The 57,671-nt window shown below is 59.8% G+C and carries 46 protein-coding genes and 2 riboswitches (2 of these 48 only partly in view); of the genes, 25 read left to right on the top strand and 21 right to left on the bottom strand.

Annotated features, from left to right (window positions below):
* Positions 1 to 134, bottom strand: a riboswitch (cobalamin riboswitch); it reaches 81 nt to the left of the window's first position.
* Positions 135 to 351: 217 nt separating this feature from the next.
* A riboswitch (cobalamin riboswitch) is annotated at positions 352 to 580 on the top strand.
* A gap of 122 nt (positions 581 to 702) precedes the next feature.
* From AC3WP4_RS00835 to cobM, 4 genes are all read left to right on the top strand, one after another.
* The gene (locus AC3WP4_RS00835; protein ID WP_074877577.1) at positions 703 to 906 is read left to right on the top strand and encodes a CbtB domain-containing protein; all 204 of its coding nucleotides are present in this window, start codon (positions 703 to 705) and stop codon (positions 904 to 906) included.
* Positions 907 to 917: 11 nt separating this feature from the next.
* On the top strand, positions 918 to 1,625 hold the full coding sequence (locus AC3WP4_RS00840; RefSeq protein WP_102614303.1) for a CbtA family protein: 708 nt from the start codon (positions 918 to 920) through the stop codon (positions 1,623 to 1,625).
* A complete protein-coding gene (locus AC3WP4_RS00845; RefSeq protein ID WP_102614302.1) occupies positions 1,622 to 2,035 on the top strand; it encodes a cobalamin biosynthesis protein in 414 nt (137 codons plus the stop codon). The genes AC3WP4_RS00840 and AC3WP4_RS00845 overlap by 4 nt, the downstream gene beginning before the upstream one ends.
* Positions 2,036 to 2,116: 81 nt before the next feature.
* Complete coding sequence (gene cobM / locus AC3WP4_RS00850; protein WP_074877584.1) at positions 2,117 to 2,863, top strand: precorrin-4 C(11)-methyltransferase; 747 nt, start codon at positions 2,117 to 2,119, stop codon at positions 2,861 to 2,863.
* A 173-nt stretch (positions 2,864 to 3,036) separates the two neighbouring features.
* On the opposite strand, the gene nfuA is transcribed toward cobM, so the two are convergent.
* Entirely contained in the window at positions 3,037 to 3,621 is a 585-nt protein-coding gene (gene nfuA, locus AC3WP4_RS00855; protein WP_046048486.1) for a Fe-S biogenesis protein NfuA, read from the bottom strand.
* A gap of 98 nt (positions 3,622 to 3,719) precedes the next feature.
* Positions 3,720 to 6,026 carry a fatty acid cis/trans isomerase gene (locus tag AC3WP4_RS00860; RefSeq protein ID WP_102614300.1) on the bottom strand — a complete coding sequence of 769 codons (2,307 nt, stop codon included), beginning with the start codon at positions 6,024 to 6,026 and terminating at the stop codon, positions 3,720 to 3,722.
* Positions 6,027 to 6,181: 155 nt separating this feature from the next.
* On the opposite strand from AC3WP4_RS00860, the gene metH reads away from it, so the two are divergent.
* From metH to AC3WP4_RS00880, 4 genes are all read left to right on the top strand, one after another.
* Entirely contained in the window at positions 6,182 to 9,892 is a 3,711-nt protein-coding gene (gene metH / locus AC3WP4_RS00865; RefSeq protein ID WP_102614299.1) for a methionine synthase, read from the top strand.
* 185 nt (positions 9,893 to 10,077) lie between these two features.
* Entirely contained in the window at positions 10,078 to 10,296 is a 219-nt protein-coding gene (locus AC3WP4_RS00870; protein ID WP_074877590.1) for a DUF2970 domain-containing protein, read from the top strand.
* 596 nt (positions 10,297 to 10,892) lie between these two features.
* A complete protein-coding gene (locus tag AC3WP4_RS00875; protein ID WP_102614298.1) occupies positions 10,893 to 12,551 on the top strand; it encodes a nitrite/sulfite reductase in 1,659 nt (552 codons plus the stop codon).
* Entirely contained in the window at positions 12,535 to 13,029 is a 495-nt protein-coding gene (locus AC3WP4_RS00880) for a DUF934 domain-containing protein (protein ID WP_074877594.1), read from the top strand. The genes AC3WP4_RS00875 and AC3WP4_RS00880 overlap by 17 nt, the downstream gene beginning before the upstream one ends.
* Before the next feature lie 72 nt (positions 13,030 to 13,101).
* Here the strand turns inward: AC3WP4_RS00880 and AC3WP4_RS00885 are convergent, their stop codons facing one another.
* Together AC3WP4_RS00885 and sohB are read right to left on the bottom strand one after the other, a co-directional pair.
* Positions 13,102 to 16,932 (bottom strand): leucine-rich repeat domain-containing protein, encoded by a 3,831-nt coding sequence (locus AC3WP4_RS00885; RefSeq protein ID WP_102614297.1) that lies wholly within the window; start codon positions 16,930 to 16,932, stop codon positions 13,102 to 13,104.
* Positions 16,933 to 17,131: 199 nt separating this feature from the next.
* On the bottom strand, positions 17,132 to 18,154 hold the full coding sequence (sohB, locus tag AC3WP4_RS00890; RefSeq protein ID WP_102614296.1) for a protease SohB: 1,023 nt from the start codon (positions 18,152 to 18,154) through the stop codon (positions 17,132 to 17,134).
* A gap of 456 nt (positions 18,155 to 18,610) precedes the next feature.
* On the opposite strand from sohB, the gene AC3WP4_RS00895 reads away from it, so the two are divergent.
* Entirely contained in the window at positions 18,611 to 19,324 is a 714-nt protein-coding gene (locus AC3WP4_RS00895) for an FRG domain-containing protein (RefSeq protein ID WP_102614295.1), read from the top strand.
* A gap of 54 nt (positions 19,325 to 19,378) precedes the next feature.
* Here AC3WP4_RS00895 and AC3WP4_RS00900 read toward each other — a convergent pair whose 3' ends face one another.
* The 6 genes from AC3WP4_RS00900 to AC3WP4_RS00925 form a co-directional block, all read right to left on the bottom strand.
* Complete coding sequence (locus AC3WP4_RS00900; RefSeq protein ID WP_102614294.1) at positions 19,379 to 20,383, bottom strand: hypothetical protein; 1,005 nt, start codon at positions 20,381 to 20,383, stop codon at positions 19,379 to 19,381.
* A gap of 59 nt (positions 20,384 to 20,442) precedes the next feature.
* Entirely contained in the window at positions 20,443 to 20,838 is a 396-nt protein-coding gene (locus AC3WP4_RS00905; protein ID WP_102614293.1) for a hypothetical protein, read from the bottom strand.
* A gap of 202 nt (positions 20,839 to 21,040) precedes the next feature.
* Entirely contained in the window at positions 21,041 to 21,334 is a 294-nt protein-coding gene (locus AC3WP4_RS00910; RefSeq protein ID WP_102614292.1) for a hypothetical protein, read from the bottom strand.
* A gap of 520 nt (positions 21,335 to 21,854) precedes the next feature.
* Positions 21,855 to 22,364: an HNH endonuclease gene (locus AC3WP4_RS00915; RefSeq protein WP_102614291.1), complete on the bottom strand. Its 510-nt coding sequence runs from the start codon at positions 22,362 to 22,364 to the stop codon at positions 21,855 to 21,857.
* 187 nt (positions 22,365 to 22,551) lie between these two features.
* Complete coding sequence (locus tag AC3WP4_RS00920) at positions 22,552 to 23,166, bottom strand: hypothetical protein (RefSeq protein ID WP_146011579.1); 615 nt, start codon at positions 23,164 to 23,166, stop codon at positions 22,552 to 22,554.
* A 93-nt stretch (positions 23,167 to 23,259) separates the two neighbouring features.
* Positions 23,260 to 24,756, bottom strand: coding sequence for a tyrosine-type recombinase/integrase (locus AC3WP4_RS00925; protein WP_102614329.1), 1,497 nt, complete (start codon positions 24,754 to 24,756; stop codon positions 23,260 to 23,262).
* A gap of 270 nt (positions 24,757 to 25,026) precedes the next feature.
* On the opposite strand from AC3WP4_RS00925, the gene AC3WP4_RS00930 reads away from it, so the two are divergent.
* The 6 genes from AC3WP4_RS00930 (at position 25,027) to AC3WP4_RS00955 (ending at position 31,681) form a co-directional block, all read left to right on the top strand.
* Positions 25,027 to 25,737, top strand: a complete 711-nt coding sequence (locus AC3WP4_RS00930) for a histidine phosphatase family protein (protein ID WP_102614289.1) — start codon at positions 25,027 to 25,029, stop codon at positions 25,735 to 25,737.
* Positions 25,738 to 25,801: 64 nt separating this feature from the next.
* Complete coding sequence (locus AC3WP4_RS00935) at positions 25,802 to 26,116, top strand: SCP2 sterol-binding domain-containing protein (protein ID WP_008154977.1); 315 nt, start codon at positions 25,802 to 25,804, stop codon at positions 26,114 to 26,116.
* A gap of 306 nt (positions 26,117 to 26,422) precedes the next feature.
* Complete coding sequence (locus tag AC3WP4_RS00940; RefSeq protein WP_074877603.1) at positions 26,423 to 28,270, top strand: amidohydrolase; 1,848 nt, start codon at positions 26,423 to 26,425, stop codon at positions 28,268 to 28,270.
* A gap of 207 nt (positions 28,271 to 28,477) precedes the next feature.
* Positions 28,478 to 29,341 (top strand): LysR family transcriptional regulator, encoded by an 864-nt coding sequence (locus tag AC3WP4_RS00945; RefSeq protein WP_074877605.1) that lies wholly within the window; start codon positions 28,478 to 28,480, stop codon positions 29,339 to 29,341.
* A 106-nt stretch (positions 29,342 to 29,447) separates the two neighbouring features.
* Positions 29,448 to 30,593 carry an SRPBCC family protein gene (locus AC3WP4_RS00950; RefSeq protein ID WP_102614328.1) on the top strand — a complete coding sequence of 382 codons (1,146 nt, stop codon included), beginning with the start codon at positions 29,448 to 29,450 and terminating at the stop codon, positions 30,591 to 30,593.
* Positions 30,590 to 31,681, top strand: coding sequence for an SMP-30/gluconolactonase/LRE family protein (locus tag AC3WP4_RS00955; protein ID WP_074877607.1), 1,092 nt, complete (start codon positions 30,590 to 30,592; stop codon positions 31,679 to 31,681). Before AC3WP4_RS00950 ends, AC3WP4_RS00955 begins: the two co-directional genes overlap by 4 nt.
* 147 nt (positions 31,682 to 31,828) lie before the next feature.
* Here AC3WP4_RS00955 and AC3WP4_RS00960 read toward each other — a convergent pair whose 3' ends face one another.
* Entirely contained in the window at positions 31,829 to 32,071 is a 243-nt protein-coding gene (locus AC3WP4_RS00960) for a DUF465 domain-containing protein (RefSeq protein ID WP_074877609.1), read from the bottom strand.
* Positions 32,072 to 32,288: 217 nt separating this feature from the next.
* Here AC3WP4_RS00960 and AC3WP4_RS00965 point away from each other — a divergent pair, with 217 nt between their 5' ends.
* Positions 32,289 to 32,810, top strand: coding sequence for a DUF4142 domain-containing protein (locus AC3WP4_RS00965; RefSeq protein ID WP_074877611.1), 522 nt, complete (start codon positions 32,289 to 32,291; stop codon positions 32,808 to 32,810).
* A gap of 50 nt (positions 32,811 to 32,860) precedes the next feature.
* Here the strand turns inward: AC3WP4_RS00965 and AC3WP4_RS00970 are convergent, their stop codons facing one another.
* The 4 genes from AC3WP4_RS00970 to AC3WP4_RS00985 all read right to left on the bottom strand — a co-directional run bounded on the left by AC3WP4_RS00970 (position 32,861) and on the right by AC3WP4_RS00985 (position 39,133).
* Positions 32,861 to 33,049, bottom strand: coding sequence for a hypothetical protein (locus AC3WP4_RS00970; RefSeq protein WP_074877613.1), 189 nt, complete (start codon positions 33,047 to 33,049; stop codon positions 32,861 to 32,863).
* Between the two features lie 174 nt (positions 33,050 to 33,223).
* Positions 33,224 to 35,851, bottom strand: a complete 2,628-nt coding sequence (locus AC3WP4_RS00975; protein WP_102614288.1) for an excinuclease ABC subunit UvrA — start codon at positions 35,849 to 35,851, stop codon at positions 33,224 to 33,226.
* Between the two features lie 168 nt (positions 35,852 to 36,019).
* Entirely contained in the window at positions 36,020 to 38,131 is a 2,112-nt protein-coding gene (locus tag AC3WP4_RS00980; RefSeq protein WP_102614287.1) for a hybrid sensor histidine kinase/response regulator, read from the bottom strand.
* A gap of 312 nt (positions 38,132 to 38,443) precedes the next feature.
* Complete coding sequence (locus AC3WP4_RS00985) at positions 38,444 to 39,133, bottom strand: GntR family transcriptional regulator (RefSeq protein WP_074877619.1); 690 nt, start codon at positions 39,131 to 39,133, stop codon at positions 38,444 to 38,446.
* 140 nt (positions 39,134 to 39,273) lie between these two features.
* On the opposite strand from AC3WP4_RS00985, the gene AC3WP4_RS00990 reads away from it, so the two are divergent.
* From AC3WP4_RS00990 to AC3WP4_RS01020, 7 genes are all read left to right on the top strand, one after another.
* Positions 39,274 to 40,359, top strand: a complete 1,086-nt coding sequence (locus tag AC3WP4_RS00990) for an ABC transporter ATP-binding protein (RefSeq protein ID WP_102614286.1) — start codon at positions 39,274 to 39,276, stop codon at positions 40,357 to 40,359.
* 1 nt (position 40,360) lies between these two features.
* The gene (locus AC3WP4_RS00995; RefSeq protein WP_074877623.1) at positions 40,361 to 41,278 is read left to right on the top strand and encodes an ABC transporter permease; all 918 of its coding nucleotides are present in this window, start codon (positions 40,361 to 40,363) and stop codon (positions 41,276 to 41,278) included.
* A complete protein-coding gene (locus AC3WP4_RS01000) occupies positions 41,275 to 42,063 on the top strand; it encodes an ABC transporter permease (protein ID WP_046048507.1) in 789 nt (262 codons plus the stop codon). The genes AC3WP4_RS00995 and AC3WP4_RS01000 overlap by 4 nt, the downstream gene beginning before the upstream one ends.
* A 39-nt stretch (positions 42,064 to 42,102) precedes the next feature.
* A complete protein-coding gene (locus tag AC3WP4_RS01005) occupies positions 42,103 to 43,167 on the top strand; it encodes an extracellular solute-binding protein (RefSeq protein WP_371916895.1) in 1,065 nt (354 codons plus the stop codon).
* A 159-nt stretch (positions 43,168 to 43,326) separates the two neighbouring features.
* Positions 43,327 to 44,514, top strand: coding sequence for an amidohydrolase family protein (locus AC3WP4_RS01010; RefSeq protein ID WP_102614284.1), 1,188 nt, complete (start codon positions 43,327 to 43,329; stop codon positions 44,512 to 44,514).
* Positions 44,511 to 45,998, top strand: a complete 1,488-nt coding sequence (locus AC3WP4_RS01015) for an amidohydrolase family protein (protein ID WP_102614283.1) — start codon at positions 44,511 to 44,513, stop codon at positions 45,996 to 45,998. Before AC3WP4_RS01010 ends, AC3WP4_RS01015 begins: the two co-directional genes overlap by 4 nt.
* Positions 45,999 to 46,010: 12 nt before the next feature.
* Positions 46,011 to 46,673: a flavin reductase family protein gene (locus AC3WP4_RS01020; RefSeq protein ID WP_074877629.1), complete on the top strand. Its 663-nt coding sequence runs from the start codon at positions 46,011 to 46,013 to the stop codon at positions 46,671 to 46,673.
* A 111-nt stretch (positions 46,674 to 46,784) separates the two neighbouring features.
* Here AC3WP4_RS01020 and AC3WP4_RS01025 read toward each other — a convergent pair whose 3' ends face one another.
* The 6 genes from AC3WP4_RS01025 to AC3WP4_RS01050 all read right to left on the bottom strand — a co-directional run bounded on the left by AC3WP4_RS01025 (position 46,785) and on the right by AC3WP4_RS01050 (position 54,912).
* Entirely contained in the window at positions 46,785 to 49,883 is a 3,099-nt protein-coding gene (locus AC3WP4_RS01025) for an error-prone DNA polymerase (RefSeq protein WP_173860434.1), read from the bottom strand.
* On the bottom strand, positions 49,859 to 51,274 hold the full coding sequence (locus tag AC3WP4_RS01030; protein ID WP_074877633.1) for a Y-family DNA polymerase: 1,416 nt from the start codon (positions 51,272 to 51,274) through the stop codon (positions 49,859 to 49,861). Before AC3WP4_RS01030 ends, AC3WP4_RS01025 begins: the two co-directional genes overlap by 25 nt.
* A 7-nt stretch (positions 51,275 to 51,281) precedes the next feature.
* Positions 51,282 to 51,899 (bottom strand): translesion DNA synthesis-associated protein ImuA, encoded by a 618-nt coding sequence (gene imuA, locus AC3WP4_RS01035; RefSeq protein WP_102614280.1) that lies wholly within the window; start codon positions 51,897 to 51,899, stop codon positions 51,282 to 51,284.
* A complete protein-coding gene (lexA, locus tag AC3WP4_RS01040; RefSeq protein WP_074877639.1) occupies positions 51,899 to 52,516 on the bottom strand; it encodes a transcriptional repressor LexA in 618 nt (205 codons plus the stop codon). Before lexA ends, imuA begins: the two co-directional genes overlap by 1 nt.
* Before the next feature lie 523 nt (positions 52,517 to 53,039).
* Positions 53,040 to 54,008, bottom strand: coding sequence for a Gfo/Idh/MocA family protein (locus tag AC3WP4_RS01045; protein WP_102614279.1), 969 nt, complete (start codon positions 54,006 to 54,008; stop codon positions 53,040 to 53,042).
* 16 nt (positions 54,009 to 54,024) lie between these two features.
* The gene (locus tag AC3WP4_RS01050) at positions 54,025 to 54,912 is read right to left on the bottom strand and encodes a Dyp-type peroxidase (protein WP_076030741.1); all 888 of its coding nucleotides are present in this window, start codon (positions 54,910 to 54,912) and stop codon (positions 54,025 to 54,027) included.
* Between the two features lie 212 nt (positions 54,913 to 55,124).
* Here AC3WP4_RS01050 and AC3WP4_RS01055 point away from each other — a divergent pair, with 212 nt between their 5' ends.
* Together AC3WP4_RS01055 and AC3WP4_RS01060 are read left to right on the top strand one after the other, a co-directional pair.
* Positions 55,125 to 56,750 carry an NADP-dependent glyceraldehyde-3-phosphate dehydrogenase gene (locus AC3WP4_RS01055; RefSeq protein ID WP_076030740.1) on the top strand — a complete coding sequence of 542 codons (1,626 nt, stop codon included), beginning with the start codon at positions 55,125 to 55,127 and terminating at the stop codon, positions 56,748 to 56,750.
* Between the two features lie 44 nt (positions 56,751 to 56,794).
* Positions 56,795 to 57,671 carry the 5' portion of an FUSC family protein gene (locus AC3WP4_RS01060; RefSeq protein ID WP_102614278.1) on the top strand. The gene runs 167 nt beyond the window's last position, so only the first 877 of its 1,044 coding nucleotides appear in the window; its start codon is at positions 56,795 to 56,797; its stop codon lies off the right edge, out of view.

Consider the following 57,671-nt stretch of genomic DNA (forward strand, 5'->3'; position numbering starts at 1 on the left):
AACCCGTTGCACAGGGTTTGCAGTGGCGTGGCAGCGAACAGCACCGTTCACAGTTGCGGGGGCAGCCGCGGCATCGACCGCGTTCCCTTCTTAGCTTCGGCAGACACCGAAGAACCTCGAAAGCGCAAGGCTACGCATCGTGTGGGGGCGGGTCAATGTTGACCTGAATTCTGTGGTGCCCCCTTTGATGATCGTTCCCACGCTCTGCGTGGGAATGCCTCAACGGACGCTCCGCGTTCGGCTGTGAAAGGGACGCGGAGCGTCCCGGGCTGCATTCCCACGCAGAGCGTGGGAACGATCAACTCAAACGAGAACCCTTGCCAATTGACGCCCAACCCCCGCCCATGCTCTCCTACACGCCTTGTTACGGGTGCCCTTCACAGGGTGAAACGGGAAACCGGTGAATCATGTGCTTTACTCTAAAGCCATGTCAGTCCGGTGCTGCCCCCGCAACGGTAAGCGAGCGAAGCGTCAGATCCACTGTGCCAGCAGTTCGGCATGGGAAGGTGATGCTTGCAGGTCAAGGCGAAAGCCAGTGCCCCTCGTGAGCCCGGAGACCGGCCCGCAACACAAAGTGACCATTACGATCACTGAATAACAAACCCGCGGTGGGCGGGCGCTGTTTGAACCTCTGCGTGCCCGACTCGCAGGGGTCTTCCATGCGCTCTATATCACCCCGCTGACAGACCAGAGGGAAGCGCCATGTCGATCATCAGCAGCACCGGCAGCAACACCGATAAGAGCACCGCCAGCACCACCCATACCCTGACCCAACGCCTGACCGCCGCCGTATGCGCGTCGATCCTGGGTGCCAGCCTTGTGTATTTCGCCGGTTTCTCGCACATCGAAGCGGTGCACAATGCCGCGCACGATACCCGCCACAGCTCTGCATTTCCGTGCCATTGAGACCTGCTGACATGATCAAGCGTATTGCGCAAACCGCAGGGTTCACCGGGCTGCTGGCCGCCCTGTTGCTGACCCTGCTGCAAAGCTTCTGGGTGGCACCGTTGATTTTGCAGGCCGAGACTTACGAAAAATCCGAGCCCGCCGCGGTTGAAGTTCACGAACACGCCGCAGGTGCTGTCGCCGCTCACACCCACGATGCCGAGGCCTGGGAACCGGCGGACGGCTGGCAGCGCGTGCTGTCCACCACCGGCGGCAACCTGGTGATAGCAGTCGGTTTCGCCCTGATGCTGGCCGGTCTCTACACCTTGCGCGCACCGACCAAAACCTCCCAGGGCCTGCTTTGGGGCCTGGCCGGTTATGCCACGTTCGTACTGGCACCGACCCTCGGTCTGCCACCCGAACTGCCGGGCACTGCCGCCGCTGATTTGGCGCAACGACAGGTCTGGTGGATCGGCACGGCGGCCTCCACAGCAGTCGGCATTGCATTGATCGTGTTCAGCCGTCACTGGCTGATGAAAGTGCTCGGCGTGGCAATCCTGGCCGTTCCTCACGTGATCGGCGCACCACAACCGGAAGTTCACTCGATGCTGGCTCCACAAGCCCTGGAAGCTCAGTTCAAAATCGCTTCGCAGCTGACCAACGTGACATTCTGGCTGGCCCTGGGCCTGATCAGTGCCTGGTTGTTCCGCCGCAAAAGCGATGGTCAGTACCACGCATGAGTGATATCAGCACAGCGCCGACTTTAGTGGTCGGCCTGGGCTGCCAGCGCGGCTGCCCCGTCAGCACGTTGCGGGCGCTGCTCGATCAGGCCTTGCAGGCTCATAAGATCGAACTTCACCAAATCAAGGCCCTGGCCAGCATCGACCTGAAGCGCGAAGAACCTGGCTTGATCGAATTGGCCGAACAGCTTGCGTTGCCGTTGCAGTATTTCAGCTGCGAACAATTGGCTGTCTATCAACCGCAACTCAGCCACCGCTCCGACATCGCGTTCGAACGCACCGGCTGCTACGGCGTAGCGGAAAGTGCCGCCCTGGCCCTGGCTGAACACCTGGCCCAGGCACCAGCAAAACTGCTGATTTCGCGACAAAAATTTGCCCAGGCCACCTTGGCATTGGCCGGCGTTGCCTGAAATCTTCGATAATCCCCGTCTCGATCATGAGCAATCTTCATCTGAAGCCTTGCCCAGCCCCTTTTTTCACAGGAACCGACGATGACCGTCTACTTCATTGGCGCAGGTCCCGGCGACCCGGAACTGATCACCGTCAAAGGCCAACGGCTGATTCGCAGCTGCCCGGTGATCATCTATGCCGGCTCCCTGGTGCCCGCCGCCGTGCTGGAAGGCCATTGCGCCGAACAGGTGGTCAACAGCGCCGAACTGCACCTGGAACAGATCATCGAGCTGATCAAATCCGCCCACGCCAAGGGCCAGGACGTGGCCAGGGTGCACTCCGGCGATCCGAGTCTTTATGGTGCGATTGGCGAGCAGATCCGCTACCTGCGCGAACTCGACATCCCGTTTGAAATCATTCCCGGCGTCACGGCCACGGCGGCCTGCGCGGCACTGTTGGGTGCGGAACTGACGTTACCCGACGTATCGCAAAGCGTGATCCTGACCCGTTATGCCGACAAAACCGTGATGCCCGCTGGCGAAGAGCTTGGCAGCCTGGCGCAGCACGGGGCGACGATGGCGATTCATCTGGGGGTCAATCATCTGGAGAAGATCCTGGCCGAATTGCTGCCGCATTACGGCGCGGATTGCCCGATCGCGGTGATTCACCGGGCGACCTGGCCGGATCAGGATTGGGTGGTGGGGACGTTGGCGGACATTGCCGCGAAGGTTGAAGCCAAGGGGTTTCGGCGCACGGCGTTGATTCTGGTGGGTCGGGTTTTGGGTAGCGATCACTTCAGTGAATCGTCGCTGTATCGCGCGGGGCACGCGCATCTCTACAGACCCTGAAGTACTTGTGGCGAGGGAGCTTGCTCCCGCTGGACCGCAGAGCGGTCCCAACATCAGCCAACGCATTCATCACGGGAAAATGCATTAGCTGCTTTGCGATTGCTTCGCAATCGAGCGGGAGCAAGCTCCCTCGCCACAGCGCTGTTTTTTTATGTCTGCAGCGAACACCTTACTTAGTAGTAGGCGTTTTCTTTCTGCGTGTGGTCGGTGACGTCACGAACGCCCTTGAGCTCGGGAATGCGCTCGAGCAAGGTGCGCTCGATGCCTTCGCGAAGGGTGACGTCTGCCTGGCCACAGCCCTGGCAACCGCCGCCGAACTTGAGCACGGCAATGCCGTCTTCGACCACATCGATCAGGCTGACCTGACCGCCGTGGCTGGCCAGCCCCGGGTTGATCTCGGTTTGCAGGTAATAGTTGATACGCTCGTTGATCGGGCTGTCAGCGTTGACCATCGGTACTTTGGCGTTTGGCGCCTTGATGGTGAGCTGGCCGCCCATACGGTCGGTGGCGTAATCGACTACCGCATCGTCCAGGAACGCTTCGCTGAACGAGTCGATGTAAGCGGTGAAGCTTTTGAGCCCCAGCGCCGTGTCCTCGGGTTTTTCTTCGCCCGGCTTGCAATATGCAATGCAGGTTTCGGCGTATTGGGTGCCAGGCTGGGTGATAAAGACGCGGATGCCGATGCCTGGGGTGTTCTGCTTGGAGAGCAGATCAGCCAGATAATCGTGGGCGGCGTCGGTAATGGTAATAGCGGTCATGGAAACTCCTCGCAGGCTTGGGCGCAGTTTACGCCAATCAACGCGCCGTACAAAGTCCTAGTATTTTTGTCGGGAAAGCACACTGCATCACAGACACCTCAGAGATTCTGATAGCGGTTCATGTCCAGCACGCCCTCTTCCACCGGATCGGTCTCGTGGACGTACCGGTTCAGGTCATGAAAGTAGAACCAGAATTGCGGATGGCTGCGGCGAATCCCCCAGCGCTCGACGATTTTCTCGAAGCGATTGGCGTCCTTGGCGTTTTCCATCTCGTCCACGAACTCAGGCACTTGCTCGGCCGGGATGTTGAATATGAAGTTCGGATAGCTGCTGAGCACGCCCGGGTAAATAGTCGCGGTGTCGAGCCCAGGCTGATACCGCAGCGATTCACCGATCAGGAACGCAACGTTGCTGTGCGCGCGGTTGCGCAGCAGGCTGTAGACCTCACGCTTGCCGCTCGCGGTTTCGATGCGCAGCAGGGTCGCTTCCGGCAGTTGATCGATAACCTTCAGCCCGGCCGCCGGACGCGAAGTCAGGCGACTCAACGCCTGTTCGGCACTCTGCAAGACCGGGTCGATGTTCGGCCGTGAGCAATAAGCGCCAGTACAACGGTTGATCGGGTCCGGCCTGGCGTTGAGGTCGCCGTAGCGGGCCAGCAATTGCTGGGCGAAATCGCGTTTCGGGTCCTTTTCGTCCAGCACCAGCGCTGTCTTTTTGTCGTTATCGATGGCCTCGTAATTCAGCCACATCTTGAATTTGCCGCCGCTCTGGTACCAGTCGTCGAGGTAGTCGTCGCGCGAATCGGCCGGCATCAGGCGCAGGAAGTTCTGCTCGGCGCCGTTGCGGATCAGGTCGAAATACAGGCGGGTCTGGGCTTGATGGGAGACGTTGCCGAACACGTCGAAGTTGACCGCCAACTGATAATACGTGCGCTCCAGCAGCGGGAAGTCGAACAGCCACATCGTTTGCGGCACGTCACCGATCAGGCCTTTGTTCACCGAGGCACTGTCGAAATGCCGGAAGATCGTCAGCAAGGCGTTATCGTTGCCAGCCCATAACGTCGACCAGCTCGGCGCTGGCGCATCGGCGTAACTGTCACGGCGCAGCACCTCGTACTCGTTACGCTTGTCGCGGTAGTCATGCCACAGGCTCAGGATGCTGCCGACATCGTCGTTCTGCCCCGGCATCGCCAACAAAGGCGTGGCCTGGCCGCGGTAATTCGGATCAATGATGTAGAGATCGTGCTCAGGCGCCTGGAACAGTGCCCAGAAGTTATCGCGAATCACGTCAGTGGCGATCTGGCCGCGGCACACCGGCCCGCGAATAAACGTACGGACGAAGTATTCGGCGTTATCGAGCATGAATTGATAACGCGCCTGGGCCGGGATCGCCTCGAACGTGGTGAACGGATTGGCCCGACGTTCCGGCCCGTATCCCGGCAAGGCGTCGACTTGCCAGTTGCCGTTATAGAAGAGGCTTTTGATCCGCGCCATCTTCGCCGGGCTCAGCGGGTAAGTGATGTGGGTCTTCTGCACAATCACGCCTTGCACCGGCCATAAACGGTAATAGACCTGAGTGCCCGGATCGTCATTGGGACGACGGGTGTTGATCAAATCAATGGGCTGGCCGGTCGGCGTGCGCGAACGTACCCACTGAAAGAAATGCCCCGGCTCGCCGTCCTTGAAATAGAGATGAGCGAGAAACCAATGCTCGAACAACCACCGCCCCACCAGGCTTTGCCGTGCCCCCGGGGCGTTGAGCAGGTTTTCCCACAGAACCACCTGCAACGCCTCCTTGGCGCTCGGTACCAGGCCTTGCTCGTCAATCGGCGCGCCGGAGGCCAGCCAGCGTTGCAGCGTCTGGTACTGCTGATCGGTCAGGCCGGTGACCGCCAGTGGCATGCCTTCCTGGGGATGTGATTTGGCATAGCTATCGAACTCGGCCGGCAAGGCGCACATGTTTTCCCGGTTCAGGCCAAGGACGATGTCCTCCGGCAACTTGGCATTGGGTTGCAACGGGGTCTTGTGGCCCAACTCAAGCATCCGCGCCATCAACGCGGCCTGACTGCCTTGAGCGTCGAGCACCGAATAGAAGCCCTTTTGCTGCCAGGCGCGCTTATCGAAGGCGTCATAAAACAGCCGGGTCGGCGCAGCAGCCTGGCGGCGTTCGCCGTCGTAGACCAGGGTCTTGGTCGCACCGCGGGCCACCCCTTCGCCACTGCCCAGATTGAGCTGACAGGCGGCGTCATTGCAGGCATGGCAGGCCACACACTTTTCGGTGAAGATCGGTTGTATGTCGCGGCTATAGGAAATAGCAGGGGAAATGCCAGAGGAAATGGCCGGATCCTGCGCGGCAGCGCCCCAGCTTAAAAACAGCAAAATCATGCTGATGACGCGATAAGACATATCCCTGGTCCCGATCATGAAAAAACGCCGCGATTCTACCGGTCTGCACCCCGCCCCAACATGAGCGATATTCATGCAAAATCGGGACATGCTCTAAAACCGCACAGGTTTGCTATTATTCCGCCCCTTCGTCATGGCCTTACCGAGTAGTCCAAATGTCCGATCGCAGCGTTCGCCTTCAAGCTCTCAAGCACGCCCTCAAAGAGCGCATCCTGATTCTCGATGGCGGCATGGGCACGATGATCCAGAGCTACAAGCTCGAAGAGCAGGATTACCGCGGCAAACGCTTCGCCGACTGGCCAAGTGACGTCAAGGGCAACAACGACCTGTTGATCCTGACGCGTCCGGACGTGATTGGCGCCATCGAGAAAGCCTACCTGGATGCCGGCGCCGACATTCTGGAAACCAACACCTTCAACGCCACCCAGGTGTCCCAGGCCGACTACGGCATGCAAGGCCTGGCGTACGAGCTAAACGTAGAAGGCGCGCGTCTGGCGCGCAAGGTCGCAGACGCCAAAACCCTGGAAACCCCGGACAAACCACGCTTCGTGGCTGGCGTGCTCGGCCCTACCAGCCGCACCTGCTCGCTGTCGCCTGACGTGAACAACCCCGGCTACCGCAACGTGACCTTCGATGAACTGGTGGAAAACTACACCGAGGCCACCAAAGGCCTGATCGAAGGCGGCGCCGACCTGATCCTGATCGAGACCATTTTCGACACCCTGAACGCCAAAGCGGCGATCTTCGCCGTGCAAGGTGTGTACGAAGAACTTGGCGTCGAGTTGCCGATCATGATCTCCGGCACCATCACCGACGCCTCCGGCCGCACGCTCTCCGGTCAGACCACCGAAGCCTTCTGGAACTCCGTGGCCCACGCCAAGCCGATCTCGGTCGGCCTGAACTGCGCCCTCGGCGCCAGCGAGTTGCGCCCCTACCTGGAAGAGCTGTCGAACAAGGCCAGCACCCACGTTTCCGCGCACCCGAACGCCGGCCTGCCGAACGAATTCGGCGAGTACGACGAACTGCCGGCCGAAACTGCAAAAGTCATCGAAGAATTCGCCCAAAGCGGCTTCCTCAACATTGTCGGTGGCTGCTGCGGCACCACGCCGGGCCACATCGAAGCCATCGCCAACGCCGTGGCCGGTTACGCGCCGCGTGCAATTCCGGACATTCCAAAGGCCTGCCGCCTGTCGGGCCTGGAACCGTTCACCATCGATCGCAACTCGTTGTTCATCAACGTCGGCGAGCGGACCAACATCACTGGTTCCGCCAAGTTCGCCCGCCTGATCCGTGAAGACAACTACACCGAAGCCCTGGAAGTCGCCCTGCAACAGGTCGAAGCTGGCGCCCAGGTGATCGACATCAACATGGACGAAGGGATGCTCGATTCGAAGAAGGCCATGGTGACCTTCCTCAATCTGATTGCCGGTGAGCCGGACATCTCCCGCGTACCGATCATGATCGACTCCTCCAAGTGGGAAGTGATCGAAGCCGGCCTCAAGTGCATCCAGGGCAAGGGCATCGTCAACTCCATCAGCATGAAAGAAGGCGTCGAGCAGTTCATTCATCACGCCAAACTGTGCAAACGCTATGGCGCCGCAGTCGTGGTGATGGCCTTCGACGAAGCCGGCCAGGCCGACACCGAAGCGCGCAAGAAAGAAATCTGCAAACGCTCCTACGACATTCTGGTCAACGAAGTCGGCTTCCCGCCGGAAGACATCATCTTCGACCCGAACATCTTCGCCATCGCCACCGGCATCGAAGAACACAACAACTACGCTGTGGACTTCATCAACGCCTGTGCCTACATCCGTGACGAACTGCCGTACGCGCTGACCTCGGGCGGTGTGTCCAACGTGTCGTTCTCGTTCCGTGGCAACAATCCGGTGCGCGAGGCGATTCACTCGGTGTTCCTGCTGTATGCGATCCGCAACGGCCTGACCATGGGTATCGTCAACGCCGGCCAGCTGGAGATCTACGACCAGATCCCGGCTGAACTGCGTGACGCCGTTGAAGACGTCGTGCTCAACCGCACCCCGGAAGGCACTGACGCCCTGCTCGCCATTGCCGACAAGTACAAGGGCGACGGCAGCGTCAAGGAAGCCGAGACCGAGGAATGGCGCGGCTGGGACGTCAACAAGCGTCTGGAGCATGCGCTGGTCAAAGGCATCACCACGCACATCGTTGAGGACACCGAAGAATCCCGTCAATCGTTCGCCCGCCCGATCGAAGTGATCGAAGGCCCGCTGATGTCCGGCATGAACATCGTCGGCGACCTGTTCGGCGCCGGCAAAATGTTCCTGCCGCAGGTGGTGAAATCCGCCCGCGTGATGAAGCAGGCCGTGGCCCACTTGATCCCGTTCATCGAACTGGAAAAAGGCGACAAACCGGAAGCCAAGGGCAAAATCCTGATGGCCACGGTAAAAGGCGACGTGCACGACATCGGCAAGAACATCGTTGGCGTCGTGCTGGGTTGTAACGGCTACGACATCGTCGACCTCGGCGTGATGGTCCCGGCGGAGAAAATCCTGCAAGTGGCCAAGGAGCAGAAGTGCGACATCATCGGCCTGTCCGGCCTGATCACCCCTTCGCTGGATGAAATGGTCCACGTAGCCCGCGAGATGCAGCGCCAGGACTTCCATCTGCCGCTGATGATCGGTGGCGCGACCACCTCCAAAGCACACACGGCCGTGAAGATCGAGCCGAAATACAGCAACGACGCAGTGATCTACGTCACCGACGCTTCCCGCGCCGTGGGCGTGGCGACGCAGTTGCTGTCCAAGGAATTGAAGCCGGCGTTCATCGAGAAGACTCGCCTGGAATACATCGAAGTCCGCGAGCGCACCGCTAACCGCAGCGCCCGTACCGAGCGCCTGAGCTACCCGGCGGCCATCGCCAAGAAGCCGCAGTTCGACTGGAGCACTTACGAGCCGGTCAAACCGACGTTTACCGGTGCCAGGGTGCTGGAGAACATCGACCTGAAGGTGTTGGCCGAATACATCGACTGGACGCCGTTTTTTATCTCCTGGGACCTGGCCGGCAAATTCCCGCGCATCCTCACGGATGAAGTGGTCGGTGAAGCCGCCACGGCGTTGTACGCTGACGCCCGGGAAATGCTCGCCAAGCTGATCGACGAGAAACTCATCAGCGCCCGTGCCGTGTTCGGCTTCTGGCCGGCCAATCAGGTGCGCGAGGATGACATTGAAGTCTACGGCGATGACGGCAAGCCGATTGCCAAGCTGCATCACCTGCGTCAGCAGATCATCAAGACCGACGGCAAGCCGAACTTCTCCCTGGCTGACTTCGTTGCCCCCAAAGACAGCGAAGTGACCGACTACGTGGGTGGTTTCATCACCACCGCCGGGATCGGTGCCGAAGAAGTGGCCAAGGCCTATCAGGATGCCGGCGATGACTACAACTCGATCATGGTCAAGGCACTGGCCGACCGTCTGGCCGAGGCGTGCGCCGAGTGGCTGCACCAGCAGGTCCGTAAAGAGTACTGGGGTTACGCCAAGGACGAGACGCTCGACAACGAGGCCCTGATCAAAGAGCAATACACCGGTATCCGCCCTGCCCCGGGCTACCCGGCCTGCCCGGATCACACCGAGAAATCCACATTGTTCAAGTTGCTGGACCCCGAGGCCTCGGAAATGAAAGCTGGCCGCAGTGGTGTGTTCCTTACCGAGCACTACGCCATGTTCCCGGCGGCAGCGGTCAGCGGTTGGTACTTCGCTCACCCGCAGGCGCAATATTTTGCCGTGGGCAAGATCGACAAGGACCAGGTGCAGAGCTACACCTCGCGCAAAGGTCAGGAACTGAGCGTGACCGAGCGCTGGCTGGCGCCGAACCTGGGTTACGACAACTAATAGAGGCAACTCGGTCGAGTGCCCGATCGTTCCCACGCTCTGCGTGGGAATGCCTCAATGGACGCTCTGCGTCCGCTTTAGGGACGCGGAGCGTCCCGGGCTGCATTCCCACGCAGAGCGTGGGAACGATCAATCACTGCAACATTGTCTATGCTTACTTCTCACACATTGGTGACGAGGGGTTTATGGACGATCCAGCCGACAACAAGCCGCCTACTTTCTGGCAAATGCTGCACAGCGTCATGGCGGCGGCGTTCGGGGTGCAGAGCGGGAAGAACCGGGCCCGGGATTTCACTCACGGCAAGCCCAGTCATTTCGTGATTCTGGGGATTTTGTTCACCGCGGTGTTTGCGTTGACGCTGTACGGCATCGTGCAACTGGTGGTGCATCTGACCGGGGTTTAACGCAATTGCGCTCGTGCACCGGGCTCGTAAACCGCGCCGCACATCAGCAGGAACGAGTAGAAAACTTTCAACATTAATCGTTCGAGCCCCCGGCAATTCGCCGCGCATCATAGCCAGCGAAGCCCCGGGAAACGGCGCTTGCCCCGGTTATTGTCCGACAATCGTCGGAATGGGGCCCGGACGGGGTCGGTTATTGATGGCTGACCCAAAATACCGCTGTGCCCACGACCAGGATGATCAGGAACAGAATGGCCCAAGCATCGACCGTGCTATCGGGTTTTGACGTTTTGGTAGGGTTGCTCATTGCATCGCCTCTTGTCGGTTTTATCGGTGATTGCATAAAGACTCGAGCACAGTTAAGACGATGATTGCCCGCACCACAAATGTGGGTTCTGGCTAATTGGTATTCATTAGTCGTTTTGGTTCTTTACATATACTCAAACATCACTTTTGCGCATAACTGCAAACTGGTATCTTGCCCCGGCTCCGTTGGGAGTGCGCGGCCGTGCGCGCAGAATTGCCGAGGCAGTATCGGAAACTTCTAGGCGAAAAACGCAACTGGATCCGACCGGCCCAAGCCTGAGAACAGGACTTATATGTACGTATATGACGAGTACGATCAGCGGATCATCGAGGACCGCGTCAAGCAGTTCCGTGATCAGACCCGACGCTATCTGGCAGGCGAGCTGAGCGAAGAAGAATTCCGCCCCCTGCGCCTGCAAAATGGCCTTTACATCCAGCGCTTCGCGCCGATGTTGCGGGTGGCGGTGCCTTACGGCCAACTGACTTCGCGCCAGACGCGAATGATGGCCAAAATTGCCCGCGACTATGACAAGGGCTACGCCCACATCAGCACCCGGCAGAACGTGCAGTTCAACTGGCCGGCGCTGGAAGACATCCCGGACATCCTTGCCGAACTGGCGACCGTGCAGATGCACGCGATCCAGACCAGCGGCAACTGCTTGCGCAACGTCACCACCGACCAGTTCGCCGGTGTCGCTGCCGACGAGCTGATCGATCCGCGCCCGTGGTGCGAGATCGTCCGCCAATGGACCACCTTCCACCCTGAATTCGCTTACTTGCCGCGCAAGTTCAAGATCGCCATCAACGGTTCGACTTCCGACCGTGCGGCCATCGAAGTCCATGACATCGGCCTTGAGCCGGTGCACAACGCCGCTGGCGAGCTGGGTTTCCGTGTGCTGGTGGGTGGTGGTCTGGGCCGTACCCCGGTGGTGGGCGCGTTCATCAATGAATTCCTGCCGTGGCAAGACCTGTTGAGCTACCTCGACGCCATCCTGCGGGTCTACAACCGCTATGGCCGTCGTGACAACAAGTACAAGGCGCGGATCAAGATTCTGGTCAAGGCCTTGACCCCTGAAGTCTTCGCGCAAAAAGTCGACGCGGAAATGGAGCACCTTCGCGGTGGCCAGACCACGTTGACCGAAGCCGAAGTGCATCGTGTAGCCAAACACTTCGTCGACCCCGAGTACAAGGCTCTGGACAACCAGACCCAGGCGTTGGCCGAACTCGATAAAGAGCACCCGGGCTTCGCGCGCTGGCGCACCCGCAATACCATGGCCCACAAGAAGCCGGGTTATTTGGCCGTGACCCTGTCCCTGAAGCCGACCGGTGTTGCACCGGGCGACATCACCGACAAGCAGCTCGATGCCGTTGCCGACCTGGCCGATCGTTACAGCTTCGGTCAGCTGCGCACCTCCCACGAGCAGAACATCATTCTGGCCGACGTTGAGCAGACCCAACTGTTCGCGATGTGGGGCGAGTTGCGTGAGCAGGGCTTCGCCACGCCAAACATCGGTTTGCTGACCGACATCATCTGCTGCCCGGGTGGCGACTTCTGCTCCCTGGCCAACGCCAAATCGATTCCGATCGCCGAGTCGATCCAGCGTCGCTTCGAAGACCTGGATTACCTGTTCGATATCGGCGAACTGGACCTGAACATCTCCGGCTGCATGAACGCCTGTGGTCACCACCACGTCGGCCACATCGGCATTCTCGGGGTGGACAAGAAAGGCGAAGAGTTCTACCAGGTTTCCCTGGGTGGCAGCGGAAGTCGCGACGCCAGCCTGGGTAAAATTCTCGGCCCGTCCTTCGCCCAGGACGCCATGCCTGACGTGATCGAAAAGCTGATCGACGTGTACATAGAACAACGTACCGAAGACGAGCGTTTCATCGACACCTATCAGCGTATTGGCATCGACCTCTTCAAGGAGCGCGTCTATGCAGCGAATAATTAAGAACAACGAAGTCGTCGACGAGACCTGGCACTTGCTGCCCAAGGACTTCAACATCGACGAGATCAGCAACTGCGACGACTACATCGTCCCGTTGCAGCTGTGGCGCGAACACAGCCGTATGCTCAAGGCCCGCGATGGCGGCCTGGGCGTGTGGCTGGATGCCGATGAAGAAGCGGAAGAAATCGGTGACGACGTGGAAAATTTCCAGGTGATCGCCCTGAATTTCCCAGCTTTCACTGATGGTCGCAATTACTCCAACGCCCGCCTGCTGCGTGACCGTTATGGTTTCAAAGGTGAACTGCGAGCGATTGGCGATGTGCTGCGCGACCAGCTGTTCTACCTGCACCGCTGCGGTTTCGACGCTTTTGCGATTCGCGCCGATAAAGACCCGTACGAAGCCCTGGAAGGTCTCAGGGACTTCTCGGTGACCTATCAGGCCGCCACCGACGAACCGCTGCCGCTGTTCCGTCGCCGCTGATCGTCAAACCTTGAACCCCTTCGCGGGGTTCAAGGCTCCCTCCTAGTACAGTCACGCCACGAACAAATCCGTTCAAAAACCTGCGCGCTGTTCCAATGCCCTGAACGCCACCCATGGGTTTTCAAGCCGGCCTAGCACTGCGCTCAATCGACTCAATACTTCGTCCGAAGCATCTGCCGCCTCCAAAAGTCGCCAGACTCGCGCCTGAAGCGACAAATAGCTGACCTGAAAGTCGGCGGTCAGGCTCAGCCTGTCGATTGCGCTTAAGAACCGCGTACCGGAGGGTTTGTCTACCAGCCGCTGCCAAAGGGCTTTTCGGGACTGTTGCAGCGGTTCATCGCAGTCTCGTAGCCACACAATCGGCTGTCCATAGTCAGCACCTGGCGCGCTCAGCCATAAATTGATTCCCGTTTGTTCACGATGGCTGATCAGTCGGCGGAGTGTGTCCTCGTCTGTCAGTGGATTGCCCCCCAGCAGCACACGATCCACCGAGACGGCCTGATTTATCACTGCGGGGGGAACGCGGGTGATCCGGTTGTCACGCAAGTCCAGAGAGGTCATATAGGGCTCATCCCTGATACCGATCGGGCACCGGGTAATCCGGGTGTCGCTCAGGTTCAGCCGACGCAAGTCATTCATCCCGAGCAACATGGGGGGTACGCCCAAGGGGTTTTCACTCAGGTCCAGCGTTTGAAGCCTGGCCAACCCGCTCAGCTGTGACGCCGTCTCTTCGGTGAAGACCAGGCCGGTAGCCTTGAGATTCAGCGACGTGAGATGAGTCAGGCTGAACATGGCCGTCGGCAGAACAGCCTGCACCTCACCCTCGGGGTCGAATTGGGTCAACTCGACACCCTCAAGATTCAAGGTCTGCAGATTCGGAAAACACTCGAGGAACCCATTCAAGGATTCACGCTCGGTCACGTGGAAGTGCGGCATCGACAACTCGACGACCTCGTTGAAGCGGATGTTCATGATCGGCAATCGATGATAGTCCTCGCCCGCCATGTCGAGCTTGAACCCGACAAGCTGTTCGCCTGAATAGACGCGCTGATCTTGCGATGCCCGCTTTCGCCAGAGGGTGATCAGCTCGTCAGCCAGCTCGATTCTGGTTTCACGTTCGTAGTCCATGGCGCTCTGAACCATGTTCTCGTTATGTACTTCAATCTGCTCTTCAGTCAGCCCCTGTGCCTCGTTGTCAGCTTCGTTCAGGAAGGGAATGTCCATTTCCACAATGTCTTGCGCCACCTGATCGATCCAGCCGCTCAGGTCGATGTTCAATTGTTGAAACGCCTGCTTCAGCGCGTCGATATGAGCCTGGGCCCTGCCACCGCTACGCAGTAGGACTTCATCGGCCTCAGCATCCGAGAAATCCGGATAAAGCTCCTTGAGCTGCAACCTCATCATCTCGTGCGTCAGCTCTTCGGCCTGAGGCGTACCGGGAAAACCGCCGCCACGCAGCCCTTGCGCCTCGAAGGACAGGCCGGAGTCCATCCTGCCCAGACCGAGCATGAATTCGGAACGCTGCATTGCCTGATCCCCGAGTTTCAGCCGCAATTCGTGGGCTGGATCAAGCGATGAAAGTTGCAGCGCCTCGCGTTCGTCCACGGACAGAACGTCAAGGAGTGCCGCATAAAAGTCCGTTTGCACACCGCGACTCAGGTAACGGCTCCCCACCTTGATCAACCGTCGAACATCGGGGGCGTCAAACGCACCGCTACGGTCCAGAACTCGGCTTGCGAGAGAACCGTCCTGGATTTCGATACGAAGGTTCTTTGGCCATCCGGGCAGATTTTTGAGGGAATGCAGGGCCAGCGTGTCGGACGCCGGGTTGACCACCGAGGGAAGGTACACCCCCTCATACGCACGATTGAGCCGTACATGCTGTTGGTATTGCCGAGCCTTGCTGTCGAGACGGCTGAACATTTGCCGGAGCTGGACCGCGTCGGAAGGGCTCTGGATATCCACGCCATAACGGTCAAGCATTTGCTCAATGGCGCTTTTGGGCAGGCCGGGGTATTGGCGCTGAAACAACCGGACCCACTCATGTTCCGAGTGCTGAAGCGCTTCGTAACGGCTGTTGAACTGTTCAACTCGCTCGCCCTGGGCCACAGCGGCTTGCTCGAGTTCCTGATCGATCCTGAAACGGCTGATGGTATCGGCCAGCAAAGGCGTCGGCGGACGCCCGGCCTGCATCAGTCGCAGCATGTCATCATCGACAGCACTGACCTTGGCGATCTGCGCCAGCATTTCATCGCTGAAAGACGCCACCGACGGGCCGAGTCCGCGCAGAAGCTCCAAGCGGGTCGGTGGTACCCGGCTGGGTAATACGACAGCCGGAGCAACGGCCTGGTCCGGCGTCGGCCTGGCAACCTCCTCCGCCGGTGCTGCGCCAGGTTCGCGAGCGCTCTCGGCAATGGCACCGGCCTCGGCCGCTTCACCCTTGAGCGCCGCACCTGCGCCGGCCAGCGGCAGCGCATTAAGCAAGCCAAATACCGTGCGCGTCACGCCCGCCGCTCTATCGCTCGATGTCGCACCGTTGACGACCTGATCAAGGCCATACCCGGCATCGATGATACCGGCCAGCACCAACAACCCTTCTCCGCCGGGCACGAACAACGCCAAAGGACCGAAACGGTTGATCCATTGCACAACCGGTTCGGTGACGGCACTCAAGTTATCCCGGTTGACCTGCGCATCGTCACGAATGGTGTTGACCCCGGCCAGGGAGGCCTCCTTCATGGTCAGGACCAACTGGGCAAACGGATCGGTGCCTGATGGCGAGTCATCGAAGCCGATGTATCGGGCAGGCTCCCAAAAGCCGTCATCGTTGAAGAACCCCGCCTCTTTGGTCAGCCGGTGTTCCCTCGGGTAGACCGCCATGCCGTCCAGCGCCGTCAACACACCAGCATGGAAAGTGCCGTCCTTGCGATCATCCTCGGCGAAGTGAGCGGCCAAGGCCTGTTTCGTATCGTCACGCCTGCCCTGCTCTACAACCCACTGGTGCAAATGCCCGGAGTCCTCAAACGCATGCAGGGGCGACGAGTTGCCGGGGATGTACAACACAATCCTGCCGCCAGGTTCACGGAAGCCCCAGATGTCTTTTGATGTGTAGCGATAAAGCTTCAAGCGTCCCGTAACAAGCATCGCAGGCACCCTGGTGGGGGCCTGTAATTGTTCGAATGTGAGTGTTGCCCATGCTTGATCCGACGGCAGCCCTGCCGCCTGCATGGCCAGTGCGAGCCCTTCCGGGTCCAGACTGTTCTCACCCCGCTGCAGTAAAGCGGCCATGACGAAGGCGGCTTTGGCCGAGGTTTTCAGTGCATGGGGGGCAGGTGCGACGATCACTTCGTCCGATGGCCAGGCTTGATCAAGATAGGCCTGATACAGATCCTTGAGAGCCAGCTCCCAGACCCACTTTTTGAAGTCCGCCGGTCGCACGGCGATCTGGTTGGCTGGACCGAAGATTTGCCCGACGTTTCGGCGATAGAGGCCTTCATAACTGTCGTGGTTGCCATCGCCACTATCGGCAAACTCGTCGACGTGCTCCACGATCTGTATGGATGGCCCGATGTCAGGCGGCGTATACAACCCAAACGCTGTTTCACCGAAGCGCCCGTCACCCACGGTTTGATAGTTGGAAATCAGCACCTGCACCAGCGACATGGCACTCGCCACCCGTCCCTGGTGGATGCCGTTCTGCGCGGGATGCCCTTTGTAGTCGTAATCGAGGGTCACCAGCTGTGCGGTGGCGGGATCAATATCATGACCCCACTTTTCTTTGATCAGGTGTTCGCCAAACTGGCTGGGAGTGAGTGGCAGCGCAGCATCCATGGCGGACTTCAACACTTGGCGCATGCCGGGAGAGGTCAGTACATCGTCGGCTTTTTGAGGGTGGTCGATCATGGTGCATTCCATTGCAAGCATTTCAGGAACACCAGCCTAACCGACCACGGATCAACCGGAAGCGGGAGCGATCGACACAGATCTCAGGAAAATTCGCAAACACCGTAAGGAAAATGGATGGACTTGAAACCCGCCCAAAAAAAATGAAACCGGGGAAGAATCCACGGTTTCATTTTTTAACGGTGATGCTTGTCGAGTATTACCAGAAGCGTTGCTGGGTCAACCGGCTCCACCAGCTCAGCAGCACACGATCGACCGAGCCACTGGCCGCCATGCCGATGCGCTCCTGCAGGCTTTTGCGTTCGGCGTAGTGCAAGTGGTACAGCTCGGACTTCTTCGCTCGTTCGGCGAGGTATTCATCGCTGGTCTTGAGTTCGTCCACCAGTTGCTTGTCCAGCGCGGCGATACCGAGCCAGATTTCGCCGGTGGCCACTTCGTCGATGGCCAGTTGCGGGCGATAGCGCGAAACGAAGTTCTTGAACAACTGGTGAGTGATGTCCAGGTCTTCCTGGAACTTCTCGCGGCCCTTCTCGGTGTTTTCGCCAAACACCGTCAGCGTGCGCTTGTACTCGCCGGCGGTCAGCACTTCAAAGTCGATGTCGTGCTTTTTCAGCAGACGGTTGACGTTAGGCAACTGCGCCACAACACCAATCGAGCCGAGGATCGCGAACGGCGCGCTGATGATCTTCTCGCCGATGCACGCCATCATATAGCCGCCGCTGGCCGCGACCTTGTCAATGCACACGGTCAACGGCACGCCGGCATCCCGGATACGCGCCAGTTGCGAGGACGCCAGGCCATAGCTGTGAACCATGCCGCCGCCGCTTTCCAGGCGCAGCACCACTTCATCCTTGGGCGTGGCGAGGGTCAGCAGTGCGGTGATTTCATGGCGCAGGCTTTCAGTGGCCGAGGCCTTGATGTCGCCGTCGAAATCCAGCACAAACACCCGTGGCTTGGCTTCGGTTTTCTTCTTTTGCTTTTTCTCGGATTTAGCTTCGACCTTGCGCAAGGCCTTGAGCTGGTCCTTGTCGAGCAAGGTTTGCTCCAGGCGTTCGCGCAGCCCTTTGTAGAAATCATTGAGTTTGCTGACTTGCAACTGGCCGACCGACTTGCGTCGACCTTTGCTGCGCAACGCCGCGAAACTGGCCAGGACCACCAGAATGGCGATCACCAGTGTCACGGTCTTAGCCAGAAAAACTGCGTACTCGGCAAAAAACTCCACAGGGGAACCTCGAAGGCTTGAAAGCCCCATTCTACGGGCATTGTCTAACGAGTGTCTAACCATGTTCTAACACTTTGAGGCACCTGAGAGCCGCTGCGAGGCATCTGATGGTAGTCGTCCAACATCCCCCAAAGACTTGGCTTACAGTGGCGCACGAAGGCGCGGCAAGGACCCCATGCAGGCCTCCGTGCGAGCGCCTGGGCGAGGCCACACGGGGGAGCATGAGCCTGTAGTTACAATGAGGTGGTCATTCCCAAATTTTCTGTATTTTCTCGTTAAGGTCCCTTGAGGTGCCCATACAGCCAAAAGGCCAGATGGATAGCCACACAGACCAGATAGGCAGCCTGTAAGGTGTCCATTGGGTTCTCCTTAGGGGACTGGGCCTCATGGGTCATATCGACGCCGTAGTATCAGTTTGATATTTTCGTAGGGAACATTTCGAGGGTTGTAGTGAATATGGAAATTAACTCTTTTCCCGAGTTCTATGAGGTCTTCTCTGAATACCGCAAAGACAATCGTTGGATGTTCCGTGGGCAAGCCGATGCTTCATGGGCGGTGGTTCCTAAGGCTGGTAGGAGTCCTTATAAGGAACGCGATGATCTGGAATATTTGGCTACGTGGAAAAGGAAAGCGTGTGAATACATCCCCAAAAGCCCAACGACTGATTGGGAATGGATGGCGATAGCCCAGCATCACGGATTGCCGACGCGACTGTTGGATTGGAGCTACAACCCGCTGGTCGCCGCCTTTTTTGCATGTCTGTCCCATCCTGATATTGACGCTGCGATCTACTGCTTAAAACCTAAACTGTATATCACCTCAGAAATGTCCGGACCCCGTCACTTGCGTGATGTAGCGAAGTACAAGCCTAACAGCGTGGCTTCGCGTATCGGGCGTCAGAGTGGATTATTTACCGCGCATCCTGATCCTCAGATTGATTTGCCCGAAGCTTTACAGAAAGAGGATGAGTTGGTCTCGCATGTAATCAAGGCAGGCTATAAGCGGCAGATGATGTTCGATCTCAGTCACTACGGCATAAATCGCTTGACCCTGATGGGGGACTTGGATGGACTGTCTGCCCATATGTGCTGGGCTCTTGAAAACAACAGGTACTGGTCAGACCATGACGAGTTTATGAGCGAGTTGGCCGGTCAGCCTGCAATAAAGTGATCTGCCACATGGCGTCATAAGGGGCCCTTGAGGCCTCCTCATAATGCCGGGAATTTAGCTGGTCAGCTCGATGTGGGTAATCATCGGGAAGGCCACAGCCTCGGTCTGTAGACCATCAGCAGTCAGCTTCACGCGGACCTTGCCGTTAGCCACGATGTCCACGACAGCCATGATCTCAACGTCCCAGCACTGATGGGCACCGTTGCGAGTCGCTTCGATCTTCCACACGTCACCATTGGAACGCTCACGGTAGCTCAGAGAGGTGAACATCTTAGGCAGCAGGAACAGACCACGGTCGGTGCCAGCGTATGGCTGCACAGAGGTGCCGATCAGGGCTTCGATGTCCGCCACGCCAGCACGCTGAGCAGCACGCTCCAGAACGGCCACCAGCGACACAGGTAGCAGGACCACGAAGTCACCCAGCGAGGTGCCCACAGTCTGGTTGATGTGCATCGTCAAGATGTCGATCAGGTCCTCAGCGATCTCTACAGGCTTGCCAGTTGGCTTGGTCGTGGAGACGCTCTCGGTGCTTGGAGCGGTGGACAGGATTGCAGCGATCTTGCCAGCAGCGCTTAGCTCAATATCACGGAGCATCTTGTCAGCGGTCTGGGCCAGAGAGCCCTCGGTGAAGCCCGCCATCAGGTTGTGATCGAGGATGGTGGCCCGGTGGCTGATGACCAAAGCGGTGTCGGTAGGCTCGGTGAAGATCACAGAGCCGGCCAGGACTTCGCCCTTGGTGATTGTCTGGTTATCCCAGTTCTTGCGAGGATCGAAGGTGACGGTACGATCAGCCATCGTAATGATTTGTTGACCAGTGGCATCTGAGCCAGCCGGACGGAACTCGCAAGGCGTCCGCTCAGCAGCTTCCTCACGCCACTCGTCACCGTTCAAGTAGTCCTCAGCGGCTGCCACAAGGGCTCGTACGTAGATGGACACGTCTGTAGACGCAAGGGTCTCTGAGCGGACATCGGCGGTATTGAAGCGGATCGACCCGTTATGCTCATCGGTGATGGCGGTGGTGTAGGTCGATGGTTTTTCGTATTGGTTAGGCAGTTTCATGGGATTGGTTCTCCTGAGTTAGATGAAGGGGATGAGGTTGTGAGTCGAGGACAGAGCGACTACCAGCCAGAGTTACGAGAGGCAGCACGGACTCGGTCGCCTTGTTCACGAATGGCAGCCGCTCGGGCTTCTCTTTCGGCCTTCGCTTGGGCCAACTCACGGGGCGTAGCTTCACGGAGACGCTCAGCATGGGCATTGGCCTCAGCTTGTTGACGGAGGCGCTCACGGGCCTTCTCTGACTTGTCTATGGCGTACTCTCGGGCGACCTCGGGGATCGCAGCGAGTGACAACCCGGCCTCATCGAAGACCTTAACGATCTCGAACTTACGGCTTTGCACCGTGGCGCACTGAGCGACCAGCATGGGCAACATGATGTTCTCGACGTACTCACGGCTCAGGGTCTGGCCGGACACGGTGACTTCGTTCTTCAGGACTTGGGTGATGGTGATTTTCATGGCGTTGGATCTCCTGTGAGGTGACCCATTCGTTCAGCCTTGGCGCCATAGACGCGCACGACAAGACGGCAAGGAGGGAGCCGCGTGGGCATCATCCAAGACTGACGAATAGGTTCTTGATTTGGGGTTGTGTGGCTGATGCTGGTCAGGACATGGCAAGCCTGAAGGGCATCGAAAGGACAACCGTGGCGACGGTCGGGTGTTACTGGGGACGAGCTGTGAGGATCACAGGGACGCCATGGACGACATGGTAGAAGCTGAGCAAGTCGAGACCAGTAGCAGCCAATAGAGCCTCAAGGGGTTCCATGAGATAGGCTCCAAGCCTGCTCGACACGAATGCCTTAGCTTTCTCTGGGTCTTGGCTGGAGAAGACGTTGAGGTTCTTCAAGTCGAACACTGCGAGACGGGTACGACCATTCAACATGGCCGCTTCGATAGACAACAGACGATCAGCATCGGCTGAGCTGAGACCATCTAACTTGAAGTGGTAGCGCATAGGACCTCCTTAGAGATGGGCTGAGAGAACAAGGATTATCATGATCACCAGACCAATCCCTAACTTAGAGGTGAACTTAAGAGAAACTTAAAGACAAAGGATAAAGATTTAATTAAAGATAATAATTATAGAGTTACTCAATGAGTAATCTTTAAGATCTTTAAGTTAAAGCCCCCCCGTGCAACTTGAGCAATACACGGTGGCCCCAATCCCGTGCAAGGTCTCTCTGCGGTGTCCTCCATGGACATCGACTAACGAGTGACAATATCAAGCTGCGCTCCTTCCTACTGGAGCCAGACACTGATGGTCTGCTTACCGGGGACTGTCGAGCGCTTGGCGTGCCTCCCATGAAGGGCGGTCGCACTGGTCGTCTCAGTTGTCGCTGGTCGGGTCCGCAAGGGAGCCCGGTAGGAATCTGGAAGAGCCACAGAGAAATTTATTTTTGGTTTCTGTGGTGTCTCACAATAGTGAGGGTAATATAAGTTCCTATTGACACCCTCAAGGAATCTATGCTTGAAACCTACACATTCCTTGCATATTCCCCGTGTGATTCCTTGCGTCTGGTTTTCAGGTAGCACTGAGCAGCCCTGATATTAGCCAGATGGGCGACCTGAGGCTCGCCATTGATCGAAACTTGCGCTCGATACCAACCGTTAGGCAACTTGGAGATTCCTTTGGGGAGACCGGATGCCTTCTTGTACGCCTTCTTGTTCAAGGTGTTTTGTTGCTGGGTACAGGCACGCAGGTTCTCGACATTGTTATTTAGGCAGTCACCATCACGGTGATCGACAACAAGTTCAGCCGGGTCGATTCCAGTGTGCATGTAATAGATGACTCGGTGGGTCCGATAGAACTGACCGTTGAACTGCATACGGTAGTAACCATCGCTGCCGATGCTCACGACAGGACCAACTTTGCCATTGCGGCCTGTTGTAGCTTTGGTACGGGACAAGCCCGAGGGGCTCTCTGGGTCGATCTTATAGCGGGCCTGAAGGTCGGTCAGGGATGGCATTGCGGTGAAGCTGATCATAGTGGGTCCTCCTGAGGTTTGGTTGGGTGTCTCTCAATAGTGAGGACAAAATAAACCGTCTCAGGAATGACCAGAATGGATCACAAAGTCATGAACGAGCACGATCCTACGCTCTCGCAGCAAGGCCAGGACCCAGCGACTCGATTAGATTTCACGTAGGAGCGTAATAGTCTGAGCTGTCTTTCAGCTAACGGCTGGTCTTTCCTGTGTTAGCGTCAAGGTAGACTTTGTTGCTAATTTTCATACCTCCACAATAGGTGAAGTACATACCCTGACCACGATTGGTTGAAGCCATCCAACCGCCCATTTCTTGGAAGTCCCCTTCCGTACAGGTTCCATCGTTAATCAGTTGGCGCGCTGCTTTTGAGAATTGGGTCTTGTAGATCTTATAATCGTCAGATCCTTTGATAAGAGAATCATCACCAGTTGCGCCCTCTGCCGGGTCCTTAGGACGATCTTTACTAAAGTCTTTGATCTGGACCCATTCAGCAAATTTTCCATCTTTGATGCCATTGGCTGCCGTGCAAGATTTGTTACCGTCTTTCACGTACTCGCTTTTTCCTCCGACACAAGATGCTAAGTAAGCTTTGGTGATACGGGCCCATTCGCCCTTTCTCTCCAAAACTTCAACGCCTTCCCTAAACATTAGACGCCCTGCCACTCCGCAATTAGCAGAAGGACATGTGTGTCTGTCGGTACGGTCAGTGGTCACCCACAGTTGGTTTTCGGCCAATGCGTGAATCGAAAGCGATTGAAGCGCGGCATAGATTGAGAGGCTGAGAATGAAACGTCCTTTGTTCAAGGTATTGCCCTTTATAGATGACCGTTAGGGATAGCCGTTATTTGAATGCTTAGGGTCTCCGTTGCTGGCAGAGCCCCCAGGCCAATCGAGTGCTTACCGTTGAGCAGTAGCCACCAACGAAAACGCCCCCTTGAGCGCCTCAGCCATGCGGCCCAATTGCACAGCCCCAGCGGCACCATATAGGTCATACGTGATAGACCCTGAGCTGTGCCCAGTGATCTCCTGAGAGATTCCCAAGGATACCTCAGCGGCCTTGAGACGCCCCGACATGGAGTGACGAAGCGAGTGGAAAGACAGCCCAGTATTGGTCTCGGTGCCCAGCACATCACGAGTCAACTGATTGAGCATGGACGTGAAGCCACTTGAGGACCGCTTGAAGAGCTTGCCATCGGCAGCCTCAGCGAATGCCTTGAGAGCCTCCAAGTCCAGCCCATAGGCAGCCACCAAAGGCACCTTACGAACACTGAACTTGTTCTTGATGGTCTTTCCGTCATTGGTGTTTATGTCCATGACCAACAAGCCTTGGGCCTCAATGATGTCCTTCGAGGTCAACTGGTAGATCTCGCCAATGCGAGCCCCAGAGACCACGCCAATGCTCAGCGCCCAGCGCTTCCAATCGGTAGCAGGGAGCTTGTTCGCGTAGTCCATCAGCGCAGCCACTTGAGCCGGTGAGAACTCCTTGCGCTGACTCTCAGAGCCCCTGAGGATTTGTAGCTTCTGGACAAAAGCCTTGGTGATATAGGCGTTGGCTTCAGCCCATACCATGACAGTCGTGAGGTGAGTCAGGATCTTGTTGACCGTGGAGACTTTGCGACCCGTCTTCAGACCATCCCTCAAGGCCAGCATGTGAGCGCGCGTGTGAATCTTCAAGTCCAAGTCACCAAGGAGCCCGCTGATTGTCCCGCAAGACGCCCTGAGGTTCTTCAGTGTGGAGCCGGTGAGGTCGTCCTTGCGCTCGGTCATGTAGAGCGCAGAGAGATACTCAAAGGTGTGGACAGGTGTGGTCAGATTGTCGAGACCTTGAGGAGCCCCTTCGGACGCTAATACAGATAGGGACACAGGAAGAGGCACGTCACTCGCGTGCTTCATCTCTTCGATGATCTCAACGATCTCTCCAAGGCTTCCATGAGTTCGCTCTTCAGCGGCAGTCATGATCCTTGTCCCCATCATCACCGCTTTGGCCTGATCGGAGTTCAAGGGCACTGTACAGGCGATCTCGTCGAGGTCCCTACGGATCTCTGAATAGACCAACCCCATGCCGCCATAAGCTGGTGAGGCGCTCACTGGGTCGTAAGGGTCCCACGCAGAGCCGGTTCCCAAGACGCTCTCAGCGATCTCCTTGAGGCGTTCGCGGAGTTGATCCCAAGTGGCTTCGGGTTGATCAAGATGGAAGGTTCTGAGCGTGGTCAGCAGGTGCTTCGCGATGGTCACAGCGGTTTGCCTATGGATCGTCTTGAGGGAGAGCGTACAGGTAGCTTTAGAGCCCAGTGGGCGAATGCGGAGGGTGTAACGGCCTTGCCTGCGGTAGACCCATGGCGTGGCGAGTTCTAACAGGGTTCTAACAGTTGGTGCTTTGGTATAGGGGGTCATGATTGGTCGCGCCCTTGTCCTGCTTGGGTTTGACCTTCGTTGCGCCCCAGTTGGCAAAAAACTCCACAGGGACTCCTTTAATACGATGCGCTGCATGAACGCGCGCGGGATGCCTCCAGCATACCCATGCGCCGCCCTGGCGGCCAGCCGTGAAACCTCTGGCAACAGCCCTGTATCGGGCATTTCAAACAAGCGTATGTTTTTTCATTGACAGCTTACCGTCATCCTCATAACCTCGCCGAACCTTCAACGTACCGGGATGACGCGGACGTGGGCAGTATCTACTTGATTCGACATGGCCAGGCCTCCTTTGGTGCAGACGACTATGACGTCCTGTCGCCGACCGGTATTCGCCAGGCAGAAGTCCTCGGCCAGCACCTCGCCGAACTGGGCATCAGCTTCGATCGCTGCCTTTCGGGCGACCTGCGCCGCCAGCAGCACACGGCCAACAGCGCGCTGGAACAGTTCGCTGCGGCAGGCCTGCCGGTTCCCGTCCTGGAAATCGATTCCGCTTTCAATGAGTTCGACGCCGACGCGGTGATCCGCGCACTGCTGCCAGAAATGTTACCGGACGAACCCGAAGCGCTGCACATCCTGCGCAATGCCGCGCAAAACCGCGGCGAGTTCCAGCGCATCTTCGCCCTGATCATCGAACGCTGGCTGGCTGGCACCTATGACACTCCGGGCCTGGAAAGCTGGCTGGGGTTTGTCGAACGGGTGCAAGCCGGTCTGCAGCGAATCCTCGAAAGCGCCGATAACACCCAGAAAATCGCCGTATTCACCTCTGGCGGCACTATCACGGCCCTGCTCCATCTCATTACGCAAATGCCCGCCAAGCAGGCGTTTGAACTGAACTGGCAAATCGTCAACACCTCGCTCAACCTGCTGAAGTTTCGCGGTCGCGAAGTGGCGCTGTCTTCTTTCAACAGTCATGCGCACCTGCAACTGTTGAAGGCCCCGGATCTCATCACGTTTCGCTGAGTCCGGACTATTGTGACCCTGGCTGTATTCACCCAGCTCTAATTACCCAAGAAAGGATCAAACCATGACCTCCGTAGCTGACGCCGTACAAGCAATGAAAGCCAAGTTCAACCCAGCCGCTGCTGCCGGTCTGGACCTGGTATTCGGTTTCCGCATCGACGACACCAAGAATTTCTCGCTGATCGTCAAGGACAGCACCTGCGAGCTGCAGGAAGGCGAAAACCCGGACGCCCAGGTGACTCTGGTGATGGACGGCGAAACCCTGGAAGGCATCGTCAGCGGCGAAACCGACGGCATGCAAGCCTTCATGGGCGGCAAGCTGCGCGCCGAAGGCGACATGATGCTGGCCATGAAACTGTCCGAGCTGTTCCCGGCCTAAGCGTGCCGCCCCCGACCTTCGGGGGCACGCCTGGCTGCAAATGAATCCCGCCCCTCGTGGCGGGATTCGTCGTTTTTCGCCATTGGAAAACGGCTACCTGTGGATTTGCCGTCTATATTCCTTCTGGCCGCATGCGTCAGACATCGGCTGCTTGCCTCGCTTTTTTATCAAGAACCTTTGCGCGGAGCACTGCCCATGAGCCCACCTGACGACCACGACGGATTTAACCGCCGACGTGTACTGCAAGGCCTTACGGCAGGCGCCGTCGGTGCCTGGATCAGCCCGCTAATCGCAGGGAGTAAAACCATGCCCGACGCCCCCGCCGACCTCATCCTGTACAACGGACGCCTGCACACCGTCGATCGCAAGAAACCTCAGGCCAGTGCCGTCGCGATCAAGGACGGACGCTTTGTGGTGGTTGGCAGCGACGCCCAGGCCATGGCCCTGCAAGGCCCCGGCACACAAATTGTCGACCTGCACGGTCGCACGGTGATTCCCGGCCTTAACGACTCGCACCTGCACCTGATCCGTGGTGGCCTCAACTACAACCTTGAACTGCGCTGGGAAGGCGTGCCATCCCTGGTCGACGCGCTGCGCATGCTCAAGGATCAGGCCGACCGCACGCCCACGCCGCAATGGGTGCGGGTGGTCGGTGGCTGGAACGAGTTCCAGTTCGCCGAAAAACGCCTGCCGACGATTGATGAACTGAACAAGGCCGCGCCGGATACCCCGGTGTTCGTCCTGCATCTCTACGACCGTGCCCTGCTCAACCGCGCCGCGTTGAAGGTGGTCGGCTATACCCGCGATACGCCAAATCCGCCGGGTGGCGAAATCCAGCGTGATGCCAATGGTGACCCGACGGGCATGCTGATCGCCCGCCCCAACGCGATGATTCTCTACTCGACCCTGGCCAAGGGACCGAAACTGCCGCTGGAATACCAGGTCAATTCGACCCGTCAGTTCATGCGTGAACTCAACCGCCTGGGTGTCACCAGCGCCATCGATGCCGGCGGCGGTTATCAAAATTATCCGGACGACTATCAAGTCATCCAGCAACTGGCCAAAGACCAGCAGCTCACAGTGCGGATCGCCTACAACCTGTTCACCCAGAAGCCGAAAGAAGAACTGACCGATTTCAAGAACTGGACCAGCACCTCCCACTACGGTCAGGGCGATGATTTTCTACGGCACAACGGTGCCGGGGAAATGCTGGTGTTCTCGGCGGCCGACTTCGAGGACTTTCTCGAACCCCGCCCCGACCTGCCGCAAACCATGGAACAGGAACTGGAACCGGTGGTCCGCCATCTGGTGGAGCAGCGCTGGCCGTTCCGTTTGCACGCCACGTACAACGAGTCCATCAGCCGCATGCTCGACGTGTTCGAGAAGGTTAATCGCGACATTCCGTTCGACGGTTTGCCGTGGTTCTTCGACCACGCCGAAACCATCACCCCGCAGAACATCGAACGGGTCAAAGCCCTGGGTGGCGGCATCGCGATCCAGGATCGCATGGCCTTCCAGGGCGAATACTTCGTCGACCGTTACGGCGCCAAGGCTGCCGAAGCCACCCCGCCCATCGCTCGTATGCTCGCCGAAGGCATACCGGTCGGTGCCGGCACCGATGCCACACGCGTTTCCAGCTACAACCCCTGGACTTCGCTGTACTGGCTGATCAGCGGTCGCACCGTCGGTGGTCTGGCGCTGTACCCGCAAGGCTTGAGCCGCGATACCGCGCTGGAACTCTTCACCCACGGCAGCGCCTGGTTTTCCTCCGAGCAGGGTAAAAAAGGCCAGATCAAGGTCGGGCAACTCGCGGACCTGATTGCGCTGTCGGCGGACTATTTCCACATCGAGGATGAAGCGGTCAAATGGATCGAATCGGTCCTGACCATCGTTGACGGCAAGATTGTCTACGGCAGCGTCGAGTTTGAAAAACTCGGGCCGCCTCCCATCCCGGTGGTACCGGAGTGGTCGCCCGTTGCCAAAGTGCCGGGCCATTGGAAACCCCTGGCGCCGCTGACGGCGCAGGTTCATCAATGTGTCGGGGCTTGCGCGGTGCATGCCCATCGCCATGAACGGGCGCGGCTGTCGTCGGCGCCCGTCAGCGATTTCGCCGGTTTCTGGGGCGCGTTTGGTTGTTCGTGTTTTGCGTTTTGAACGAATAGCCAAGTGAAAGGGGAAACTGTGGCGAGGGAGCTTGCTCCCGTTCGGATGCGCAGCAGCCGTAAACCATCCGACCGGGAGCGTATCTGGAGAATCGTGGCAACAGGTTTTGGGGCCGCTTCGCGCCCCAGCGGGAGCAAGCTCCCTCGCCACAGCTGAGCGGTGCTCTTACAATGGCGCACCTCCCCCTCCGGCCGCCCCATGGATATCGATCTCGCCCGCACCTTTCTGGAAATCGTCCGCCACGGCAGCCTTGCCGCAGCCGCCGAAAAACTCCACGTCACCCAGACCGCGATCACCGCGCGCGTGCAAAAACTCGAAAGCCAACTTGGGAGCACCCTGTTCGTGCGCAACCGAGCCGGTGCGCGCCTGACGCCGAACGGTGAAGCCTTCGTGGTCTACGCCAATCAACTGGTCGAAACCTGGGAAGCGGCGCGCCGGGACTTGCCGTTACCCGAAGGTTATCGCGACGTGTTGCACATCGGTGGCGAGGTCAGCCTGTGCAATCCGCTGATGCTCAGTTGGGCCGGAGCGCTGCGCGAGAAGATCCCCAGCCATGCCCTGCGCATGGAAATCCGTGACGGTGAAAATCTGCTGCGACAGCTGGAACTGGGGGTTCTGGATGCGGCGCTGGTTTACCAGCCCGAGTATTGGCCACGCTTGCAAGTCGAACAGGTACTGGAAGAAAAACTGGTCCTCATCCGCCTGGCCGCAAGACCTGATCCCTACGTGTACATCGACTGGGGCCCGGACTTCCGCCGTCAACACGATGCGGCCCTGCCGGAAAAAGCCAAGGCCGCGTTGAGCTTCAACCTTGGCCCACTGGGCTTGCAGTACATCCTGGAAAACGGCGGCAGCGGCTACTTCCGCACCCGGGTGGTCCAGAGTTATCTGCAAAGCGGTGTGCTGGAGCAAGTGCCCAAAGCCCCCGAATTCAGCTACCCGACCTATCTGGTTTACTCCCGCGACCGCGACTCGGCGACCCTGCAACAAGCCTTCGACCTGCTTCGCGAAGTGATCAAATCCGACGATGACTGGTCGCAACGCTGGAACCCGCTGACCTGAATCCGGTTTGCACCGAAGCATGGCGGTTAAGTCCTCAAGGTTGCGCCAGCCAAAACGCCGGGATCGGCTACGCTGCTGGAGATAACAATAACGACAGGTGATTGCAGTGAGGCAGACCACCGAAGCATTCCGCGCCCGCTACCGCGCTGCAATTCATCCACTCTACAACCCATGGCTGCACGGCACTTTTGTGCTGCTGTTCGGCTTGCTGGCCATCGGCGGATTCTGGAGCACGGTGCACCAGGTTCAGCCACTTCAATGGCTGGCGGTGCCGTTGACGTTGTTGTTTTTCAACTTCGGCGTGTACATGGTCCATCGGCACTTGGGACATCACAAAAAGAACTTCGCGCGAATGTTCTATGCCCGCCATGCCGGCGACCATCACAGCTTTTTCGCCCCTGGCCACATGACCTACGAAACGGCGCGAGACTGGCGGGTGATTCTGTTTCCCGCCTGGCTGATCGTGTTGCACACGCTCGTCATCACCCTGCCCGTCTGGTGGCTGTTCAAGCAGTTCGATGCCAACGTCGCCGGGTTGATCGGCGGCTGCCTGGTCCTCGGCTACCTGGCCTACGAAGTGTTCCATGCCTGCGAGCACCTGCCGCCGGAAAATCTCCTCACACGGTTGCCGTGGATCTGCCAGATGCGCCGCCTGCACGAACTGCATCACCGTCGTGAGCTGATGCAGGAGCGCAATTTCAATATCGTTTTGCCGCTGATGGACTACCTGTTCGGCACCCTCTATTGGGAACCGGAGCCGACTGACCTGCACTCGACGAGAACGCCCATGACCTGCATGCAGCATCACATCGACATTGCTGGAGACCCGATTGACGTGCTCGCCTATGCTTGCACCGTGACCCGCTGGCCGGAGTGGCATCCCTCGTCTCTGAAGGTCAATGGCCAGAGCGGTCCGCTGCAGGCCGGTGGGCGGTTCGAGGAAGACATCAAGGCCGGCGGGCGTGAGGGACACCTGCACTGGGAGGTTAACGAATACCTGCCAGGACGCCGCTGGAGTGCCTGGGCCCATGATGATCACGGGTTGTCTTTGGTGGTGACTTACGAGTGCGAGGCCCGGGGCGATAGCACACGCTTTGTCCGCACCCTGGAGTATCAGTTCAGCAGCCTGGCGATGCGCATTGCCAATCGACTGCTGCTCAAGCGCCGCATCAATCGTGAATCGGCAGCTTCGATGCTGACATTGCGCGAGATGGCGCAAAAACAGTGGGCCCTGGCAGGAGTCAGCGCGTGAGTCGAACCGCCAGGTTTCGCCATGTGGTATTGCTGCTGATCATTGCCATCGGCGCCTTTCTGCTACTGATGCCGACCAAGGTACAACCGGTGGCCTGGACACCGTCACCGGCGCCCTCCCTCACCAGCGGCATCTATGCCGACAATCAGCGCCTCAAAGGTGTGGAGCGCGTTGGCGCCGCTGATATCGACGGCCCGGAAGCGTTGCTGCTGGAGGAAGACGCGCTCATCACGGGTTTGCATGACGGCCGATTGATCCATACCAGCCTCGACGGCAAGGTCACCAAGGTCCTGGCCGATACGGGCGGCAGACCCTTGGGGCTGGCCCGTCATCCCAACGGGATGCTGGTGATTGCCGACGGAGTCAAGGGCTTGCTGTCTCTGGATGTCCAGGGCCGCTTGATTCCATTGACCACCACGGCCAACGGCGTGCCCTTCGGTTTCACCGACGACGTGGTAATCGACAAGTCCGGGCACTACGCCTATTTCAGCGATGCCTCCAGCCGCTTTGGCTACGGCAGTGACGGCGACGCGATCATCGAGCACGGCGGCGATGGCCGCTTGCTGCGTTATGACTTCCAGACCGGCAAGACCGCGGTCCTGCTGGATAAGCTGGAATTCGCCAACGGTGTGACGTTGGGACCGGACGATGCCTTCGTGTTGGTCAACGAAACGGGCGCCTATCGCATCAGTCGCTACTGGTTGAGCGGGCCAAAAGCCGGCACCCGGGACCTGTTCATCGACAACCTGCCAGGGTTGCCGGACAACCTCGCGTTCAATGGTCGAGACCGCTTCTGGGTGGCGCTCTATGCGCCGCGCAATGCCTTGCTCGATGCCACTGCGCCGCATCCATTCGTGCGCAAGATGATTGTGCGGGCCATGACTTTCCTGCCTAAGCCGGTGGAGAAACGCGCCTTCGCCCTGGGCCTGGATCTGGACGGCAAAGTGATCGCCAACTTGCAGGACGGTAGCCGCGACAACTATTCGCCGATCACCACCGTTCGCGAGTATGGAGACTGGTTGTATTTCGGGTCGTTGAAGGCCAGACACATGGCGCGATTGCCACTCAGTACGGCGTTACAAAAGTAAGCTCAATAATGTAGCAGCTGGCGAATCCTGGATTCATGGGGCACCTCGCATGGAGCCGTAGATTCGGACCCTGAACATTCGAGGTGCCGGTATTTATCGCCGTTCCAATTTTTCAGTCACCGATCGTCGGTGACCAGACAGGGCGCGTCAGGACGGCGTCTGGAGCCGATCAACGATCTTTTGCTTAACCTGCACGCGCTTCTCCTTGAGTTTCTTCAATGCGTCATCGCTGGGCGCATCCGATTTGGCGGTTTCGGCCTTTACGACCTCAGCATCCGCCTGTGAATACTTGTTGATCAGTGAATCCAGTAATGGATCCTTGGTGCGTTTTTGCTGGATATCTTCCTTTGAAAGATTGAGATCCTGATAAAGGTCGTGTGGCACCGGCATGGAACACCTCCGTTTGTTGATCGGAGGCAAACGCGATCAATGGCGTTCACCAACTATCAGAATGGCCTCGGTTAGCCCCTCCTGTCGACCGCCTATCAGACCAGCGGTGCCCGTTCGTCGCCCTGCCCTAAACGCAATAAAACCTTTGCCCGCTCGTCGGCATCCACAAGTTAACGATCAATCGATCGCCCATGAAAACCTGTGTGGAGAATAACCAATGGACGGATTTACCCTGCGCTACCTCACGTTGGCCGTTGCCTTGAGCACCAGCATGGGCACGGCTTTCGCTGCCACTTCCAATGACTTCGTCGACAAGGCGGCCGCGGGTGGTATCGCGGAAGTCGAAACGAGCCGATTGGCCCTGGAAAAAAGCTCATCGGCGGACATCAAGGCATTCGCCAACATGATGATCACCGACCATTCCAAGGCCAACGATGAACTGGCGGCGCTGGCGAAAAAGCACGACATCGAGGTACCGGACAGCACGACGATAGTCAAACAGGCGAAAGAGAAAATCCTCGACTTGCGCGATGAATCTTTCGACGCGGCCTACGCCAACAATCAGGTGAAAGCCCATGAAGACACCATTGAGCTGTTCAAGAAAGAAGCCAACACCGTAACGGACGACAAAACCAAAGGCGCCACTGATCTGAAAGGGTTCGCGCAGAAAATGCTGCCGGCGCTGGAGAAACATCTGCAAATGGCGAAAAAGCTCCAGGCTGCTCATCCAGACAAATAACCCTCCCACGAAAAGGCCGCATCTTTTGATGCGGCCTTTTCAGTTCCTGACTAACCACCATCAGTATCGATATCGGCATCGGTGTCATCCCCGGGTTTGGGCCGGTCGGGATTCGGCTTGAAACCCGGGCTGAACTCGTTGTCGTTATCGGTGTGGCGTTGCTTCTGGTCGACCGCTTTGTCTGCGCTTTCCGGTTCGGGGGTTTTTGCGTTTTCCTCAAGATCACTGTCATCGTTCATAAGTACCTCGTTCATCACTGCACATGCGCGGCTGAAACAGTCGGGCCTTGAAGATTCGAAGCCGCTGCGCAAACAACGTTCCATCGAATGAATCGCCTATGCTCGAGTGAACGGCTGGACAAAATCCGGCGCAAGCGGGACGGTATGTGAACCGATCGTCCCGCGCGGGAACGATCAAAGGATTCTGGCCAAAAAGGGCGCCGTCCGGCTCTTTTTACTCTTGGCTACCTTCTGCGGCGTGCCTGCCACAACAATCTTTCCGCCCTGATCCCCCGCACCGGGGCCGATGTCGATCACCCAGTCGCTCTGCGCCACCACGCGCATCTCATGTTCGACGACGATCACCGTATGCCCCGCCGTCACCAGCGTATTCAACTGTTCGAGCAAGCGATCGACATCCCGTGGGTGCAAACCGGTGGTGGGCTCGTCGAGCACATACAAGGTTGCCCCGCGCTGGTTGCGTTGCAGTTCGGTGGCCAGTTTGATCCGCTGGGCTTCACCGCCCGACAACTCGGTCGCCGGCTGACCGAGGCGCAGGTAACCCAGGCCGATATCGCGCAGCACCTCCAGCGACCGGCGAATACCCGGTTGCTCGGCAAACACCGTGACCGCCTCGTCCACCGTCAGTTGCAACACCTGGGCGATGTTCAACCCTTGCCAGATGATTGCCAGCGTCTCGGGGTTGTAGCGCGCGCCGTGGCAGGTCGAACACGGGGCATAGACGCTGGGCATGAACAGCAACTCGACGCTGACAAAGCCTTCACCTTCGCACGTGGGGCATCGCCCCTTGGCGACGTTAAAGGAAAACTGGCCCGCGTCGTAACCCTCGGCCTGGGCTTGAGGCGTGGCGGCGTACAGTTTGCGCACGTTGTCGAAGAGCCCGGTGTAGGTCGCCAGGTTCGAGCGCGGTGTGCGGCCGATGGGTTTCTGATCGACTTGCACCAGGCGCTTGATCGATTCCAGCCCCGCCGTGACCTGTCCGCCGCTGACTAGCGGTGCGTCGTCCTCAAGGCTCAACTCTTGCGGCTCGCTGTCACTTGCCGCACGCCCAAGATGCGCGCCCACCAGTTCCAGCAACGCCTGACTGACCAGGCTCGATTTGCCGGAACCGGAGACACCGGTCACCGAGGTGAAACAGCCCAGTGGAAACTCGGCGCTGAGGTTGTTCAGGTTGTTGCGGGTGATGCCTTCGAGTCGCAACCAATCGGTCGGTTTGCGGCTGACACGTGATGCGGGGACCTGCTCGGCGAACAGGTAGGCGCGGGTCTGGGAATTCGTTATCCCGGCCAGCCCTGGCGGCGGTCCGCTGTACAGGACTTGGCCGCCATGCTCGCCAGCCGCCGGGCCGACGTCGATCAACCAATCGGCGCGGCGCATGGTTTCCAGATCATGCTCGACCACAAACAAAGTGTTGCCGGCGGCTTTCAAGCGTTGCAGTGCTTCGAACAAGGCTTCGCCATCCGCCGGGTGCAATCCGGCTGACGGTTCATCCAGCACGTAGATCACGCCGAATAACTGCGAACCCAATTGCGTCGCCAGGCGCAGGCGCTGCAATTCACCGGACGACAGCGTCGGCGTGCTGCGGTCCAGCGCCAGGTAACCAAGCCCCAGATCGGTCAACGTGCTGACCCGTTCCAGCAAGTCCTGAGCGATCCGCTGCGCGGCCAGGCGTTTCTCCACCGACAGGTTCGGTGTGTGGCGTACATCCGGCGCGTTGGCGTGACCACTGGCGCCGTGGGCCACTCGTTGCTCGCGGGCTTCGCGGGTCTGGTCATGCGTCAGCACTTCGCCCACTGCCTCGGCCTGTTCGAGGTAGCTGTGAGCGGCGACTGGTTTCAAGACTTCGGCCACTTGCAGCAATGGCATCTGCGACAGTTCGCCGATGTCATAACCGGCAAAGGTCACCGACAACGCCTCGCGTTTGAGCCGTTTGCCGTCGCACAACGGGCACGGGCTACCGAGCATGAATTGCGCGACGCGCTTCTTCATCAGCGCGCTTTGGGAATGGCTGAAGGTGTGCAGGATGTAGCGCCGGGCGCCGGTGAACGTGCCCTGGTAACTCGGTTCCATGTTGCGTTTGAGCGCGACTCTGGTTTCTTCGGGGGTGAGCCCGGCATACACCGGCACCGTGGGTGTTTCTTCGGTGAAGAGAATCCAGTCGCGCAGTTTTTTCGGCAGATCGCGCCAGGGTTTATCGACGTCGTAACCCATCGTCACCAGAATGTCGCGCAGGTTCTGTCCCTGCCAGGCGGTGGGCCAGGAGGCCACCGCGCGCTGGCGAATGGTCAGGCTCGGGTCCGGCACCATCAACGCTTCGGTGACTTCATACACCCGCCCCAACCCATGACATTCGGGGCACGCGCCCTGAGGCGTATTGGGCGAAAAATCTTCCGCATACAGCATCGGTTGCCCCGGCGGGTAACTGCCGGCCCGGGAGTACAGCATGCGGATCAGGCTCGACAACGTCGTCACGCTGCCCACCGAAGAGCGCGTGCTCGGCGTACCCCGTTGTTGCTGCAGCGCCACCGCCGGCGGCAAGCCTTCGATGGAGTCGACATCCGGCACGCCGACCTGATCGATCAGGCGCCGCGCATAAGGCGCCACGGATTCGAAATAGCGACGTTGCGCTTCGGCGTAGAGGGTCGAGAACGCCAACGACGATTTCCCCGAGCCGGACACGCCAGTGAACACCACCAAGGCATCCCGGGGAATGTCGACATCGACGTTTTTCAGATTGTGTTCCCGGGCGCCGCGCACCCTGACCATGCCGGAGGGGGGATTGGAAGTGCGCTTGGATGTCATGAGCGGCCTTGATTGGAAGGTTCAAAAAAATGCGGTTCACCTGTACCTGATCATTCCCACGCTCCGCGTGGGAATCCAGCCCGGGACGCTCCGCGTCCCTTTCGAGAGCTGGAACGCGGAGCGTCCCTAGAGGCATTCCCACGCGGAGCGTGGGAACGATCAATCGAGTTAGCCATTGAGGACGGTGCGCACCATTTGGGTCAGCGCCTGGGGACCATAGGGTTTGCTCAGCAAATAAGTATCAGGACTGAGCTGGTGATTGCGCGAAATAATGTCACGTGTGTGGCCCGAGGTGAACAACACGGCCACCGGCGGCGTCTGCACTTTGGCCCAGGCGGCCAGGTCCGCGCTTTTGATCAGGCCGGGCATGACCACGTCAGTGAAAATCAGGTCCACCACCGCGCCCTCCAGCAACATCTGCATCGCCACGTCGCCATTGGCCGCCGTCAGTACTCGATAACCTTCTTCACTCAGCAACTCCACCGCTGAGCTGCGCACCGCCTCGTTGTCCTCGACCACCAGAATGGTTTCGTGTCCGCCTCGCTGTTGTGGGTCATGCCGTACCGTTTCGTTGAGCATCGGGCGCAAGCTGCGAGGGAAATACAGCTGTACCCGCGTGCCGTGCCCGATCACGCTGGAAATCTCGATATGCCCGCCACTCTGCTTGACGAAACCGAACACCATGCTCAGGCCCAGCCCCGTGCCCTGGCCATCGGCCTTGGTGGTAAAAAACGGCTCGAAAGCCTGTGCGAGTACTTGCGGGGACATGCCGATACCTTTGTCAGCCACCGCCACGCAGACATAGTCGCCGGCGACGATGCCCTTGCCTGCACAAAACTTGCGATCAAGGACAATGTTCTCGGCGCTCAGGTCAATGGTCCCCTCGCCCTTCATGGCGTCGCGGGCATTGATCGCCAGATTGAGGATGGCGTTTTCCAGTTGATTGCGGTCCACGTAGATGTGCCAAAGGGCTTCGGCCGCGCTGACGTTGATCTGGATGGTTTCCCCCAGCGCCCGCTGCAACAATTCCCCGAGCCCATCGAAGACCTGGCGCAGATCACAGACCGCTGGTGACAAGGGCTGACGACGGGCGAATGCGAGCAATTGCGAAGACAGTTTGGCGCCACGTTCGACCGCGGCAATCGAAGCGCTGACCCGGCGCTGCACATTGGCATTGTCCGGTTCATGCCGCGCCAGCAAGTGCAGATTGCCGGCGATCACCTGCAACAGGTTGTTGAAGTCATGGGCCACGCCGCCGGTGAGGCCGCCGATGGCTTCGAGCTTCTGCGATTGACGCAGTTGTTCTTCAGCGGCCAGTCGCGCTTCGACTTCGTCGGCAACGCGTTGCTCCAGATTACGGGTGAACTTGAGCAGGGATTCTTCGGCGATCTTGCGTTCGTGGATATCGATCAACACCCCGGGAAAACGGAACGGTTCGCCCTGCTCGTTGAACTCGCAGCCTCCACTCGCCAGTACCCACAGGTAACTGCCATCAGGGCGCAGGACCCGACACTCGGCATTGAAGGGTTCGCCGGTTTTCATTGCTTGATTGATCTGCTCCTGCATCCAGATGCGGTCATCGGGATGGATCCGTGCCTGCGCGATGTCCATTGGCAGGTCGGCCAGGTTCTGGTCGGGCGGGTAGGAAAAAGTACGGGCGAAACGCTCATCGCCGGAGAGCACATTGTCCTTGATGTCCCAGACGAACGAGCCAAGCAGAGCCCCGGCATTGAGCGCCAGGCGCACCCGCTCATTGTCGGCGTGATAGGCGTCCTCGGCGGCCTGACGACGGCGCTCGGAAATCACATGTTCAGTGGTCTCGACCACCATCGCCATGACCCCGGCCGGTTTCCCGTCGTCATCCGCCACCGGACTGTAATAGAGATCCAGCCAGACGTCTTCGGGTATGCCGTCCCTCAAAAGCACAAGCTCTTTGTTGCGATAGGACAGCGTGCCACCGGCCAGGGAAGTGTCGACCACATGCCGATTGAATTCGGCGACTTCCGGCCAGCCCAGTTCCACCGGGGAACCCAACAGGTAAGGATGGCGGCCACCGGCAAATTTCGAGTACGCATCGTTATAGATCATGTAACCCGGCCGGCCCCACAACATCACCATCGGCAGTGGCGACGCGAGCATCAACTGCACCGCGCTGCACAAGCTTCTGGGCCAGGCGTGCATGGGCCCGAGCTCAGTCACGCTCCAGTCGAACGCGCGGATGCGCTCGGCCATTTCACCGTTCCAGCCTGCACACCCATGGCTATCGTCTAGAAACTGCATCGACTGACTCTGTATCCCTGTAGATGACCGGCTTAAGGGATCGCAACGGCATGAGGACGGTGCGTGCCCGTTTGTTTCGAGCATCGTCGTCGCCAATGGTTTCATAGAGGTTAGCTGATTCTGGACTTGCAGATTTTTGTGGGTTTTCCCTGAGGACTTTGTAGCAGCTGTCGAGGCTGCGTTCGGCTGCGCAGCAGTCGTAAACCCTGCATCCAAGATTGTCCTGACACACCGAGGTGTTTGTTTTCACGACTGCTTCGCAGCCGAACGCAGCCTCGCAGGCTCGACAGCTGCTACACGGTTTCAGCGTGGTTAGACCTCGATCAGGTGCTTGAGCGGGTGGTAGTCGGTTTTCAACGTGGCGGCGACGTCGAGAATGGCCTTCTCGATGCCATTCAAATGCATGCAGGTCAGTTCGATCGCTGCGCTCTGGTTGCCGGCTTCGATGTACTCGATCAGCCGCAGGTGTTCGTCGTCGCGGCACGCTTCGTGACTGTCGTCATCCAGTGCCGCGGCGTACAGCGAGGCGCGGGAAATCAGCTTGCGGAACCAGTCCAGCAACACCGGGTTGTTCAGGCTTTGCGCGAGTTTGATGTGGAACTCACCCAGCAAATGAATCAACCGTTCATGGTCGCCACTGCGGTGCGCTTCATCCTCCAGCAACAGGTGATCACGCAGGTCCTGGGTCACGGCAGTATCACGACGGCGGCAGAGCTCGGTGACGATGCCGATCTCGACCAGGCGCCTCGTTTCAAACAGCGAGCGAATTTCCTCATCACTGGGCAACGACACCGACGCCCCTTTGTTGGGCTCGGTGGTCACCAGGCCATCGGCTTCCAACTGCTTGAGCGCGGCACGAACCGACGTCCGGCTGACATTAAAAAGTTCGGCCAATGACGCTTCGCCCAGCTTCATCCCGGGCCGCAATGAACGTTTGCTGATCGCCTCGTAAACCCCTTGGTAGACGCGGTCGACCGTGGTCTCGAGTTTTTTCTCGGTCATCTGAACACTCCTTTAGCGCTAAACAACCGGCCCCAGGCGATGAACAGCCTTTGAAAAAGGGGGTTGCACGAGCAGATTAATCCGGTTATTTGTAGATTGCATCCAGATATTGCATACAATAATTAGAGGAATGCACCAATATGGGTCATCCAACTGCGATTGAAGTGCGTAACGTCTCCAAGCGGTATTCCGACGATCCGGGGCTGGCTCCAGCCCTCGACAACGTTTCAGTCGACATTGCCGACAATGAATTCTTCACCTTGCTCGGCCCTTCCGGCTGCGGCAAGACCACCCTGCTGCGCACCATCGCCGGCTTCGAACAGGTCAGCGAAGGCGAGATTCGTCTGGCGGGCGAACCGGTCAATGATTTGCCACCGTTCAAGCGCCGGGTCAACACCGTGTTCCAGAGCTACGCGCTGTTTCCGCACATGAGCGTCGCGCAGAATATCGCCTTCGGCCTTGAGATGCAGGGTCTTGATCGCAAGCTCATCCCGCAACGGGTCGATGAGATGCTCGCGCTGGTACAAATGCAACACCTGGCCCAGCGCAAACCGGCCGAATTGTCCGGCGGCCAGCAACAGCGCGTGGCGCTGGCCCGGGCTCTGGCGCCGAAACCCAAAGTGCTGTTGCTCGACGAACCGCTGTCGGCGCTGGACCTGAAGCTGCGCAAGGAAATGCAGGTCGAACTCAAGCGCGTGCAGAAGGAAGCCGGAATCACCTTCATTTTCGTCACCCACGATCAGGAAGAAGCCCTGACCCTGTCCGATCGAATCGCCGTGATGTCCGCCGGCAAGATCCTGCAAATCGGCACCCCAAACGATATCTACGAAAGACCCAAGCATCAGTTTGTCGCCCAGTTTATCGGCGACATCAACTTCCTCCCCGGCCACATCAAACGCGGCCAGCTAAACGAAAAACTGTTCGTGCCCAATGGCATGCCGGTGGAAATCCCCTGCCCGGCCCAAGGCTTCGACGGCGCCAGCGTGCAATTGGCCTTCCGCCCGGAACGCTCTCAATTGGTCGACCAGGCGCAACCGCATCACCTGCGCGGCGTGATCGAAGCGGTGTTGTATGTCGGCACTGCCACGCTCTATCAGTGCCGGTTGAACAACGACATCAAGGTCATGCTGCGCGAGAACAACGAAGGCCTGAACCGTGGCCGCGTGGTCGGTGATCGCGTCGCGGTCAACCTGCCGCCCCATGCCTGCCTGTTGATGGAGGCCTGAGATGAGCGTCAGCAGCACTTCTCCCGCCCTCAGCCGTGCGCTGTTGCTCAGCCCGGTGGTTCTGACTTTGCTGGCGTTGATCGCCATTCCGCTCGGCATCATGGGCTACATCAGCTTGCTGCCGCGCAATGTGTACGGCGGCGTCGACTGGCAGGCCGACTGGCAATTGCAAAGCTACGTGCAGCTGTTTTTCCAGGAAGGTTTCGACGGTGAACTGGAGCTGAACTGGGTCTACGCCCAGGCGCTGTTGCGCTCGGTGTTCCAGGCCGGCGGCACCACGTTGCTGTGTTTCCTGTTCGGCTTCCCGGTGGCCTTGTGGATGTCGAGCCTGACACCGCAGCGGCGCAACCTCATGGTGTTGCTGATCACCATTCCGTTCTGGACCAACCTGCTGATTCGCAACTACGCCTGGCTGATCATCCTGCGTGAGCACGGCTGGGTCGCCCAGAGCCTCAACGCGCTGTTCCCCCAGGCGGGTGGCATCACCCTGCTCTACAACGACTTCGCCGTCAGCGTCGGGCTGGTCTACAGCTTCCTGCCGTTCATGATTTTGCCGATCTACTCGACCCTGGAAAAACTCGACTGGCGTCTGGTGGAAGCCGCGTACGACCTCGGCGCCAATCGCTGGCACGCGCTGAAGCGGATCATTCTGCCGCTGTCGATGCCCGGCGTGATTGCCGGCGCGTTGCTGGTGTTTGTGCCAAGTCTCGGTGCGTTCATTACCCCGGCGATTCTCGGCGGCGGCAAGACACTGATGATCGGCAACCTGATCCAGCAACAGTTCGGCACCGCGCGCAACTGGCCGCTGGGCAGTTCGCTGTCATTCCTGTTGCTGGGGATTCTGCTGCTGTCCCTGGTGCTTTACGCCCTCTACAGCCGCAGCGCCGCCAAAACTCTACGTCGGGGAGCCACCGCATGATCGCCCTGCACCTGAAAAAACTACCGCTGACCCGCGAAGTCAGCCTGTTGATCCTGGCCTATCTGTACGTGCCGATCTTCGTGCTGATCGCCTACAGCTTCAACGCCAACCGTTCGGCCACGGTATGGACCGAGTTCTCGTTCGCCTGGTACGGCAGGATTCTGGCCAACCCGTCGATCCAGACGGCAGCGCTGAACTCGATCATCGTCGCCGGCATCGCTACGGTCTGTGCCACGGCCATTGCGTTGCTTGCGGCGTTGGCGACGTACCGGCCGTTCTATGGGCAGAAGATGGTCGAGGGCGGGATCAACCTGCCGCTGATCCTGCCGGAGATCGTCACCGCCGTCGCCACGCTGCTGCTGTTCATGGCGCTGGGGATCAAGCTCGGTTTGCTGACGGTGATCGTCGCGCACATTGGCTTCTGCATTCCTTTCGCCTACCTGCCGATCCGTGCGCGGCTCAATGATCTGGACAAGAGCTTGCTGGAGGCGGCGAACGATTTGTACGCCAACCCGTGGCAGGTGTTTCGTCGAGTGACGCTACCGCTGCTGTGGCCCGCAGTGTTGTCCGGGTCGGTGCTGGCGTTCGTCGTCAGCCTCGACGATTTCATCATGACCTTCTTCGTGGCCGGCCCCGGTTCGACGACGTTGCCGGTGTACATCTTCTCGGCGATCAAGTCCGGCGTGACGCCGGAGATCAACGCGATCTCGACCCTGATGCTGGTGATTTCCATCGTGCTGGTGGTGCTGGCCTTCTGGCTGGGACAGCGCGGCAAAAACCAATGAGCCCTTTCCTTCGCGGTACTTTCGGAGCGTAAAACCATGATGTTGAAAAACACGATCTTCAAAAGCATGCGTTACGGCGTCGCCGGTCTGGCCCTCGGTTGCTTCAGCGTTTTCACCGCGCAGGCCGCCGAACCCAAGGAATTGTTCTTCTATAACTGGACCGACTACTACCCGGTGGAACTGCTGGCCAAGTTCGAAAAGGAAACCGGGATCAAGGTCACCATGGACGGCTACGACAGCAACGAAACCCTGCTGGCCAAGTTGCAGGCCGGTGGCGCGGCGTATGACGTGATCGTGCCGTCGCAGTCGATCATGCGCACGTTGATCAACCAGAACCTGCTGCTGCAAATCGACGCGTCGACCCTGCCCAACTTCCAGTACGTCAAACCGGCGTTCCGCGACCCGAGTTTCGACCCGGGCCGCAAGTTCTCCGCTCCGTACCTGTGGGGCACCACCGGGTTTTCCTATGACAGCGCGCGGGTGCCCGGCGGCAAGCTCGATGACTCTTGGAAAGAGTTCTTCGAACCACGCAAGGAACTCGAAGGCCAACTCGCCGCCCTCGACACGTCCAGCAGCGTGATCAACGCCGCCAGCCATTACCTGAACGTCGACGAATGCAGCGAAAACCCGCAGGACGCCAAGCGCATTCTGGAGCTGCTGCAAAAACAGAAACCGCACTTGAAGATGTACAGCTCGGACAACACCGTCGACCGCATGGCCTCCGGTGAAGTGATCATGATGCAAAACTGGAACGGCTCCACTGCCCGGGCCACATTGCAAAAAAGCACCATCAAGTACGTGTACCCGCGCGAAGGCCTGGCGATGTTCCAGGACAACTTCGCCGTACCGAAAAGCGCCCCGCACCCTGGCAACGCGAAGCTCTTCATCGACTGGATGATGAAACCGGAAAACGCCGCCGCCGTGTCCAACGCCATCGCCTACGCCAACGGTATCCAGAGCGACAAACTGATCGACGCCAAATGGCGGGTGATGGACGCGATCAACATGCCCGACGAATTCGCCTCACGCCTGCGCCCGGAAAAAGAGTGCAGCAACAAGGCGCGTGAGTTGCAGGACCGGATCTGGTCGAAGCTCAAGGGTTGATTGGCTGGGTTTGAGACCGAGTCGCGGCCATCGCGAGCAGGCTCGCTCCCACAGGGTATTGGGTTGTTCACACATTCCATGTTCAACACAAAACCACTGTGGGAGCGAGCCTGCTCGCGATGAGGCCCGCCCAGACACCACAAAAATTTGAGGTATGTAATGACCTGGCTACGCAACGTTCGCCCCTACGGCTCCCCCGCCGAAGACCTGTTTCTGGAAAACGGCCTGTTCAAGGCTCGACGCCCCGCGTCCAACGCGCCTCTGACCACCACCGACATCGACGGCCAAAACCAGCTCCTCACCCCGGCCCTGGTTGAAAGCCACATCCACCTCGACAAAACCCTCTGGGGCCAACCCTGGCACCCGAACAGCGCCGGCCCGACGCTCAAGGACTACATCGCTAACGAGCGCCGCGTGCTGCGCGACGTCCAGGCACCGATTGCCCAGCGCGCCGGCGCCCTGCTGGAAAACTGCATCGCCCGTGGCTCGCTGACGATGCGTTGTCACGTCGACATCGACCCGGAATTCGGCCTGCGCCACGTCGAGGCCATGCAACAGCTGCGCGAAGCCTACCGCGACCTGATCGACCTGCAACTGGTGGTGTTCCCGCAAACCGGCCTGATCAGCCGCCCCGGCACCGCCGAACTGATGCGCGAAGCCATGGCCCTGGGCGTGGAAAACGTTGGCGGACTCGACCCCTGCGGCATCGACAATGACCCCATCGCCCAGCTCGACTTCGTGTTTAAGCTGGCCAGCGAATTCGAGCGTGGCGTCGACATTCATCTGCACGACAAGGGCGAACTGGGCCTGTGGCAGATCGCACTGATCGCCGACTACACCGAACGCTTCGGGCGTCAGGGTCGGGTGATGATCAGCCACGCGTACTGCCTTGGGATGTTGCCGTGGAGTCAGGTCAAACCGGTGGCCGAGCGTTTGGCGGCCCTGGGCATTTCCCTGATGAGTTCGGCGCCGGCCGATTGCGCGGTGCCGCCGTTTCTCGCATTGCGCGAGACCGGGGTGAACGTGTGCCTGGGTTCGGACGGCATTCGTGATGCCTGGTCGCCCATGGGCAACGGCGACATGCTCGAACGGGCGATGCTGCTGGCGTTTCGTTTCGATTTGAACAAAGACGATGAACTGATGGCGGCGTTTGAAGCCGCCACAGTGAATGGCGCTCGGGCGTTGGGCTGTGAGGGTTATGGTCTGGAGATCGGTCAGCCGGCGGATTTTTTGCTGATGCCGGTGCAGACGCTGGGTGAAGCGGTGGTGTCGCGGCCGATGCGCCAGGTTTATCGCGGCGGTGAGTTGATCGCCTCGGGTGGCCAACTGCTGGAAAGCCGTCTGTGAAAAGGACTGGATTGAAAGCCAGTTGCGTGGTCGGGTTCGACGGCACCCGGCATGTGCTGTGGCGCGACGGCGAAGTGGTGTTCGAAGGTTCGCGCATTGTGTTTGTCGGGCGTGGCTATCCAGGGCCGGTGGATCAGTGGGTCGATTACGGCAACGCATTGATCGGACCCGGTTTCATCGACCTGGATGCACTCGGCGATCTTGATTCGACGGTGCTGACGCTGGACAACGGCGATGAACGCGACATGGGCCGGATGTGGTCCGAGGATTACCTGGCGAGCGGTCCGCGGGAGAGTTACAGCCCCGATGAAGAAGTCTTCAAATACCGCTACGCCTTCACCCAGCTGATCCGCAACGGCATCACCACCGCCATGCCGATCACCTCGATGTATTACCGCGAATGGGCCGAGACCTACGACGAGTTTTCTGCGGTAGCCGGTGTGGCGGGCGAGTTGGGGCTGCGCACTTACCTCGGCCCCTGCTACATGAGCGGCATGAGTTACTGGCGCGCCGATGGAAGCCTCGGACATCACTGGGATGAAACGCGGGGCATGGCGGGGCTCGATGCGGCTGCGCGGTTTTTCCGTGATTTCGACGGTGCGCACGAGGGTTTGATTCGTGGCGCGCTGCTGCCGGACCGGATCCAGACCTGCACACCGGCCCTGCTGCAACGCACTGCCGCGCTGAGTCGGGAACTGAACGCGCCGATGCGTTTGCATTGCTGCCAGGGGCTCGGTGAGGTGGCGATGGTCGAACAACTGCGCGGTACTTCGCCGCTGGGTTGGTTGCAGCAATTGAAACTGCTGACCCCGCGCAGCCTGCTGCCCCACGGCCTCTACACCTGCGGCGATGACGATCTGCAACGCGTGGTGGATGGCGGCGCGAGTCTGGTGCATTGCCCGGTGGTGTTTGCCCGTGACGGCGAGGCGTTGAACTCTTTCGGTCGCTATCGGGCCAAGGGCATCAACTTCGCCTTGGGCACCGACACCTGGCCGGCGGATCTGCTGGAAAACATGCGCCAGGGTCTGAACATCGCGCGCTTGATGGAGGGCGATGGTTCCTTGACCTGCACGCTGGATTTTTACAATGCCGCCACCCTCGGCGGCGCCAAGGCCCTGGGCCGCGACGATCTGGGTCGCCTGGCACCGGGCGCCAAGGCCGACATCACGGTGTTCAGCCTTCGCGGCCTGCATTTGGGGCCGTTGTTCGATCCACTGAAAAACCTGGTGCTGGCCGGGCGCGGTGACGACTGCATCGCCAGCTACATCGACGGCCGCTGTGTGATGCAGGACGGTCAGGTTCAAGGCGTCGACTACCCCGCCCTGCAACGCCAGGCGCAACAACAATTCGAAAAACTGATGCGCAGCCACAGCGACCGGGCCTTCGGCCAACCGGACTGGAAAGGCCTGTTCAAACCGGCCATTCCGTTCGCTGACGACTACAGCGCAGACGCGCCACTGAGCGCGATTGATCCCCTTCTTTAGAGAATTCTGCCCATGCAAAGCTTTGACTTCAGCCAATTGAGCCCGCGAGACAAGTACAAGATTCTGATCGGCAGCGTGGTGCCCCGGCCGATTGCCCTGGTCACCACCATCGACGGCGAAGGCCGAATCAACGCCGCGCCCTTCAGCTTCTTCAACGCCCTCTCGGCCGACCCGCCGATCCTCGCGTTGGGCGTGGAAAACTACGGCGACCAAAGCCCCAAGGACACCACGCGCAATATCCAGCTCAACCAGGAATTCACCGTGAACATCGTCAGCGATGCCCTGGTGGAAGCCATGAACGTCTGCGCCGTGCCGTTCGCTCCCGGTTTCGACGAACTGACGGCCGCCGGCCTCACCGCCATTCCCGGCACCACGGTCAAATGCCCACGAATCGGCGAAGCCCCGGTGGCCTTGGAATGTCGACGGATGATGGCGCTGTCTATCGGGCAGTCGCGGGAGATTATCTTTGGCGAAGTGTTGATGGCGCATGTGCGGGATGAATTGATCGACCCGAAAACCTTGTACATCGATCAACTCGGGCTCGATGCAATTGGCCGGATGGGTGGGCATGGGTATGCGCGCACGCGGGATTATTTCGATTTGCCGACACGCTCGTTGCAGGCGTGGACGGATGCGCCGGGGGGCGGCGAAAGGTTTTGGCCGTCAGGTAAATGATCGTTCCCACGCTCTGCGTGGGAATGCAGCCAGGGACGCTCTGCGTCCGCTGTGACGCAGAGCGTCACGGGAGGCGTTACCACGCAGAGCGTGGGAACGATCAAGTTGGGTTCAGCGGAAATCCCGGCTGCGTACGCTGATGCCGTCGAGCAATGGGCTCAGGTCGCTCAACCGCCCGGCAATCAAATGCCGCACCTCGCCTTCCTTTTCCCAACGCCCGTCGACCTTGAGCAATTGCGAGCCGACCAACACCTGGCGCTGCCGGTCGGCCAGGTCGCGCCAGACGATGACGTTGACGTTGCCGAACTCATCTTCAAGGGTGACAAAGGTCACGCCACTGGCGGTGCCCGGGCGTTGTCGGCCGGTCACCAGCCCGGCGACACTGACCGGTCGTCCATGCTCGACCTCCAGCAGTTCCTTCGAACTGCGGCAGCGCCGGGCTTTCAATTCACCCCGCAATAGAGCCAGCGGATGCGGGCCGAGCGTGGTGCCGACACTGTTGTAATCGGCCAGCAGGTCCTCGCCGACAGTGGGTTTGGGCAACGACACCGCGCCCTCCTCCTGACTCGGCAGACCGGCGAACAAGCCAAGCTGTTTCTGCACACCCGCCACTTCCCAGCGCGCCCGATGACGGTCACCCGCCAGGCCACGCAGCGCACCCGCATCGGCCAGTTGTTCCTGGGCGCGGGCGTCGAGTCGCGCCCGTTCGCCGAGGTCGGCAATGTCGATAAACGCCCCCTTCGACCGTGCGGCTTCGATGCGCCGGGCATCGTCCTCGCGAAAGCCCTTGATCATCCGCAATCCCATGCGAATCGCCGGTTGAGCCCCAGTGATCGGCTCAAGGCTGCAATCCCAATCGCTGGCGCGCACGTCCACCGGGCGAATCTGCAAATGATGCCGGCGCGCGTCCTGCAGAATCTGGTCCGGGCTGTAGAAACCCATGGGCCAGCTGTTGATCAGCGCACAGGCGAAGGCCGCCGGCTCATGGCATTTCAACCAGCAACTGGCGTAGGTCAGCAAGGCGAAACTGGCGGCGTGGGACTCAGGAAAACCATAACTGCCGAAGCCTTTGATCTGCTCGAAGATCTGCGCGGCAAACTCGGCCGTGTAGCCGTTTTTCTTCATCCCGGCGGCCAGGCGATCCTTGTGCGGTTCCAGCCCGCCGTGGCGTTTCCAGGCCGCCATGGAGCGGCGCAGCTGATCGGCCTCGCCGGGGCTGTAGTCGGCGGCGACGATCGCAATCTGCATCACCTGTTCCTGGAACAGCGGCACGCCCAGCGTGCGCTTGAGCACCACTTCCAGTGCCGGAGACGGATAGACCTCCGGTTCTTCCTTGTTTCGGCGGCGCAGGTACGGATGCACCATCCCGCCCTGAATCGGCCCCGGACGGACAATTGCCACCTCGATCACCAGGTCATAGAAGGTCCGTGGCTTGAGCCTCGGCAGCATCGACATCTGCGCCCGGGACTCGATCTGGAATACGCCAATGGTGTCGGCACGGCCGATCATGTCGTAGGTCGGCGAGTCTTCGGCCGGGATCGTCGCCAGACTGAGGTCCCGATGACGATGACGGCGCAACAGATCGAAACAGCGGCGGATCGCACTGAGCATGCCCAGCGCCAGGATATCCACCTTGAGCAGCCCGACGGCATCAAGGTCGTCCTTGTCCCACTGGATGATGGTGCGCTCGGCCATGGCGGCGTTTTCCACCGGGACCAGGCTGTCCAGAGGCTGCTCGGAAATCACGAAACCGCCGGGGTGCTGGGACAGGTGTCGGGGGAACCCGATCAACTGCCCCGTCAGGCTCAGCACCCGGCGCAGCACCGGACTCTCGGGATCGAACCCGCCTTCAAGCAGGCGCTCCACGGGCGGTGTTTCATCACTCCAGTGGCCACAGCAATCGGCCAGGGCGTTGATCTGATCCGGCGGCAAACCCAGGGCCTTGGCCACATCACGCACCGCGCCGGCCGCGTGATACGTGCTGACCACCGCCGTCAGCGCCGCACGGCTGCGGCCATAACGCTGGAACACGTACTGCAAGACTTCTTCGCGGCGTTCGTGTTCGAAATCGACGTCGATGTCCGGCGGTTCGTTGCGCTCTTTGGAGAGAAAGCGCTCGAACAACAGCGTGGTGCGATCCGGATCGATTTCCGTGATGCCCAAGGCAAAGCACACCGCCGAGTTGGCCGCCGAACCACGGCCCTGACACAGGATTTTTTGCTCACGGGCGAATCGCACAATGTCGTGAACCGTCAGGAAATAGCTTTCGTAGCCCAGCTCGGCGATCAGCTCCAGTTCCTTGTCGATCTGCGTCAGCACCTTGGCCTGCGGTCCTTTTGGCCAGCGCCACGCGATACCTTCTTCGGTCAAATGACGCAGCCAGGACGTGGCTGTCTGGCCTTCCGGGACCAATTCCCGAGGATATTGATAACGCAACTGACCGAGATCGAAAGTGCAGCGCCGGGCGATGTTCAGCGTTTCGTCGAGCAGGGTTTGCGGGTAGATCGATTGCAGAGCCTCAAGACTGCGCACATGCCGCTCGCCATTGGGATGAAGACGCAACCCGGCCTCCGCCACCGGCACGTGATGACGGATCGCAGTCATGGTGTCCTGCAAGGCGCGCCGTCCACGAGCGTGCATGTGCACATCACCGCTGGCCACTGCCGGGATTCGCAGCTCCCTTGCCAGCATCAACAGCTCGTTCAGCCGTCGGGTATCGTTCTGGCCGCGATGCAGCTGGACGGCCAGCCACAGGCAATTGGCGAAGGTCTGTTTCAGCCAGCGGCCCTGTTCGAAGTCATCGACCGCGTCCGGCACCCACAATGCCAACAGGCCCGGCAAGGGTTCGCTGAAGTCCTCGCGCAGCACTTGATACTGGCCTTTCTGCGTGCGGCGTCGGGCTCGGGTAATCAATCGGCACAGCGCTTGATAACCCTCGAGGTTTTCCACCAGCAACACCAGTTTCGGACCGTTCTCGATGCGCACTTCGCTGCCGATGATCAGCGGCAGCTCCACGGCTTTGGCCGCTTGCCAGGCGCGGACGATACCGGCCAGGGTGCATTCATCGGTGATCGCCAAGGCCTGATAGCCCTGCTTTTTCGCCCGCTGAAAGAGTTCGAGGGCACTGGAAGCACCGCGCTGAAAACTGAAGTTCGACAGGCAGTGCAGCTCGGCATAGTCGATGCTCATGCGAACCAGCCTTGCAGCCACAACGGACCGTCCTCACCGACCGCACGGTAGGCCCAGCCCTGCTGGCCGGAACGGGTTTCGATCAGGAAGTAATCACGGCGCACATCGGCGCCGTCCCACCAACCGGACTCGATGCGCTCCGGCCCCATCAGGATGCGCGCCGAACCTTCGTGCACCGCCAGTGGTTCGGTCAGCAGCCAACCCGGACGTTGCACGCCGGGCAGCCCTGCACAGCGCTGACTGTCGACACTGGCCTGCCACGCGCATTCCGGCCGGTGATCGGCCTGGAACCGCAAGCCCTGCACCGCGTCATCCCCCAACCGAGCGCGCAAGCGTTCGCGCAGTTGCTCCCAGGGCAAGGACTGCTGCGGGCGGTCGTCGAACAGCTCCTGATACTGGGGAACGAAGGCCGGCAAGTCTTCGGCGCGCAGGCGAAAACCGCGCACCGGGGCCTCGACCTGAACGTGCTCCAACCGGCCCCGGGCCAGTTCGAAGAGCATCGCCGGATCACGTTCGGCGCTGAGCAGGCCGACCTTGATGACGGTGTCCGGCAACCCGGCGTGTTCCAGGTGCAGGTCAAAACGCTGCACGCCGCTGTCCCGACCGCAAAGAAACGCCGACAGGTCGCCGGTCAGCCGGCGTAACGGAAACAGCAGCGCCTGATGGGACTGCACGTCGAAGTTGAGCTCGATGCGCACATCGAACCGGTCCGGCGGCAGGTAGAACGCCAGCGCCAGCCGCCGTAACCCGAGCAAGGCGTCCAGATGCTTGAGCACCCGGGCCTCGAAACGCCGGGCCAGACTATGGCGAGGCAACGCCTGAACCTGGCTCAAGGTGCGCAGCCCCATGCGCGACAACGCGGTGGCCACGCTGGTTTCCAGCCCGATCCGGTCGATGGGCAACTGCCCTAGATGATGCTGCAAGGCTTGATCGTCGGGCACCACCAGACCGTCATAAGCATTGGCCAGTACCCGTGCCGCCACCGGGTTGGGCGCGGCAACAATCCGATGGCGAAACCCCAACTCGCCGAGTTCGGCGCGTAACCGCGCCTCGAATTGCGGCCAGGCGCCGAACAATCCCAGGCTGGACTCGATTTCAAACACCACCGCACGCGGGTAATGCACGCTGACTTGTGAACTGAATCGATAAGCCCAGGCGGCCAGAAACTGCTGCCAGTGTTCGATCTCGGCAGCGTCGTATTCAGCCGTGACAAAGCCTTTGCTCAAGGCCTGGGCGGCGGTCATCGACTGGCCCGGACGCAAGCCCAGCGCCCGGGCCGAAGCGTTGACCGCTTGCAACACCCGACGTTGGGCCGGGCCGGTCAGCAGCGCCAGCGGTTCATCGGGATCGGAACGCTGACGCAGTACCGCGTCCAGCGCCAATTGCGGGAAGAGAATGCACACCCAGCGCATGGCAACCTCAATGTCCCACGGGGAAGGCAATCGGCGCCGAACGCGCCAACCCGCCCCGACACTTGAGCACGCGCAATTGTGCAGGCCTGGCATCGATGGCGATGCGCAGTGCCGCGGGCGAAGGGTTGATCGCCTCATTGATCGAGCGGTAGGCAAACGCCAGGGTCGAGCCGGTTTCCGCCGCCACCTGCAAGCGCCGCAACGCCCGGTCATCGGCCTTGTGCGGCCAGCACAGCACTGCGCCGCAACTGCCTGAACGCAGGCATTGCTCCGCTGCCCACAAGGCATCGCGCTCGCAAGCCTGGATGATCGACAACTGACGCAGATCGACCCCGGCGTTCTGCCAGGCCTGGGGATATGGCACGTAAGGCGGCGCCACCAGCACGATGCGCTCGCCCGCGGCGGACAACCGCGCCAGCGCCGGCCACACCAGTTGCAACTCGCCAACACCCTGCCCGGCCAAAAGGATTTCGGTCAGCGCCGCTTCCGGCCAGCCACCGGTGGGCAACGCCGCATCCAGCGCAGCATGCCCGGTGGGTTGCGGGCTGACGGCCGGTGGCGCAGGCCGGCCCTTCCAGACCTGGCCGCCATTGAACAGCGTATCCAGCGCAACGACGGCGCCCATCACCCTTGCCTCACCAGGCCGCAGAACACCCCTTCGATGGCCAGGTCCTGACTGGCTTCGACGATGATCGGCTTGTAGGCCGGATTGCGTGGCAGCAATCGGACAACCTCGCCGACCCGCTCGAAACGTTTGATGGTGACTTCGCCGTCGAGTCGCGCGACGACGATCTGGCCGTTGACCGCCTCGGGATTGCGGTGCACGCCCACCAGGTCACCGTCGAGAATGCCGTCCTCGATCATCGAGTCACCCTGGACCCGCAGCATGTAATCCGGCACCCGCGAGAAGATCGACGGGTCGAGCAGCAAGCGGCTGTGAACCTCGGCATCGGCACCGATCGGCGCACCCGCCGCCACCCGACCGAGTACCGGAATGTCCAGCAACTCGGGCCGCGCCGGTTGCCCGAGCAAACGAATGCCCCGGGCCTGATGCGCATTGACCTCGATAAAACCGGCCTCGGTCAGCGCCAGCACATGCTTGCGCGCCACGCTACGGGAGGCGAAACCGAACGCCTCGCTGATTTCAGCGAGGCTCGGGGACTGGCCCTGCTCGGCGATTCGATCGCGGATAAAGGTCAGGATGGCGGTACGGCGGGGAGTTAAAGTCGTCATGGAGTACATTTGTACTCTTTTGGTTTTTTCCTGGCAAGGACCGCCAGTCAGCTGGCTGGTCGACCACACAACCCGAGGTAAACACAAATTACAGTGTCGGCGGAGGCCGACAGGGTGAATGAGGCTCCGTACTACTCAGGGCCGGCCTCATCGCGAGCAGGCTCACTCCCACAATGGATCGAAGCCAGCCGCAAATCCTGCCTACACCACGAAACCTGTGGGAGCGAGCCTGCTCGCGATGGCGACCGTTCAGTCAATGCAGATGCAAGCTATGCCGGCCTCATCGCGAGCAGGCTCACTCCCACAATGGATCGAAGCCAGCCGCAAATCCTGCCTACGCCACGAAACCTGTGGGAGCGAGCCTGCTCGCGATGGCGACCGTTCAGTCAATGCAGATGCAAGCTATGCCGGCCTCTTCGCTCTCCATTTGGATTGAGTTTCAACGGAGCAAGGGATTTCGACTTTCAGATGCGCCGAACCGCAGCCTCACGCTGCTCGGCAACTGCTACATCGGTGAGGCATTCAGTGAGCGTTATCCGCGCTTGAGGATCTGGTCCATCACCCAATCGGTTTTCAGTGCTTGTTCGGCCAGCGCCGGATGCCGCGCTTCTCCCCGAATATGCGCGTTCATGCCCAGCACGTGATGCCACTGAATGTGCTCATGGTTCTCGATGTGCAGGCTGAGGCTTTCATCGGCTTCAAGCTGAACCGGATGCTCATCGAATACGGAAAAGCTGATCCGGCCTGTGCTGCCAATCAGCTCGACCCGATCTTCGCGGCGGTCTGCGACGAAATTCCAGCAGCCCATACCCAGAGCGCCGGAAGCAAATCGCCAACTGGCGCTGACGGCATCCTCGGCGGTATACAAACCGGCCTGGTGCGCGGTAAACCCGGCGACTTCGACGATGTCGCCAAGCAGGTACTGGAACAGATCGAAGCCATGACTGGCCAGGTCGGCGAAATAACCACCACCCGCAATAGCCGGGTCGGTGCGCCAGTTATCGGTACCGCCAAGATCGGTCGGGGATGGCGCTTTGGTCAGGGTCCAGGTCAAATGCCGGACCTCGCCGATCCGCCCTTCCTCCAGCCATTGCCGCACTTGCTGGAAGCGGGGAAGTGAACGCCGATAGTAGGAAACAAACAGGTGCAGCCCGGCATCGGCAAAGGCCTTTTGCATCTCGCGGCTTTGCCCGGCATTCAACGACATGGGTTTCTCGACGCAGCAATGTTTGCCGGCGGCGGCCACTCTCAAGGCGTAAGCGTCATGGCTGTCAGGTGGCGTTGCGATGTACACCGCGTCGACCTCGGGATCATTGATCAGCGCGTCGACATCGGTGTAGACCCGAGCGATGCCGTGACGCGCGGCGTAATCCGACACCGCGTCCAGACGCCGGCCCATCACCGCCACCAGCGCCGAGCCGGGCGCCTTGTAGAAGGCCGGTCCGCTCTTGCGTTCAGCGACGCTGCCACACCCGATCATGCCCCAGCGCACCACGTTCATACTCACTCCCAGATGTTTAGCCGACGCGCAGTGCGCGCAGGTCCAGATGCCCGTCCTTGAGCGGCGGGCACCAGTAGTAGCCGCCGGTGATCGGCCGGCTGATGCGATACAAGCCGTCGGTGATGCCGTCTTCCAGACCGCTCATGCGGCGCAGTTGGGCTTCGAAGGCGTCGAGGGAGAAACCGAAGGCCAGGAACATCAGGCCGGCGCGATCGCCTTCGATCCACGGCATGGAACGGCGCACCACGAAGGCCTCGGGGGCGAAGCTTTCCTGGGCGGTACGTTTGACGTGAGCGGAGATCGGCGCGTCGTCGATTTCTTCGTTGTCGCTCAAACGACGGCCCATGATGTTGTCCTTCTCATCGGACGGCATCGCGTGGAAACCCTTCAGGTCGTGCTGCCATTGCTGGATCGCGGCGAAACTGCCGCCGACCGTTCCGTCAGCGCCGTTACTCACCAGCGCGGCGGCGACGGCGGCTTCGTCGTGAGGGTTTTCGGTGCCGTCTTCGTAACCGGTCAGATCATGGCCAGTAAGGTGGCGGAAGGTTTCGTTCATCTGCACCAGGCGCAGGGCCGGGGCCAGCGCGGCTTCGATGGCGTTGCTACGGTTGAGCAATTCGCCACGGTCGACACCATGCAGCCAGCACCAGAGCGCGTGCTGGGTGGACGGGTTGTCGACGCCGACACCGGTCAACGCTGGAAAGGTGCGCAGGCCGTCGATTTGCCCCTTGAGGGCCTTGACCAGGGACTCACCGAACCCGACCACGGCCGACTTCCCGTCCACCAGTCCCTTGAGATTCTCCAGCGCGGCCGGCAAGGCAGCGGCGGATTCGAGTGCGAAGAACATATGACGAGCTTGAGGCGGAACTGGGGTGGCGAGAATGCCCGGCTGGTAGTAACTCATATGAACTCCTTCAGAAAGAGCGCGAAGTTTAACCGCAGGATCGTAACTTGTGTGTTTTCAGGGCAAAAGGTCGCAGCCCCGTAACCCTGTAGCCGCTACGACGATCCGCAACGTCGAGCTAAAAGAATCCTAAGATGAGTCATGACAAGCGAGTCCGAGGTCTGCTAAAACGATTCATCAATTGCATCACCCAATCCAGACGGGGTAGCGACATGACCACAGCACACATCCTTGGCAACCTGTTTCCCGACGCCAGCGACATCCCGGAAAAATACCGCCTCGACGGCCAGACCGAGCAGCGTGAATACCTGGTCGACGGTGAGCTGAAAACCTGGTCCGGGCCCCTCGCCCAAGTCCGCAGCCCGGTGTACCTGACCGGCGAAAATGGCGACGAACAAGTAATCCTCGGCAGCACGCCGCTGCTCGATGCCGACACCGCATTGACCGCGCTCGACGCCGCCGTCCGCGCCTATGACCGGGGCCAGGGTCTGTGGCCGACGATGCGCGTAGCCGAACGCATCCAGCACGTCGAAGCCTTCCTCGCACGCATGCGTGAACAGCGCGAAGCCGTGGTCAAGTTGCTGATGTGGGAAATCGGCAAAAACCTCAAGGACTCGGAGAAAGAGTTCGACCGCACCTGCGATTACATCGTCGACACCATCAATGCGCTCAAGGAGCTCGACCGCCGCTCCAGCCGTTTCGAACTGGAACAGGACACCCTCGGCCAGATCCGCCGCGTACCGCTGGGCGTGGCGTTGTGCATGGGACCTTACAACTACCCGTTGAACGAAACCTTTACCACGCTGATTCCGGCGCTGATCATGGGCAACACCGTGGTGTTCAAACCGGCCAAGCTCGGTGTACTGCTGATTCGTCCGCTGCTGGAAGCGTTCCGCGACAGCTTCCCGGCCGGGGTGATCAACGTGATCTACGGCAGCGGCCGCGAGACCGTCAGCGCGCTGATGGCCAGCGGCAAAATCGACATCTTCGCGTTTATCGGCACCAACAAAGCCGCCAGTGACCTGAAAAAACTCCATCCAAAACCGCACCGCTTGCGTGCGGCATTGGGCCTGGACGCGAAAAACCCCGGCATCGTGCTGCCCGAAGTCGATCTGGACAACGCGGTCAGCGAAGCGCTCACCGGCTCCTTGTCTTTCAATGGCCAGCGCTGCACCGCGTTGAAAATCCTCTTCGTCCATGAAGACGTGGTCGAAGCGTTCATCGACAAATTCAACGCCAGACTCGCCAACCTCAAACCCGGCATGCCGTGGGACAACGGTGTGGCGCTGACGCCGTTGCCGGAAGCGAGCAAGGTCGATTATCTGCACTCGCTGGTGGCGGATGCCGTGAGCAAAGGCGCCGCCGTGGTCAACCCCAATGGCGGTGAGGCCCGCGCTTCGTTCTTCTACCCCGCCGTGCTGTACCCGGTGACGCCGCAGATGCGCGTCTATCAGGAAGAACAGTTCGGCCCGGTCGTGCCAATCGTGCCTTACCGACATCTGGACACGGTGATCGATTACGTTCTGGAATCAGACTTCGGCCAGCAGCTGAGTATCTTCGGCACCAACCCGGTGGCGGTCGGCCGGCTGGTCGATACCTTTGCCAACCAGGTCGGCCGGATCAACCTCAACGCCCAGTGCCAGCGCGGCCCGGACACTTTCCCGTTCAACGGTCGCAAGAACTCCGCCGAAGGCACGCTATCGGTGCATGATGCGTTGCGGGTATTTTCGATTCGCACGCTTGTGGCGACCAAGTTCCAGGAAACCAACAAAGAACTCATCAGCGAGATCATCAGCGGACGCAGTTCGAGCTTCCTGACCACCGATTACATTTTCTGAGGAAACCGAGCCTGAGCACATTCAGAGCCCATCGACTGCCACCTCTGTTGCGCCGACTGCTGCGTCCGTTACTCGACCCGTATCGGCGCTATCGCCACGCCCGGGTGATCCACGCGGTGCGTGTGTCGCTGGGGTTGCTGGCAACGATCCTGCTGACCACCGGCATCAACCTGCCCCACGGTGAGTGGGCGTCGGTGACGATGCTGGTGGTGATCGGCGGCCTGCAGCATCACGGCAATATCGGCAAAAAAGCCGCCGAACGCGCCATCGGCACCTTGATCGGAGCTGGCGTCGGCTTGCTGCTGGTGGCGCAACAGGCGTGGCTCGGGATGCCGTGGCTGACCTATTTCGCGATGGCCGTGGTCTGCGGATTCTTCTCCTACCATGCCATCGGCAAGGGCGGTTACACCGCGCTGCTCTCGGCGATTACCGTGTTTATTGTCGCGGGGCATGGCGACAACCCGATCACCGACGGGCTGTGGCGTGGGGTGGACATCCTGATCGGCATCGCCCTGGCCCTGGCGTTTTCTTTCGCCTTGCCGCTCTACGCGGTTTATTCCTGGCGCTACAACCTGGCCGATGCCTTGCGCGACTGCGCGACGATCTACGGCCGCATCATCAATGGCCAATCGGTTACCGATGACGAACACCATAAACTGGTGGGCCGCCTGAACACAGTGATGGTGCAACTGCGCTCGTTGATGCCGTCGGTGTCCAAGGAAGTGCGGATTTCCATGACCGAACTCGATGCCATTCAGCGCCACTTGCGCATGTGTGTCAGCACTCTGGAAATCCTCGGCAACACCCGACCTGACGCCCGTGCCCCCGATGCGATGGCCCGTCTTCAATTGGCGTTGAAAGCCGAGCATCGGCTGATTCGGGTGCAACTGATCGGTATGGCCAGGGCGCTGAAATCCGGTG

Source organism: Pseudomonas sp. FW305-20 (genome assembly GCF_058788075.1).

Coding starts and splice junctions, on each gene's coding strand:
- AC3WP4_RS00915 (WP_102614291.1), bottom strand. CDS start 22,364: ATGATCAGCTTCACCGCAATGCCATCCCTGACCGACCTTCAGGCCCGC.
- metH (WP_102614299.1), top strand. CDS start 6,182: ATGTCCGATCGCAGCGTTCGCCTTCAAGCTCTCAAGCACGCCCTCAAA.
- AC3WP4_RS00960 (WP_074877609.1), bottom strand. CDS start 32,071: ATGCCGGTGCCACACGACCTTTATCAGGATCTCAATCTTTCAAAGGAA.
- AC3WP4_RS00935 (WP_008154977.1), top strand. CDS start 25,802: ATGACCTCCGTAGCTGACGCCGTACAAGCAATGAAAGCCAAGTTCAAC.
- AC3WP4_RS00945 (WP_074877605.1), top strand. CDS start 28,478: ATGGATATCGATCTCGCCCGCACCTTTCTGGAAATCGTCCGCCACGGC.
- AC3WP4_RS00895 (WP_102614295.1), top strand. CDS start 18,611: ATGGAAATTAACTCTTTTCCCGAGTTCTATGAGGTCTTCTCTGAATAC.
- AC3WP4_RS00995 (WP_074877623.1), top strand. CDS start 40,361: ATGAGCGTCAGCAGCACTTCTCCCGCCCTCAGCCGTGCGCTGTTGCTC.
- AC3WP4_RS01000 (WP_046048507.1), top strand. CDS start 41,275: ATGATCGCCCTGCACCTGAAAAAACTACCGCTGACCCGCGAAGTCAGC.
- AC3WP4_RS00985 (WP_074877619.1), bottom strand. CDS start 39,133: ATGACCGAGAAAAAACTCGAGACCACGGTCGACCGCGTCTACCAAGGG.
- AC3WP4_RS01045 (WP_102614279.1), bottom strand. CDS start 54,008: ATGAACGTGGTGCGCTGGGGCATGATCGGGTGTGGCAGCGTCGCTGAA.
- AC3WP4_RS01030 (WP_074877633.1), bottom strand. CDS start 51,274: ATGCGCTGGGTGTGCATTCTCTTCCCGCAATTGGCGCTGGACGCGGTA.
- AC3WP4_RS00940 (WP_074877603.1), top strand. CDS start 26,423: ATGCCCGACGCCCCCGCCGACCTCATCCTGTACAACGGACGCCTGCAC.
- AC3WP4_RS00980 (WP_102614287.1), bottom strand. CDS start 38,131: ATGCAGTTTCTAGACGATAGCCATGGGTGTGCAGGCTGGAACGGTGAA.
- AC3WP4_RS00880 (WP_074877594.1), top strand. CDS start 12,535: ATGCAGCGAATAATTAAGAACAACGAAGTCGTCGACGAGACCTGGCAC.
- AC3WP4_RS00835 (WP_074877577.1), top strand. CDS start 703: ATGTCGATCATCAGCAGCACCGGCAGCAACACCGATAAGAGCACCGCC.
- AC3WP4_RS00970 (WP_074877613.1), bottom strand. CDS start 33,049: ATGAACGATGACAGTGATCTTGAGGAAAACGCAAAAACCCCCGAACCG.
- AC3WP4_RS00925 (WP_102614329.1), bottom strand. CDS start 24,756: ATGACCCCCTATACCAAAGCACCAACTGTTAGAACCCTGTTAGAACTC.
- imuA (WP_102614280.1), bottom strand. CDS start 51,899: ATGGGCGCCGTCGTTGCGCTGGATACGCTGTTCAATGGCGGCCAGGTC.
- AC3WP4_RS00840 (WP_102614303.1), top strand. CDS start 918: ATGATCAAGCGTATTGCGCAAACCGCAGGGTTCACCGGGCTGCTGGCC.
- AC3WP4_RS01020 (WP_074877629.1), top strand. CDS start 46,011: ATGCAAAGCTTTGACTTCAGCCAATTGAGCCCGCGAGACAAGTACAAG.
- nfuA (WP_046048486.1), bottom strand. CDS start 3,621: ATGACCGCTATTACCATTACCGACGCCGCCCACGATTATCTGGCTGAT.
- AC3WP4_RS01005 (WP_371916895.1), top strand. CDS start 42,103: ATGTTGAAAAACACGATCTTCAAAAGCATGCGTTACGGCGTCGCCGGT.
- AC3WP4_RS00870 (WP_074877590.1), top strand. CDS start 10,078: ATGGACGATCCAGCCGACAACAAGCCGCCTACTTTCTGGCAAATGCTG.
- AC3WP4_RS00875 (WP_102614298.1), top strand. CDS start 10,893: ATGTACGTATATGACGAGTACGATCAGCGGATCATCGAGGACCGCGTC.
- AC3WP4_RS00910 (WP_102614292.1), bottom strand. CDS start 21,334: ATGCGCTACCACTTCAAGTTAGATGGTCTCAGCTCAGCCGATGCTGAT.
- AC3WP4_RS00860 (WP_102614300.1), bottom strand. CDS start 6,026: ATGTCTTATCGCGTCATCAGCATGATTTTGCTGTTTTTAAGCTGGGGC.
- AC3WP4_RS01050 (WP_076030741.1), bottom strand. CDS start 54,912: ATGAGTTACTACCAGCCGGGCATTCTCGCCACCCCAGTTCCGCCTCAA.
- AC3WP4_RS00905 (WP_102614293.1), bottom strand. CDS start 20,838: ATGAAAATCACCATCACCCAAGTCCTGAAGAACGAAGTCACCGTGTCC.
- AC3WP4_RS00885 (WP_102614297.1), bottom strand. CDS start 16,932: ATGATCGACCACCCTCAAAAAGCCGACGATGTACTGACCTCTCCCGGC.
- AC3WP4_RS01010 (WP_102614284.1), top strand. CDS start 43,327: ATGACCTGGCTACGCAACGTTCGCCCCTACGGCTCCCCCGCCGAAGAC.
- AC3WP4_RS00845 (WP_102614302.1), top strand. CDS start 1,622: ATGAGTGATATCAGCACAGCGCCGACTTTAGTGGTCGGCCTGGGCTGC.
- AC3WP4_RS00990 (WP_102614286.1), top strand. CDS start 39,274: ATGGGTCATCCAACTGCGATTGAAGTGCGTAACGTCTCCAAGCGGTAT.
- cobM (WP_074877584.1), top strand. CDS start 2,117: ATGACCGTCTACTTCATTGGCGCAGGTCCCGGCGACCCGGAACTGATC.
- AC3WP4_RS00900 (WP_102614294.1), bottom strand. CDS start 20,383: ATGAAACTGCCTAACCAATACGAAAAACCATCGACCTACACCACCGCC.
- AC3WP4_RS00975 (WP_102614288.1), bottom strand. CDS start 35,851: ATGACATCCAAGCGCACTTCCAATCCCCCCTCCGGCATGGTCAGGGTG.
- AC3WP4_RS01055 (WP_076030740.1), top strand. CDS start 55,125: ATGACCACAGCACACATCCTTGGCAACCTGTTTCCCGACGCCAGCGAC.
- lexA (WP_074877639.1), bottom strand. CDS start 52,516: ATGTACTCCATGACGACTTTAACTCCCCGCCGTACCGCCATCCTGACC.
- AC3WP4_RS00965 (WP_074877611.1), top strand. CDS start 32,289: ATGGACGGATTTACCCTGCGCTACCTCACGTTGGCCGTTGCCTTGAGC.